The sequence below is a fragment of the Microcystis aeruginosa NIES-843 genome, from assembly GCF_000010625.1.
In the GTDB taxonomy this organism is placed as follows: Bacteria; Cyanobacteriota; Cyanobacteriia; order Cyanobacteriales; family Microcystaceae; genus Microcystis; species Microcystis aeruginosa.
This window is the reverse complement of sequence record NC_010296.1, coordinates 3,510,288-3,567,958: the sequence shown is the minus strand read 5'-3', so window position 1 is coordinate 3,567,958 and position 57,671 is coordinate 3,510,288. Positions and strand designations below refer to the sequence as shown.

34 protein-coding genes and 5 pseudogenes (2 of these 39 cut by a window edge) are annotated in these 57,671 nt (G+C 41.4%); 20 read left to right on the top strand and 19 right to left on the bottom strand.

The annotated features are described in order from the left end of the window. The 3 genes and pseudogenes from MAE_RS16850 to MAE_RS32465 all read left to right on the top strand — a co-directional run. Positions 1 to 581: the 3' portion of a hypothetical protein gene (locus MAE_RS16850; protein ID WP_012266647.1), read on the top strand. It extends 397 nt beyond the left edge of the window; the window shows 581 of its 978 coding nt (coding positions 398-978); the start codon falls outside the window, past its left edge; its stop codon occupies positions 579 to 581. A gap of 391 nt (positions 582 to 972) precedes the next feature. Continuing rightward, entirely contained in the window at positions 973 to 1,821 is an 849-nt protein-coding gene (locus MAE_RS30110) for an IS630-like element ISMae21 family transposase (RefSeq protein WP_012264307.1), read from the top strand. Positions 1,822 to 1,848: 27 nt separating this feature from the next. After that, positions 1,849 to 3,005, top strand: a pseudogene (locus tag MAE_RS32465) (IS630-like element ISMae25 family transposase); the annotation flags it as partial. A gap of 167 nt (positions 3,006 to 3,172) precedes the next feature. On the opposite strand, the gene MAE_RS16830 reads toward MAE_RS32465, so the two are convergent. From MAE_RS16830 to MAE_RS16805, 7 genes are all read right to left on the bottom strand, one after another. Beyond that, a complete protein-coding gene (locus tag MAE_RS16830; protein ID WP_002733868.1) occupies positions 3,173 to 3,487 on the bottom strand; it encodes a HigA family addiction module antitoxin in 315 nt (104 codons plus the stop codon). Positions 3,488 to 3,503: 16 nt separating this feature from the next. Further along, positions 3,504 to 3,785 (bottom strand): type II toxin-antitoxin system RelE/ParE family toxin, encoded by a 282-nt coding sequence (locus MAE_RS16825; protein ID WP_002733818.1) that lies wholly within the window; start codon positions 3,783 to 3,785, stop codon positions 3,504 to 3,506. Next, positions 3,782 to 3,904: a hypothetical protein gene (locus tag MAE_RS35795; protein WP_269453927.1), complete on the bottom strand. Its 123-nt coding sequence runs from the start codon at positions 3,902 to 3,904 to the stop codon at positions 3,782 to 3,784. Before MAE_RS35795 ends, MAE_RS16825 begins: the two co-directional genes overlap by 4 nt. A gap of 223 nt (positions 3,905 to 4,127) precedes the next feature. Continuing rightward, the gene (locus MAE_RS16820; RefSeq protein ID WP_002751101.1) at positions 4,128 to 4,571 is read right to left on the bottom strand and encodes a type II toxin-antitoxin system YhaV family toxin; all 444 of its coding nucleotides are present in this window, start codon (positions 4,569 to 4,571) and stop codon (positions 4,128 to 4,130) included. Then, positions 4,561 to 4,881, bottom strand: a complete 321-nt coding sequence (locus MAE_RS16815; protein ID WP_002793380.1) for a hypothetical protein — start codon at positions 4,879 to 4,881, stop codon at positions 4,561 to 4,563. Before MAE_RS16815 ends, MAE_RS16820 begins: the two co-directional genes overlap by 11 nt. A gap of 81 nt (positions 4,882 to 4,962) precedes the next feature. Beyond that, positions 4,963 to 5,208, bottom strand: coding sequence for a hypothetical protein (locus MAE_RS16810; RefSeq protein WP_197533159.1), 246 nt, complete (start codon positions 5,206 to 5,208; stop codon positions 4,963 to 4,965). A 95-nt stretch (positions 5,209 to 5,303) separates the two neighbouring features. Continuing rightward, positions 5,304 to 5,813, bottom strand: a complete 510-nt coding sequence (locus tag MAE_RS16805; protein WP_002797082.1) for a hypothetical protein — start codon at positions 5,811 to 5,813, stop codon at positions 5,304 to 5,306. A gap of 177 nt (positions 5,814 to 5,990) precedes the next feature. Here MAE_RS16805 and MAE_RS16800 point away from each other — a divergent pair, with 177 nt between their 5' ends. The 14 genes and pseudogenes from MAE_RS16800 to MAE_RS16750 all read left to right on the top strand — a co-directional run bounded on the left by MAE_RS16800 (position 5,991) and on the right by MAE_RS16750 (position 16,440). Continuing rightward, a complete protein-coding gene (locus MAE_RS16800) occupies positions 5,991 to 6,341 on the top strand; it encodes a hypothetical protein (protein WP_002797081.1) in 351 nt (116 codons plus the stop codon). A gap of 12 nt (positions 6,342 to 6,353) precedes the next feature. Next, entirely contained in the window at positions 6,354 to 7,181 is an 828-nt protein-coding gene (gene minC, locus MAE_RS16795) for a septum site-determining protein MinC (protein WP_012266644.1), read from the top strand. A gap of 158 nt (positions 7,182 to 7,339) precedes the next feature. Beyond that, positions 7,340 to 8,140: a septum site-determining protein MinD gene (gene minD / locus MAE_RS16790; RefSeq protein ID WP_002797079.1), complete on the top strand. Its 801-nt coding sequence runs from the start codon at positions 7,340 to 7,342 to the stop codon at positions 8,138 to 8,140. A gap of 29 nt (positions 8,141 to 8,169) precedes the next feature. After that, on the top strand, positions 8,170 to 8,457 hold the full coding sequence (gene minE / locus MAE_RS16785; protein WP_002797078.1) for a cell division topological specificity factor MinE: 288 nt from the start codon (positions 8,170 to 8,172) through the stop codon (positions 8,455 to 8,457). Further along, positions 8,454 to 8,642 carry a hypothetical protein gene (locus MAE_RS16780; RefSeq protein WP_002797077.1) on the top strand — a complete coding sequence of 63 codons (189 nt, stop codon included), beginning with the start codon at positions 8,454 to 8,456 and terminating at the stop codon, positions 8,640 to 8,642. The genes minE and MAE_RS16780 overlap by 4 nt, the downstream gene beginning before the upstream one ends. 307 nt (positions 8,643 to 8,949) lie before the next feature. Further along, positions 8,950 to 12,006, top strand: coding sequence for a phosphoenolpyruvate carboxylase (gene ppc, locus MAE_RS16775; protein WP_012266643.1), 3,057 nt, complete (start codon positions 8,950 to 8,952; stop codon positions 12,004 to 12,006). Positions 12,007 to 12,481: 475 nt separating this feature from the next. Beyond that, the gene (gene glyA, locus MAE_RS16770; protein WP_002797075.1) at positions 12,482 to 13,765 is read left to right on the top strand and encodes a serine hydroxymethyltransferase; all 1,284 of its coding nucleotides are present in this window, start codon (positions 12,482 to 12,484) and stop codon (positions 13,763 to 13,765) included. A gap of 78 nt (positions 13,766 to 13,843) precedes the next feature. Next, complete coding sequence (locus MAE_RS16765; protein WP_012266641.1) at positions 13,844 to 14,908, top strand: glycosyltransferase family 4 protein; 1,065 nt, start codon at positions 13,844 to 13,846, stop codon at positions 14,906 to 14,908. A 67-nt stretch (positions 14,909 to 14,975) separates the two neighbouring features. Further along, positions 14,976 to 15,275: a hypothetical protein gene (locus MAE_RS16760; protein WP_002761685.1), complete on the top strand. Its 300-nt coding sequence runs from the start codon at positions 14,976 to 14,978 to the stop codon at positions 15,273 to 15,275. A gap of 105 nt (positions 15,276 to 15,380) precedes the next feature. After that, a pseudogene (locus tag MAE_RS30100) lies at positions 15,381 to 15,575 on the top strand (hypothetical protein). Further along, positions 15,557 to 15,661 (top strand): annotated as a pseudogene (locus MAE_RS35185) (DUF4164 domain-containing protein); the annotation flags it as partial. The pseudogenes MAE_RS30100 and MAE_RS35185, both read left to right, overlap by 19 nt. Continuing rightward, positions 15,661 to 15,852 (top strand): hypothetical protein, encoded by a 192-nt coding sequence (locus MAE_RS33450; protein WP_012266639.1) that lies wholly within the window; start codon positions 15,661 to 15,663, stop codon positions 15,850 to 15,852. The pseudogene MAE_RS35185 and the gene MAE_RS33450, both read left to right, overlap by 1 nt. A gap of 13 nt (positions 15,853 to 15,865) precedes the next feature. Further along, positions 15,866 to 16,072: pseudogene (locus MAE_RS16755) on the top strand (DUF4164 domain-containing protein); the annotation flags it as partial. Positions 16,073 to 16,155: 83 nt separating this feature from the next. After that, entirely contained in the window at positions 16,156 to 16,440 is a 285-nt protein-coding gene (locus MAE_RS16750; RefSeq protein ID WP_002764782.1) for a hypothetical protein, read from the top strand. Between the two features lie 143 nt (positions 16,441 to 16,583). Here MAE_RS16750 and MAE_RS16745 read toward each other — a convergent pair whose 3' ends face one another. After that, positions 16,584 to 18,140: an ATP-binding protein gene (locus tag MAE_RS16745; protein WP_012266638.1), complete on the bottom strand. Its 1,557-nt coding sequence runs from the start codon at positions 18,138 to 18,140 to the stop codon at positions 16,584 to 16,586. Between the two features lie 70 nt (positions 18,141 to 18,210). Beyond that, a complete protein-coding gene (locus MAE_RS16740) occupies positions 18,211 to 18,495 on the bottom strand; it encodes a hypothetical protein (RefSeq protein ID WP_002761688.1) in 285 nt (94 codons plus the stop codon). A gap of 175 nt (positions 18,496 to 18,670) precedes the next feature. On the opposite strand from MAE_RS16740, the gene MAE_RS16735 reads away from it, so the two are divergent. Beyond that, positions 18,671 to 19,261: a Uma2 family endonuclease gene (locus tag MAE_RS16735; protein WP_012266637.1), complete on the top strand. Its 591-nt coding sequence runs from the start codon at positions 18,671 to 18,673 to the stop codon at positions 19,259 to 19,261. Between the two features lie 37 nt (positions 19,262 to 19,298). On the opposite strand, the pseudogene MAE_RS35180 reads toward MAE_RS16735, so the two are convergent. After that, positions 19,299 to 19,433: pseudogene (locus tag MAE_RS35180) on the bottom strand (recombinase family protein); the annotation flags it as partial. A gap of 390 nt (positions 19,434 to 19,823) precedes the next feature. On the opposite strand from MAE_RS35180, the gene MAE_RS16725 reads away from it, so the two are divergent. Next, on the top strand, positions 19,824 to 22,451 hold the full coding sequence (locus tag MAE_RS16725; protein WP_012266636.1) for a chloride channel protein: 2,628 nt from the start codon (positions 19,824 to 19,826) through the stop codon (positions 22,449 to 22,451). An 8-nt stretch (positions 22,452 to 22,459) separates the two neighbouring features. On the opposite strand, the gene MAE_RS16720 is transcribed toward MAE_RS16725, so the two are convergent. After that, positions 22,460 to 22,840 (bottom strand): DUF1830 domain-containing protein, encoded by a 381-nt coding sequence (locus MAE_RS16720; RefSeq protein ID WP_002761692.1) that lies wholly within the window; start codon positions 22,838 to 22,840, stop codon positions 22,460 to 22,462. A gap of 525 nt (positions 22,841 to 23,365) precedes the next feature. Beyond that, the gene (gene hemL, locus MAE_RS16710) at positions 23,366 to 24,667 is read right to left on the bottom strand and encodes a glutamate-1-semialdehyde 2,1-aminomutase (RefSeq protein ID WP_002761693.1); all 1,302 of its coding nucleotides are present in this window, start codon (positions 24,665 to 24,667) and stop codon (positions 23,366 to 23,368) included. Between the two features lie 555 nt (positions 24,668 to 25,222). Here hemL and dnaN point away from each other — a divergent pair. After that, a complete protein-coding gene (dnaN, locus tag MAE_RS16705) occupies positions 25,223 to 26,371 on the top strand; it encodes a DNA polymerase III subunit beta (RefSeq protein WP_012266634.1) in 1,149 nt (382 codons plus the stop codon). Between the two features lie 560 nt (positions 26,372 to 26,931). On the opposite strand, the gene MAE_RS16700 is transcribed toward dnaN, so the two are convergent. The 7 genes from MAE_RS16700 to MAE_RS16670 form a co-directional block, all read right to left on the bottom strand. Further along, positions 26,932 to 27,867 carry a class I SAM-dependent methyltransferase gene (locus MAE_RS16700; protein WP_002797063.1) on the bottom strand — a complete coding sequence of 312 codons (936 nt, stop codon included), beginning with the start codon at positions 27,865 to 27,867 and terminating at the stop codon, positions 26,932 to 26,934. A 76-nt stretch (positions 27,868 to 27,943) separates the two neighbouring features. After that, on the bottom strand, positions 27,944 to 28,957 hold the full coding sequence (locus MAE_RS16695; protein ID WP_002797062.1) for a hydroxyacid dehydrogenase: 1,014 nt from the start codon (positions 28,955 to 28,957) through the stop codon (positions 27,944 to 27,946). Between the two features lie 38 nt (positions 28,958 to 28,995). Next, positions 28,996 to 30,753 (bottom strand): ABC transporter ATP-binding protein/permease, encoded by a 1,758-nt coding sequence (locus tag MAE_RS16690; protein ID WP_002797061.1) that lies wholly within the window; start codon positions 30,751 to 30,753, stop codon positions 28,996 to 28,998. An 82-nt stretch (positions 30,754 to 30,835) separates the two neighbouring features. After that, positions 30,836 to 38,731 carry a type I polyketide synthase gene (locus MAE_RS16685; protein WP_012266632.1) on the bottom strand — a complete coding sequence of 2,632 codons (7,896 nt, stop codon included), beginning with the start codon at positions 38,729 to 38,731 and terminating at the stop codon, positions 30,836 to 30,838. Between the two features lie 131 nt (positions 38,732 to 38,862). Continuing rightward, a complete protein-coding gene (locus MAE_RS16680) occupies positions 38,863 to 39,618 on the bottom strand; it encodes an aspartate/glutamate racemase family protein (RefSeq protein WP_002797059.1) in 756 nt (251 codons plus the stop codon). 31 nt (positions 39,619 to 39,649) lie between these two features. Next, positions 39,650 to 50,113, bottom strand: coding sequence for a hybrid non-ribosomal peptide synthetase/type I polyketide synthase (locus MAE_RS16675; protein ID WP_012266631.1), 10,464 nt, complete (start codon positions 50,111 to 50,113; stop codon positions 39,650 to 39,652). Positions 50,114 to 50,279: 166 nt separating this feature from the next. Next, positions 50,280 to 57,671 carry the 3' portion of a type I polyketide synthase gene (locus MAE_RS16670; protein ID WP_012266630.1) on the bottom strand. 4,314 nt of this gene lie beyond the right edge of the window, so 7,392 of the gene's 11,706 nt are visible here — the last part of the coding sequence; its start codon lies beyond the right edge, outside the window; it ends in the stop codon at positions 50,280 to 50,282.

Here is a 57,671-nt window from a genome sequence, read left to right as displayed (position 1 = left end):
GAACCAAGGCTCTGATCGTGACGGTTGGCGAGAAACCTATCACAACGTTGCTCGATGAAAACATGACAAGGGTTGCCGCCCTCGGCAAGCAGGTCGATCGACTGAGCCAGATCGTCGAGAAGCTACCCGGCACTAGCACGCTGACGGCCAAGGACGGTTCGACGGTGACTAAGGTGCAGACCGATGTTGCGAATCTTGTGCGACGGACGGATGAACAAGTGCGCCAGAGCGCCGAGGCGCAGAAGATGCCCACGGTGTTCATTCAGTTCGCCGGTGCGCCCCGCGAGCAGGCGAAGGCCCTGCGTACCGCTCTCCAAGCCGCCAAATACAATGTGCCTCCCGAGGATCGCGATGGCGGTGCCGCGGGGCTACACGAGGTTCGTTTCTTCAACAATAACGATAATAAGGATGCGTCCGCGGCGGGCAAACTGGCGAAAGATACAACGAATGCCCTGAAACAGCTAGGCTATAAAAATCTGACGGTGCAGACGGCGGACTTTACGAATTTCTCCGGCGTGAAGCCACAGCCCGGTGTGCTGGAACTGTGGATCGAACTGCCCAAGCTACCTCCGAAGTCCTGATGGGGGGCAATGGGTTCGGCAAATCGGCAACTACCCCTTGAGCGGCGGGTGGGTGCTGGTCTAACATTGCGCTGAACCGGAACGGAGCATAGACTACCTGTTGAGTTGCAAAGGTTATCGCTGTCCGGTTAGTGCGATCGCCGCTCTTGTAGGGTGCGTTAACGAAGTGTAACGCACCTAATCTATGGTTATTCAATAATTGATGTAATGGTGGATTACGCTGCGCTAATCCACCCTACTGGACTGTTTCAGCTAAAATAGGGCAATAGCTCGAACAAGCAGAGGACATCAATCATGGGAAGAGGTCGGCGAGATATAGTCATTTCAAATAAGTGTGAGACGAGGGAAAAATAAGGTAAAATCAAGAGAAACGAGCAACCCATACAGAAAAATGTCTTATAGCCTAGACTTGAGAAAAAAAGTAATCGATTATGTAGAGAATGGGGGAAGCATAACCAAAGCCGCCGCTCTATTTAATATAGGAAGAGCGACGATATATAGATGGCTAGGTAGGGAAAAACTGGAAGCAACAAAGGTAAAACACCGTCAGAGAAAGCTGGACTGGAAAGCACTGTCAAAAGATGTCCAAGAAAATCCCGAGGCAAGATTAAGAGACAGAGCCGAGAAATTTGGAGTGAGACCAAGTGCCATTTGCTATGCCTTAAAAAACATGAAAGTTACCAGAAAAAAGAAGGAACTTCGTTATAGAGAAAGAAACCGAGAAGAAAGAATGAAATACTACAGAGTGCTGAGAGAATTGATTAAAATATATGGAAGTGAAAGCCTTGTATTTATTGATGAGTCAGGGTTTGAAGAATTTCAAGCCTGTTTTTATGCTTGGTCAAAAAAAGGGAAGAAAGTCTTTGGAGATAGACAAGGAAAACGAGGAAAAAGAGAGAACCTTGTCGCTGGTAGAAGAAAGGGAAAAAAAGACTTTATTGCACCGATGGTATTTACGAGAAGCCTGAATGCCGAAGGTTTTGAAGGGTGGTTATCTTTATATTTGTTGCCCTCTCTAACCATAACATCAGTATTAATTATGGATAATGCACCAATTCATCGGAAGACAGTCATTAAACAACTGGTAGAGGAAGCAGGTCATCAGGTCGTGTTTTTGCCAAAATACTCTCCTGATTTAAATGATATCGAACATGATTTTAGTGCATTAAAGAGGGCAAGAATGTATGCTCCTGTGGGGACACCCCTTGATGAAATTATTCGTACTTATTGTGTCGCCTAGTGTCTCGTTCTTATTTGAAATAACTATAAAGTCAATCTAACAGGGGAACAAAGAGAAAACCTCGAACAAATCAGTCGTAATGGCTATGCACCAGCTAAAAAAATTCTCCACGCTCGGATTTTGCTGATGTGTGACGAGGGAGAACAGGCGAAAAGGAAATGGACAGATGAAGAAATAGGCGAAGCTTTAGAAGTTCATAGAAATACAGTGGGACGTATTCGTCAAAGATTTCTTCAAAAAGGCGAAAAACCAGCATTAGAACGGAAATCGAGAAAAACTCCCCCCACTCCGGCAAAAGTTGATGGAGCCGCCGCCGCCCAAATCATTGCCCTGTGCTGTTCGGAGCCACCATCTGGCCGAGCCGAGTGGACAATCCGACTATTAACCTCGGAACTCAAACAAAGACAAATTATCACCGAGATTTCCAGTCCAACGGTGTGGCGTACTCTAAAAAAAACCAATTACGCCCTTGGAAAACCCAAAGATACTGTATTCCGGAACAGGATTTAGCCCGATTTGTTGCCCAGATGGAAGTTGTCCTTGACCTGTATGGCACTCAGCCATCGGAAGAAGAACCGTTAATCGCGATGGATGAAGCATCAAAGCAACTACTTGGAGAAGTTTACCCTCCGATACCCATGCAACCTGGACAAGATAAAAAAGAAGACTATCACTATAGTCGTGAAGGGGTTCAAGCCTTGTTCATGTTTTTTGACCCCCATCGAGGATGGAGACGGGTGAGTAACCGAGATAGTCGAACCCGAATAGATTGGGCAGAAGAAATTCGTCAATTATTGGATGTGGACTATCCAAAGGCTCGAAAAGTCAAGCTCGTCTGTGATAATCTCAACACTCATAACATAGCCTCGCTTTATGAAGCATTTCCAGCACCCGTTGCTCATCGTTTAGCTAGAAGACTGGAAATTTATTACACACCTCGTAATGGTAGCTGGTTAAATGTAGCCGAAACTGAACTAAGCGTCTTATCGAGGCAATGTTTAGATAGAAGGATTTCTAGCAAGGAAGAACTGAAAAGGGAGATAGAAACCTGGCAAAAAGAACGTAATCAGACTGCATCTACAGTAATATGGACGTTTACGACCAGCGATGCTAGGGTCAAGCTGAAACATCTTTATCCTGTGTTTGAGGAGGAGGAATCGGGAGAATCTATTGCACCAAATTAGCTGAAACAGTCCACTACTGGACTGTTTCAACTAAAATAGGGCAATAGATTTCGGCTTAAAATCTTAGATTATAGAATTTATAGCATTTTTCTAATACACCAAATTAGCTGAAACAGTCCACTACGGGGGGTTAAAATTATTATTCTTCCCCTATTTTTTCGGTTATGCTACAGTGCTTGTGAAGCAGCATAGACTTTTACTTCCTTCTCTAAACGTTCTCTGAGCCTATCTTTTTCTACTTCAATATCATACCTTGTTTGAAGATTCATCCAGAACCTTTCAGACATACCAAAATAACGAGAAAGCCTTAAGGCAATATCGGCAGTAATTCCTCGCTTTTCCTCGATAATTTCCTTGATTTGCTCTATTGGTACATTAAGATCTTCTGCCAAACGTTCTTGGCTAATTTCCATCGGTTTGAGAAATTCTTCTAACAGAATCTCACCAGGATGAATGGGAGCTAATAATTTTTTCTCAGTCATGATTATTGAGTAACAATTAATGATAATCGACTATTTCTACATTGTAGGCGTTGCCATTTTTCCAAATAAAACAGATCCGCCACTGATCGTTAATTCGGATACTATGCTGATTTTTTCTATCTCCTGAGAGTTTTTCCAACCGATTAGATGGAGGAATGTATAAATCCTGTAAAGTTTCGGCCGCGTCTAAAACTTCTAGCTTTCTCCGAGCATTTCGTTGAATATCTTGAGGTAATTTTCGTGAAAATTTACGTTTGAATACCTGCTCTGTCTCCTTAGATGCAAAACTCTTAATCATAAATAATTAGGGTTCTTCGTTACTTGGTATGGTTCGATATGGGGGCATAAATCGACTAAATCCTTATCTGGCAAGAGATTTAATTGATTAGTTCGCTCCAGATCGCAAACAATTGACAAAAATTGCGGTAATGTCTGTTTCTATAAGGGTTTCATCCCTTATAACCCCCGTCCATTGCATAACACAAACCGAAGAACCATAATTAGGAAAATGCACTACTATCATATCATCTTAGTGCGATCATCGATCTCATGCTAATGTTAGATCGCAATCTTTCTGTGGAGGCGCAGTTGAAAGTGTATCTGTGGGTTACGATCGCTTTTTCAACCACCTTATCACTAGCTAATCTTCTTGGCTATCAAGGATTAAAGCGTCAAGAGAATTGGGAAAATCACCTCGCTCAACCATTTTTGTGAAGGCTTTATAACAATCATTTTTATCCCCTTGTTTGCGAGGATAGCCTAGCCATAAAACAAAAATAGCTTTATACTCCTCGGTTTGTATAGCCCGAAAGAATAAGCGATAACGGTCAGGTAGTCCCATCTTTTTGACTCTTCCGTAATGCTTGAGCGCCCCAGTCAGAGCAAAATGGGAAGCAAAAGGGTCGAGAGGGATTTTTTCTTTAATGGCGACCATAATCGCCCTGTAGAGTTTGACTGTAGAATGAGTACGGTATGCTTCTGTTGGCAAGGTGTTTTTTAGTTTACGAACCTCAACTTGTAAATCGCGGCGTTGTTGCCCAAAAAGTCTTTTAATAAAGTAGATTCGCCAACCGTTAACTATCAAGTTCTACTCCTGTCATCAACTCTTCATCGACCGCTGCCATCGCTTCCGTATAAGCTTCTAACTCAGCATCAGGATTTAATAGGGCTTGCTTGGTCAGAAAATCTAAAAATAAACTCATCATCAGTTCATCTTCCTCCTGTTCTACAGATTGAGGCTGTAAGCGGACTAATAAGGTATCAGGGCTGATAACTTCAACAGCACCTTTAGCTTCCTTAAACTGGGGATTATCCTTAAAAAAACTGGCACTCAGACGGAAACCTGAAGCATTGCCTATTCTAGCCCAGGTTAGATTGTATTGTTTGTTACTCATGATTTTAGGCAAAGTTTACTACATATCATGTTATTACATAATTTAATAACATACAAGGTTGCCCAGTTTCTCTACCGCGTTTTAACTGAACTTACCCCATACATATATACTATAGGGGAGCGCGCCGAGAAAGCCATCGAGTAAAACTAGCGGATTTCGATTTAACAACGCGTAATGAAAAAAGTTCCGATTTTTGCCGTGGTGTACCGCAGCGTGAAACTTGCCGAAAACGTGTTCTGGAACATGGTAGAGAAACGTAGAAATTAAATCACCGAGTAGCAAGAGCGCTAGGGTGATCAGGATGGCTTTTAGTATAAGTAGTATCAAAATTTTCCCCTTAATTTTTCCGCTCGATCGTGTTTTGCAATTTACTATAAAAGAGAAAGTTAAATTTTTCTTTATGATTAAGTTAATTTTTAAAATCACGCCTTATATGAGTTGCCCAAAGGGTTGAACAGGAGTCTGCTCAAAGGATGGACACAAAGTCCCTCAACTTTCTTTCTGAGCAATCGCTCCAAGTTGCGTCCTGTATTCTGCACCTCATTGAAAACCCCCTCAATCCGTTCTCGAAAATGTTGAAGAAGTCGCTCAAAGACGGGAGAAGTTTGTTGATGTTGATTGACTCTCTTAGCTGTAGAGACTCGATTACCTGTGGTTCTTGATATCTCAGTCTGCCAATCAGTACCAATAAACCCCTTGTCGGCTAGGATATTGTTGCCTTGAATGAACTGCAATACGGATTCTGCTGCGGGAGCGTTCGTCAGTATGAGCAGGGACGAGGGAATAAACCAAAAGGTCAACATTTCACTATCACTGAAACTAGGCTCAGGTCCAGGCAGCATGGGAGTCAAGCGATATCCCTGTTCTTGATACCAGTCATCCACCAGGACATAAATAATAGTCAAGAGGGTGGGAGCATCTATCCTATTCATGGGAGGCCTCATGCTTTGGAGTGATTACCTTTATCGTGATGCCTCCCTTTGATTTTACAAACCTCTCTATCTCACATCAGCCGTAATTCCTAATTCATAATTCCTAATTCCCACTGCTGCCGGCTGCTCAAGGTTCATAATTAAAGAAACATCTATACTGATAGCCAGTTAATTTTTATGAAAACTGTTGCCGATACGGACTTGCAAAGGCTAGAAGACTTAATTATCAACGGACAAAAAGCGATCGAGACTCGTTTCACGGCGATCGAGACTCGTTTCACGGCGATCGAGAATAATATCGTCGAAATTAAGGCTGATATTAAGGAAATCAAGCAAGATGTTAAATCCCTAGAGATAGGACAGGCCAAATTAACCGAAAGAGTCGAAGGGATGGATAATCGCCTCAAAATAGTTGAGGGCAGTCAAAAAAATCAAATTTGGGCATTGATAACCATTTTAGGGGGTTCACTGATTACCGCTTCCGTCGGTTTGCTGATCGCTATTTTACGCTTTGTCTTGTTTAAGTAAAAAATTATGGCTATGGATGAAACTAAAACCGAAATAAATCAAGAAATCGACTCAGAAACCGAAAAAATTGCGCCATCAGCCTCGGTAATGTCGAGATACGCCCAAATCCACTTAAAAAGTGAGGGCGATAAATTGCTGCTAATTTTGCCCAAAACCGGTGCCGGGGAGACAAGTCAGGATTGGACAGATATCTTGACAGGATTAAAATATTATCTCCGTAATAGCGGCCAAAACTGCCCCGCTAGAACACCAGTACACCTACAGGCCAACGATCGCCTGATGGATACGCGCCAACTACAAGCGATCGCCACAATTTTAGACAGTGCCGAATTACCCCTGCATACCATCCAAACCCAAAGAAGACAAACCGCAGTAGCAGCGGCAACCATGGGTTACAATGTCGAACAAATGCGCTCGAGTCCCACGGTTTTCGGGGACGAGCAACCGCTACCATCCCTCCTCGCCGAACCTTTGTACTTAAAAACTACCCTGCGATCGGGTGTAGAAATCCGTCACCCGGGCACAGTTATAGTCATGGGCGATGTCAACCCCGGCGGATCGATCGTCGCTGATGGCGATATATTGGTTTGGGGGGGTTTACGCGGTGTGGCCCATGCTGGATTCCGCGGCGATCGAGCAGCGGTAATTATGGCCCTGCGAATCGACTTAACTCAACTGAGGATCGCTGAATTAGTGGCACGCACCCCGGCTTTGAATAGCGATCGCATGGAACCAGAAATTGCCTGTATCAGCGAAGGAGGAATCCGCATCATTGGGGCTTATAATTTTTCCAGAACCTACACCTTTAAAGATAAAGTTGGATGGGTCGAAAAAAAGTGAGCAGTGACCAGTAAACAGTGATCAGTAAACAGTAAAAATAGGGATTAACTGCGTTGAAATGAAAAACTCTATCAAACCAATAACTGATAACTGATAACTGATAGCTGATAACTGATAACTGATAACTGATAACCGGTAACTGATAACTGATATAAATTATGGCTCGTGTAATTGTGGTGACATCGGGAAAGGGAGGAGTTGGTAAAACGACAGTAACGGCGAACTTAGGTTCAGCCTTATCTCAATTAGGCTGTCGAGTCGCCCTTGTCGATGCTGATTTCGGACTGAGAAATCTCGATTTATTGTTAGGATTAGAACAGCGTATCGTTTATACTGCGCTCGATGTGGTGGCGGGAGATTGTAGCCTTGATAAAGCTTTAGTTAAGGATAAAAGACAGGAAAATCTGGTCTTATTACCGGCGGCACAAAATCGCACCAAAGAGGCGATTACTGCCGATCAAATGAAGGATTTAGTCGCCCAATTGTCAAAAAGTTACGACTATGTATTGATTGATTGCCCGGCAGGAATTGAAATGGGTTTTCGCAATGCGATCGCCGCTGCTGAAGAAGCGATCATCGTTACTACTCCGGAAATGTCGGCGGTGAGAGATGCCGATCGCGTGGTGGGATTACTAGAAAGCGAAGATATTAAGAGTATCCGTCTGATTGTCAACCGGCTGCGGCCAGAAATGATCCAACTGAATCAGATGATCAGCGTCGAGGACATTCTCGACTTATTGGTAATTCCCCTGTTGGGGATTATTCCCGACGATCAAAGAATTATTATTTCCACTAATAAAGGAGAACCATTAGTATTAGAGGAGAAGACTTCTCTCCCCTCTATGGCCTTTAGAAACATTGCCCAGCGTTTACAGGGTCGCGATGTGCCGTTTCTAGATTTAATGGCCGGTCAGGAAGGGTTTCTCACTCGTCTGCGTCGTCGCTTATTTGGGCCTTAAACTCTCTCATCTCAACCTCTTAACCTACTATGAATGACCTGATCGATAAACTTCTAGCATGGCGCGGTTCGGGCAAAAGTGGCGACCAAGCTAAAAAACGCTTAAAACTTATTCTGGCCCATGATCGCGCCGATCTTAGTCCCGAACTTCTTAGTATGATGCGTCAAGAAATCTTAGAAGTGGTCGGTCGTTATCTTGATATCGACACCGAGGAAACCGAGTTACTCTTAGAAAGTGACCAACGGACTACAGCCCTGATTGCTAATTTTCCGATTCGTCGGATCAAACGCCGTCCTTTAACCGAGAAATTGCCATGAAAACTCAACCGATCGAGCTTTGGCTTAGTCTAGCGGTCAGTCCCTTTCTTTTATCCTACTTGGGACTACGTTCTATGAATAATTGGTTGATAGAAGTCGGGAAAGACAGCGAGGAAATCTTTCGGGGCGATCGCTTGCCGCTGCTCAATATTCCCGATCAGTTACCGGTCAACAGTGACCAATAATCCAAGAAAAAAGTCCTTTTGACCCCTGAAAAGAGGCAAAAATAGTGAAATTTTTGTTAAAAATAGGAAAAAATGTGATTCTTTGGGATATAATCTCATTTTTGACAAACCCTAAGAACTAATCATTTCAACAAAGTACATCCCGATATATCAGGGAACAGGGGATAGGGATTTAGGGAGATCGGGATTTAGGGAGATCGGGAAATTTCAGCTAAATTCCCCACTGCCCCACTACCCCAACACCCAACACCCCACCCCCCACTCCTAACTCCTAACTCCTATCTCCTTTTCACTTTTTACTGAAATTATGAGCGTCCTTGTCTCCTCGACCGAAACCGAACAGGATATTTTCAGCACTTCCAACCTGTTTCTGCAGCAAAGACTGAAATTAATCGAAGATTTATGGAAAGAAGTCTTAGTCTCCGAATGTGGTCAAGAATTAGTCGATTTACTGGAATTACTGCGCCATCTCTGTTCTGAGGAAGGACAAGTGACCGATGATAGTCCAGAAGCAACGATCGCCAAAATGATCGAAGACTTGGAACTAGGGGAAGCGATCAAAGTTACCCGCGCTTTTGCCCTCTATTTCCAGTTAATAAATATAATCGAACAACACTACGAACAAAGGGATCAGCAACTACTGCGACGGACGGTGATCGGGGAAGAAAACGAAAGTCCCAAGGCTGACCCAACGCAAAAAAGCCTTTTAGCCACCATTGTCGGGGCCGATTGGCTAGAAAAAACCCTGAACGAGTCCGATCACTCCGGCCCAAAATCGGGACTATTTCACTGGTTATTTCCCTATCTCAAACAGGTTAACGTCCCTCCCCAAGAAATTCAGCGTCTTCTCGATCAGTTAGATATTCGTCTGGTTTTCACGGCTCACCCCACGGAAATTGTCCGTCATACCATTCGCATTAAACAGCGCCGTATCTCAGGCATTCTCGAAAAACTTGACCAAGCAGAAGAAATCTTTCGCAGTATGGGGTTAACTAACTCCAGAGAAGCACAAACAGTCACCAAACAGTTAAAAGAAGAAATACGTTTTTGGTGGCGAACAGATGAACTACACCAATTTAAACCCACCGTCGTCGATGAAGTGGATTATGCCCTGCACTACTTCGATGAAGTTCTCTTTGATTCCCTACCCCAGTTAACCCTGCGTCTGCAGCAAAGCCTACAATCCTCCTTTCCCCGTTTACAAGCGCCGAAAAATAACTTCTGTCGCTTCGGTTCTTGGGTCGGGGGAGATCGGGATGGCAATCCCTCCGTTACCCCCGAAGTCACCTGGAAAACCTGCTGTTATCAGCGCAATCTCGTTATTAAAAAATATCTCGATGCTATTCGCGACCTGACCAGTATTTTAAGTGCCTCCCTGCACTGGTGTCACGTCTTGCCGGAGTTGCTGGACTCCCTGGACAGAGATAAACAGCAAATGCCCGAAATCTATAGCCAGTTAGCAATTCGCTACCGTCAGGAACCCTATCGCCTCAAATTGGCCTTTATTCAAAAACGTCTGGAAAATACGCGTGATCGCAATGATCGCCTCAATGACCCGGAAGAACGACAATTATTAACTAAACTCAACGAAACCAACATCTATCGCTCCGGTTCCGAGTTTTTAGCCGAATTACAGCTATTAAAGCGCAGTCTCTTTCAAACCGGTCTTTCTTGTCAAGAACTCGATCGACTGATCGCCCAAGTAGAGATTTTTGGCTTTGTCCTGACTCAGTTAGATTTTCGGCAAGAATCCACCCGTCACGCCGAATGTATCGAAGAAATCGCTCAATATCTCGGAGTTTTACCGAAACCCTATGGCAAATTAACCGAATCAGAAAAAATCGCCTGGTTAGTGGCGGAATTAAAAACCCGTCGGCCCCTAATTCCCCGGGAAATGCCCTTTTCGGAAAGAACCTGCGAAACCATTGAAACCCTGCGAGTTTTAAGAAGTCTGCAAGGGGAATTTGGTCTGGAAATCTGCCAAACCTACATTATCAGCATGACCAACGAGGCCAGCGATGTGCTAGAAGTGCTGTTATTAGCCCAAGAAGCCGGTTTATACGACCCCGCCACTAGCCGCAGTTCCCTGCGCATCGTTCCCCTCTTTGAAACCGTCGATGACCTCAAACACGCCCCCGGCATCATGCAGACTTTGTTTGAATTGCCCCTCTATCGGGCAACCCTAGCTGGCGGTTACGACCATTTAGCGGCTTTAAACGGGGAGGACGTGACCCCGGAACCGGCCATCTTGGAACCGAGTAATTTACAGGAGATTATGGTGGGTTACTCCGATAGTAACAAGGATTCTGGCTTTTTGAGCAGTAATTGGGAAATTCATAAGGCCCAGAAGGCTTTACAAAAAACCGCTAAACAATACGGCGTGAATCTACGTCTTTTTCATGGCCGGGGCGGTTCCGTCGGTCGGGGTGGTGGACCGGCCTACGCCGCTATCCTCGCCCAACCCCGGGGAACGATTAACGGTCGCATTAAAATCACCGAACAAGGCGAGGTTTTAGCCTCGAAATACTCTTTACCAGAATTGGCCTTGTATAACCTCGAAACGGCCGTAACGGCAGTCATACAGGCAAGTTTACTGGGCAGTGGTTTTGATGATCTCGAACCCTGGAATCGCATCATGGAGGAGTTAGCCACCCGTTCACGGCAAACCTATCGCAGTTTGATTTATGAAGAACCGGACTTTTTAGACTTCTTCCTGTCCGTAACTCCCATTCCTGAAATTAGTCTTTTACAGATTAGTTCCCGACCAGCGCGCCGGAAAAGTGGTCAACAGGATTTAAGTACCCTGCGGGCAATTCCCTGGGTATTTAGTTGGACCCAAACCCGTTTTCTTTTACCGGCTTGGTATGGTTTAGGGACAGCTTTACAGATGTTTCTCGATGATTCTCCTAGCAGAAATTTGGAATTGTTACGCCATTTTTATCACAAGTGGCCTTTCTTCCAGATGGTGATTTCTAAGGCAGACATGACTCTATCGAAGGTGGACCTACAGATGGCCTATCACTACGTCAGTGAACTTTCTAAACAGGAAGATCGAGAACGTTTTCAACGTCTGTTTGAAAGGATCAAAGAGGAATATAATCGCACTAGCGAGATTGTTCTCCAGATCACCGGCGAGAAACATTTATTGGATAATGATCCGAATTTACAGCGCTCGGTGCAGTTACGCAACGGTTCGATCGTTCCCCTCGGTTTCCTACAGGTGTCTCTCCTCAAGCGTTTACGTCAATACAACAGTCAAGCTCAATCCGGTGTGATTCATTTCCGCTATTCTAAAGAGGAGTTATTAAGGGGTGCTTTAATGACGATTAATGGTATTGCCGCAGGGATGAGAAATACCGGTTGATTACAGATAATTAATGGTAATTTTCGGGGGGGTTATCTTGAAGGTAATCCACCCTCTTTTTGGGATTTGTCAACTTTTTGTATAATTTCTACTGAGTTGTTATTTTTAAAGGGAAAATTACTGCTAAAATTGGGCATTTGAGTAACGCACAGAAAACGGGTTTCTCCGAGAAACCCGTTTTCTACTCATGCACTCATGCAAAAAGGGGAATAAATAATCAGTCTTTAATAACCAGATTTAGTATTACTTCCGATTTTATTACTCAATCCCCACCGGGAAGGATTCTACTGGTTAATATTACTATTATCTATTAACTAAAAATGAAGATTTTACTGCTAACAGTTGACAATTGATGAGCGATCCCGAAGAGAGGCAATTAAGCTCACTGGTGTGTCGGAAGATTAGAGATTGTGCCAAAATGGAGAAAGTGACCCAATGATTACAGGTAAATTGTTAAAGAAAGGATCGAGTAACCGTGACTGATACGAACTTAGATATACTATCCCTGACGGATCCAGCGATCGCAGGGATTCTGCAAAAAGAACTGCAACGTCAAAGAGATCACCTAGAATTAATCGCTAGTGAAAACTTTACCTCCGCTGCCGTCATGGCCGCCCAGGGTTCGGTTTTAACCAACAAATACGCCGAAGGACTGCCAAAAAAACGCTACTATGGCGGTTGCGAATACATTGACGAAGCGGAACAATTAGCGATCGATCGGGTTAAACGACTATTTGGGGCAAACCACGCTAACGTACAACCCCACTCCGGCGCCCAAGCTAATTTCGCCGTTTTCCTGACCCTCTTGCAGCCCGGCGATACGATTATGGGTATGGATCTCTCCCACGGGGGTCATCTTACCCACGGTTCCCCCGTTAACGTTTCTGGGAAATGGTTCCGAGTAGTACAGTACGGAGTAAGTCCCGAAAGCGAACGCCTGGACTACGATCTCATCCTTGACATCGCCCGCAAGGAAAAACCCAAACTAATTATCTGCGGTTATTCTGCCTACTCGCGCCAGATTGATTTCGAGAAATTCCGCGCCATCGCTGACGAAGTGGGGGCCTATCTGATGGCAGATATCGCCCATATTGCCGGTTTAGTGGCTACTGGTCATCATCCTAACCCCCTACCCCACTGTGATGTGGTCACCACCACCACTCACAAAACCCTGCGCGGTCCTAGGGGGGGGTTAATTATGACCAAAGACGAGGAATTAGGTAAAAAATTCGATAAATCCGTCTTCCCCGGTACCCAAGGCGGGCCCCTAGAACACGTGGTCGCGGCGAAAGCGGTGGCTTTTGGGGAGGCCCTGAAACCAGAGTTTAAAATCTATTCGGGCCAAGTAATCGCTAATGCCCAAGCTTTGGCCGGTCAGTTGAAAGCTAGAGGGATTAAAATTGTCACCGATGGTACGGATAATCACTTGATGTTACTCGATTTAAGATCCGTGGGCATGACCGGGAAAGAAGCCGATCGCTTGGTCAGTACCATCAATATTACCGCTAATAAAAACACTGTTCCCTTCGATCCCGAGTCTCCCTTTGTCACCAGTGGTCTGCGCTTGGGTTCCCCGGCTATGACCACCAGAGGACTAGGAGAAACGGAATTTATCGAGATTGGCAACATTATCGCCGATATTCTCCTTAATCCAGGTGATGAAGCCCTGAGAACTGCTTGCCGTCAACGGGTAGCCAAACTCTGTGAAAGCTTCCCCCTCTATCCCCATCTCCATATTTCCGTCCCCGCCTTGGCCTAAAACGAGAGATAATAAAAACTCATAATTGGCGATTGTTCTTTGGTCGTCAATTGTGAATTAAATCGCCCCCCAATTCCCATGTCTGGAGATTTATACTATCTAATTGCTTTTCTGATCGCCCATACAGTGGTACTTTGGAGTACCCCCCTCGTCAAAACCGTCGGACTGAAAAGCGGTTACGTCGATAAACCCAACCCAAGGAAGGTCCATGAAAAGCCTATGGTTCGACTGGGGGGAGTTTCGATTTTTGTCGGCGCTTTAACTGCCCTCCTGATCGTTTGGTGGTTGGGAGGGTTTGCCGGTTTAAACAGCGATCGAGAATGGGAAGTGTGGGGCGTAACCCTAGGCGGTTTGGGCTTTTTCCTCATCGGTCTAGCGGATGATCTTTTTAATCTTTCGCCCCTCAATCGTCTGGTAATGCAGTTTAGCGTCGCTTTTCTAGCTTGGCAAGCTGGGGTGAGGATCGATTTCCTCTCTATTCCCTTCGGCGATTTATTACAAATTCATTGGCTAAGTTTGCCAGTTACTCTCCTCTGGTTAGTGGGGATGGCTAACGCAATTAACTGGATTGACGGTTTAGATGGATTAGCGGCGGGAGTTTCCGGTATATCTGCCGTGGTTATTTTGATTGTAACTTTGGTGATGGGACAACCGGCCGCCGCTATTATCGCCGCCGCTTTAGCGGGTGGGGCCCTGGGTTTTCTGCGTTACAATTTTAACCCCGCCCAAATTTTTATGGGGGATGGTGGGGCCTATTTTATGGGTTTTACCCTCGCGGGTGTGGCGGTGATTGGATTGGCTAAAACTACTGCTGTGACTACTGTTGCCGTTACCGCCGTCCTATTACCCTATCTCATCCTCGCGGTTCCTCTCCTCGATATGTCAACGGTGATTATTTCCCGTCTCAAACGCGGAAAATCCCCTTTTGTGGCTGATAAACGTCATTTACACCATCGTTTACTAAAAGCGGGTATCTCTCACCGTCTGACAGTATTATTTATCTACGCCCTAACTCTCTGGGTGGGCAGTTTAGCCCTCGGTTTCTCCAATGTTCCCAGTGGTTGGGGTTTTGCCTTTGGTGCAACTCTCCTCCTCGGTTACGTCGGTTGGCAAGTCTGGCGCAATCGTGGCAGTGAACCGTAAGCCATCTTAAACTAGAAAAAAGATTAATAATTAAGATAGCGGCAGGATAACTCTGAGAGTTTAGCAAATGTCTAACGAAACCGTAACTTATTCCCTTGAAACGGTCCTCAAGGAAATCAAAGACAGCATCAAGGAAGTCAACCACAAAGCTGATAGAATCGAGCAACGTCTGACAAAATTAGAAATCGGACAGGCAGAACTTAAAGGAGAAATTAAAGCTTTAGATGAGCGACTAAGCACAAAAATTGACGGATTGACCGCTAGAGTTGCCTATCAAGAGTTTACTAATCGAGGCATTTTGATCGCCCTTGTTGTTGCTATTTTAGGAGGAGCAGCTAAACTTTTTGGATTTATTGGCAACCCCTAGAAGTTGCCCTTAGCATCATAAATTTTTCCTATCTTATTTGGCTCTTCGGTAATTGTTATGCAATGGACGGGGGTTATAAGGGATGGAACCCTTATATAGAAAGGCATTTAGCGATTTTTGTCAATTGTTTTTTATCTAGAGCGAACTAATCAATTAAGTCTCTTGCCAGATAAGGATTTAGTCGATTTATGCCCCCCTATCGAACCATACCAAGTAACGAAGAACCTCTTATTTTTTCAGCAAGCCCTAATTAAAGTTATCAAAAGTAGGAGTTTAGCACAATGTCTAACGAAACCGTAACTTATTCCCTTGAAACGGTCCTGACAAGGATTGAGGGAAAAATCGACTCTTTACAAAGAGATGTTAATGAGCGTCTAACTAGGGTTTGCTGAAAAAGCTTTTCGGTGGTGGCAGGGTGTGGGGTGTGGGGTGTGGGGTGTGGGGTTTTACCAGTTTTGAGGTGGTCAACTACCTAATTTTCAGGGAAAAAGTACCTGAATTTTCCCCCGATCCCCGCAATGGCTGGCACTTTTTGAGGGGAAAAAAGTCCAAAAGTCTTATCCAACAAGGTTTTTAGATTTATTCAGCAGACCCTAACTAAGCTAGAGATAGGACAATCAGAAATAAAAGGGGATATTAAAGCCCTAGATTCTAAAGTTATGGAAATAGAAAAGCGTATTGACGACCTGAATGTACGGGTGAATATTAGCAATAATGGGTTTCTTGGCATTGTCGAAATTTTGGTGACAGGAATACTAGGTATTCTGGGAAAAATCGTCTTTTTTCCTAATCCCTAAAAGTTATCCTTAGTCTTGCATATCGGCAATTTTGATGCCTTGTCGATTAGAGAAAAAATCAGCAAAAGTAGGAGTTTAGCAAAATGTCTAACGAAACCGTAACTTATTCCCTAGAAGCAGTCCTGACAAGGATTGAGGGAAAAATCGACTCTTTACAAAGAGATGTTAATAAGCTAGAGATAGGACAATCAGAAATAAGAGGGGATATTAAAGCCCTAGATTCTAAAGTTATGGAAATAGAAAAGCGTATTGACGACCTGAATGCACGGGTTAATATTACTACTAATGGGTTTCTTGGCATTGTCGGAATTTTGGTGACAGGAATACTAGGCATTCTGGGAAAAATCGTCTTTTTCCCTAATCCCTAAAAGTTATCCCTAATGGTAATTCGTACAGATTTGTTTACTCTACAATTTTCAAGGATACAGATAAAAACAATCTGCAAAAATCCCTCTTTCCTTTCTCCTCTCTGCGACTGTAGCGCCTCTGCGTGAAACAAAAAATATAACAATCATGCCCTAATCACAGTAATTCTATATTGATTTTCTGTCACCACAACTTCAGTGGATAATCTTTCTTCCATTGGTAAAGCATTTTTCCTCCTATCAAAGATAAATAACCAACCAAAATCTAAACCCAAACGCCCTAAATAAGACTCTAATTGTTCGATCCCATCAGCTTGAGGATCGCGCTTTTTATCCCGCCATACTTTTAATTCAATCTCTAAAATTACATCTTTATAACTCAGACATAAATCCATTCTATCGCTACCAATTGCATATTCCCTTTCTAAAACTCCCCCACCATTAACCACGCGATGTAAAAAAGCCATTAATACAATATGTGGAGCGATTTCATGATATACCGTACTACCTAATAATGGTTCGACCTGTTGTCGCCAAAATTTGAGAAATGCTGTTAATAAAGCATCTATATTTAATTCACCTTTTGCTGTCAACCAACTAGGACTAATTAAAGGTAAACTGTCCTGAGTTCCTTGTACTAAAACACGGGGAATAACTTCACGATAAATAGGGTTTGAAATAACTAATCCCCCCATCGGATCACGTCGTAATAATCCTAAATCTATTAAATATTGGCGATCATCTGCTAGGGTATCTGGTAATGTTTGCCCTGCTAAAATTGGTTCAATAATGTTTTTAACTCGTTTTTCTCTGAGTCTTTCTGCTAAACTATCTAAATGAGTATCCTGACGAGCAATTAATATTTCCTTAGCTTGTAAAATGGTTTCTTCGGTAATAGCAATACTTCTATCTTTTACCATTTTTTCTACAATTTCTTTAGCTAAAGCATTGACTAACCAAGGTTGTCCTTGGGTTAAATCATAAGCTGTTTCTATTGCTTCTGGTGTAAAAATTTGTCCAGTTGCTGCTGTATGCTGTTGATATAATTCTCCTACTTCTGCAAGATTAAAGTTTCGCATAGTCAGAGAAGCAACTTTTATATTAAAAGGACTAGATGTATTTAATCTATCACTACCACCAGATGCTACTTTATAATCTCTCACATCTCGTAAACCAATTAATCCTACTGAGGTCGGAAAATTTTCAGGACGATTAGGAAAACCATCTCTTAACTGTCGTAAAACTGATATTAATGTTTGGTCTTGTAAAGAATCAATTTCATCTATAAATAATACTAAAGGGCGGTTTAAGGATGTTGCCCAATCTGATAAAAAAGCCTTAATTCTGCTTCCTGGTTCTTCCTGTCGCCATTGTTTAACAGGTGGTTGTAATTCTTTAGGTAAGCGGATATCTATGGTATCATACCAAGTTCCTAAAATTGCTAATTCTGCGGCAGTAGGATCATGATTAAATGCACTTCCTACTTCTACAGATACCATGACTGCGGCATAATTTCCTCTATCGGTAAGTTGTTTTGCTAGGGATAACATGGCTGTGGTTTTCCCTGTTTGTCGTGGTGCGTGAAGGACAAAATAACTTTCTTGTTCAATTAGCTCCTCTAAATCTGGTAATCGTACTGTGGGAGAGAGCATATAGTGGATATCGTCTTTACAGGGACCGGCAATATTAAACCAGCGAGTCATAGAATTTTGGTAATGAGTGAACAATTTAAGTTTACACTATCTATAATTATGTTGGTATCAAGCAAGATTTTCACAGGTTATGTTTCTCCTTTAAATATTCCCATTTAGCTTGATCTGGATCAAAATCAGGAGGTGCAGGTTGGGTTTTCTCAAACCAGTTTTGCAAAACCTTGATTTTAGTTGGTCTTTTTGGTGTTTCTGGTGCTGGTTCAGTGGTTGGGGTTGTGGTATGATCAAGGGTGTCTGTGGCTGCCCAAACTACAATTTCCACGTTTCTGGGGGGTAAATTCAGGGGTTGGGTAATCAGCAAGTTACCAGATTGATCAATTTTTCCTTTGAGTTTGTATGCTTGCATGATGTTTTTTTAGGACTTACGCAAGACGTGGCTGAACGCCTTATTCTTGCGTAGGGGTAATTCATGAATTACCCCTACTTTCGGTCTTTTTTGCGTAAGTCCTGTTTTTATGATAATCTATTTTTAGATGATATCATATTGATAAAAATTCACTCTCTAAATTTGGGTTTAAATTATGATAACTACACTCATTGAACGGGAAGCAGAACCAATTTTAATTAGTGACCTAACCTGGAGAGAATTTAAAGCTGTTGAACAGCTAATTGAGCGCCCAGGGTTAAGGTTATCTTTTTTAGATGGAGTTTTGGAGATTAGAAAAATGCCAGGGAAAAAACAGGAAACTATCAAAAAACGTATTGCTTCTTTAGTAGAAATTTATTTAGAATTTTTGGAATTAGATTTTACTCCTACTGGTTCTGTCACCCTAGAAAATGAATTTGAAAAGGTTAAAAAAGAAGGTGATGAATCTTATGAATTGGGAGCAAATAGAAAACATCCTGATTTAGTGATTGAGGTGGTTGTTAGTAGTGGAGGAATTAATAAACTGGAAGCATACAAACGGTTACAAATTCCTGAAGTTTGGTTTTGGACGAATGATGAGTTATTGTTTTATAGTTTAGGAAATGAGGGATATGAAGCTGTTAGTAAATCGCAACTTTTACCGAGTTTAGATGTAGGTTTATTGATGCGTTGTATTAATACAGAAAATCATGCTCAAGCACTGCGGGAATTTAGAGCAGGGATAAAAATTATTGAACCAACATAATTGGGGTCAACTAGAATTTTGGCTAATTGTTGGCGATTATCCCACTGCCTACTTCTTCGACAACTTTGTAGATTTTGTGGCCTCTAGCAACAGCATAATCTTTTAATCGGTCAGCTTGTCTATCTAGATTGTCTTTATTTTCGGCGCTGGAAACTCTTGCATAAGTGCCAGCTATCAAGTCGGGTTTTGAATGGTTGTCATCCGTTATGATAATTGTACCAGAAGGCAATTGATAGCCTGTTAAATTCCCTTGTTTCCACCACCTCCAAGCCGTTCGATAACTTATTCCTGTTTTTTTTGCCTAGTCTGATAGTTTCCTGTCCACATATTGCCATGCTTGACTATATCTGATTATATTTCTCTTGAAACTTTAAAATACCCTCCGCTCAAAGACAGGGACAACCTTTGATCCTAGCCCATCGATAGAAAAACTACTATTAGGGCCACTGGTAGCAACAAGGTGAACGGTGACAGAACTTAACGGCCTATGATTAAAGAAACGAGGAATCAGAACCCTAAATAAATCCTCGCTCCGCCATTGCCTTGATTCTCCCTGATAATTATGGGACTTTTTGCCCGTCACCAAAACCTCCGTCAGTGGTTTAAATCCCAACACTTCGGACGTAGCGCAACCGATAGTCGCTATGCTTTACTGGTAGCCTGTTTAATCGGAATTCTCTCCGCCCTTGCCGCTATTATCCTGAAATTGGGTATCGGTTGGTTAGGTGGTTGGCGGGTGCATCTAGTAGCCAATTCCTCTCCTTTCCTAGTTTTGCCCCTCGGCGGTTTTCTGCTCGGTTACAGTGCCGGTTGGATTGTCGAACACTTCTCCCCCGCGGCCGCCGGGGGTGGTATTCCCCAAGTAAAAGCGGCCTTAGCTAAATATCCTTTGCCCCTGTCTTGGCGGGTCGCCCTAGTAAAAATGATCGGGGCGATCCTGATCCTTGGCGGTGGTTTAACCCTTGGTCGTCGCGCCCCTACGGTACACATCGGAGCAGCCCTAGCGGCCCAATTAAGCGTCTGGCTGCCCACCAGTCCCGATCACCGTCGTCAGATGATCGCAGCCGGGGCAGCCGCGGGGTTAGCCGCCGGTTTTACTACTCCCATCGCCGGCGTCCTCTTTGTGATCGAGGAATTAATGCGCGATGTCTCCAGTATGACCCTAGAAACGGCGATTGTGGCTTCCTTTACCGGGGCCGTGGTTTCGATGATGCTGCAGAATACCCCCTCGATCATCACTGAATATGCCAATATTAGCTTCTCTGCCCAAGAAATACCCATTTATTGCCTTTTGGGGGTTTTAGCGGGCTTATTGGGGGCTTTATTCAATCAAGGCATCCTTTTTTGTAGCCAGCTGCAGCGGCGTTGGCGGTTATCTCTGGCTTGGCGCATCGGTCTGGTCAGCTGGTTATCGGGAACGGTAGTGGCCTTTTTACCCGACTTTTTTCGGGATAATACGGGTTTACGCGAATTTTTGCTGGCAGGGGAATTAAGTTGGCAGAATACCGCCCTCGCTTTTGTGGTCTATTTTTTCCTGACGATGATCTCCTATAGTTCCGGCGCTCCGGGAGGACTCCTCGCCCCCGCTTTGGTGTTGGGATCCTGCTTGGGGTTTCTGGTGGGGGGAATCGAGACGAAAATGATGGGTTTCGGCAGCGAACCTAGTTATACTTTAGCCGGTATGGGGGCTTTTTTTACGGGAGTAGTCAGGGTTCCGGTAACGGCGATCGTGATTGTCTTTGAACTGCATCGCAATTTTAATATTGTGCTGCCCCTGATGTTGACCTGTGCCGTTTCTTATATCACTGCCGAAAGCATTCACCCCGGTTCCCTCTATCAGCATTTACTTTCCGCTAGTGGTATTATTCTCAACGAAGAAACCCCTTCTAATGATGTGTTGGCCCATCTGTCGGCTATGGATGTGATGCAATCGCAGGTGGAAATTCTGCCGGCGGATTTACCCCTGGGGGAAGTGGTGAAAATTATGTCCCGTTCCCATCATCGCGGTTTTCCCGTGGTGGAACAGGGGCGACTATTGGGGATTTTTACCCAAAGTGATCTGGATAAATGGCGATCAAAAAACAGTCAAACAGTCCTACGGGAGATCATGACTCCCAATCCGATTACTGTGGCCCCCCAGGCAGCTTTAACCGATGTTTTATTTCTCTTAAATCGCTATCAGCTTTCCCGTTTACCCGTTACCGACGGTCAAAAACTGGTGGGGATCATCACCCGCACCGATATTATTCGGGTGGAAGCCGATCAATTGGGGGGAGTTTGTCAACTGCCCCAACCCAGTACCCCTTCCTATGTGGTTTATCAAACTCGTTCCCCAGCTGTGGGAATAGGCCGGATTTTATTACCTATTGCCAATCCTGACACCGCTACTGCTTTGTTTAAAATTGCTGCTGCGATCGCCAGTGAACGCAATTATGAGATAGATTGTCTCTATGTGATTACTGTGCCTCGTCTTAGTTCTCCGGCGGAAGTAAAGGTAGATACACGGGAAGGACGCAAATTACTTCATCGTCTGGAAAGATTAGCCCGACAGCAGCATATCTCTGTTCATACACAAATTTCTGTGGCTCAGGATATCGCCGACGGGATTTTAGCCACGATTCGCGAACGACACAGCAATTTATTAATTATGGGTTGGACGGGGGAAAAATCCACTACTGGGGCGATTTTCGGGTTTTCAGTCGATACTTTGATCGCTGAGGCTCCCTGTGAAACCATCTTGGTAAAATTGGGGACAAAGGATTGTTTTCCCAACGATCTTAATCGGGAAAGGATTTGGCTGATTCCCACTGCCGGAGGTCCCAATGCTCAACGAGCTTTAGCATTATTGCCTAGTTTGCTGTCTTTGTCCGAGTCTTCGGATCATCCCGAACTTTGGTTATGTAAAATTTATTCTCCGACGGAGTTACTGCCAGATCTGTCCACTTTGGAAGTTTTACAAGCATCTTTACAAAAAGCGATCGCACAGCCAGTCGTGCCTTTACCGATTCGTTCGGCCTCTCCGGCCGAGGCGGTAATTAATCTGGTAGAATCGGAAGATTGTTCCTTGGTGCTTTTGGGTGCATCTAGAGAGAGTCTGCTCAATCAGTTATTAAATGGCAATATCCCCTCGACGATTGCCCGTGCCGTTAATTGCACTGTGATTCTCGTGCGAGGGGAATTATCAGATTAGTTGATTAGCTAGGCGGAAGCTAAACTTAAACCGAAGGGTACGGTATTGTCAATTTTCGCCCCTTGACTTTCCTCTAGGGAATGGGGGTAGAATATTTCCCCCTCTAGTTGACCATCGGAGTCATCGTCATCCCCATCGCTGATATAAAGGCGTTCACAGGGGATGTTATCGGAAAGGATGGCACTGGCCATCATCCCCGTATGAATCTCTAAGAAAGCATCCGCTAGGGTCTCAAATACTAAACGCTGCCCGGGGAAAACCACCCTTTCAAAATACCAGTTAGCAATATTGGTGATGCGAACAATTTGAATATGACTGGTCGCATTGACATAGCAACAAAGAATACTATTTTTCTTGCCGTTGGGGAGGGGATCGAGAATCTGTGCCATAGCAATTGGGGTGATCTTAAAGTGGGTTTGTCATCGCTCCTTCACCCTAACATCCTTTGATCCCCGATAGTTGTAAAGATGATTACATTACTCTGATAAAAATCTACCCATCGCTCTTTCTGGTGATAGAAAGCGGTTTTTATTAAAAAATCATTAAATTTAACTAATGCCTAGTTTTGGCTATTTGTCAAGGGGGGAACCCCGTTTTTTTTGCTGTTTTTCTTGATTTTTTGCTGGGCTATTTATCGCTCAATTTTGTTAACGGTTTCAGGATTATAAAAACCGAGGTAATTTTTGTCAAGTTAGATACCGCTTGCTCATGGTCTCCTCCATCTGGTTGACTAAAAAGGGTCGGCCTGTGGTTAGACTGATAGGTTTGACAGTGCTGGGGAGAATAATCCCTCGATTGTTCGGGGTTTCTCCGCAAATTTCCCCGGAGAATCCCCGTCTTTTGCAAGCGGGGAAATGTCAACTCATCAATCTTGGGACTCTATCAATCAATTTTCCCAGTCGAAGCGGCATTAACTATAAACTTGCTAAAACCTCCTTAGCGGCGGCCAAAGTCCGTTCGATATCGGCCTCTGTGTGAGCTAAAGAAGTAAAACCAGCTTCAAACTGGGAAGGAGCTAGATAAACGCCTCTTTCCAACATTCCCCGGTGAAAACGACCGAATTTAGCCACATCGGCCTTTTTGGCATCTTCATAGTTATGTACGGGGGAGCCAGTGAAAAACATTCCGAACATGGCGCTAATATAACCTCCAGAAACGCTGTGACCAGCATCTCTGGCCACTTTCAGCAGCCCTTCAGTTAAGGATTTGGTCACTTTATCGAGATATTGGTAGGTGCCGGGGCGCTGGAGTAACTCGAGGGTTTTAATTCCTGCTGTCATGGCCAAAGGGTTGCCGGATAAGGTTCCCGCTTGGTACATCGGGCCGGCCGGAGCCACCATCGCCATAATATCGGCCCGACCGCCGTAGGCCCCCACCGGCAGCCCACCGCCGATAACTTTGCCCAGGGTGGTTAAATCGGGGGTAATGCCGAATTTTTCCTGAGCGCCACCGTAGGCGATGCGAAATCCGGTCATTACCTCATCAAACATTAATAAGGCTCCGTATTCCTTGGTTAATTCCCGCAATCCCTCTAAAAAGCCAGCATCCGGCACGATAAAGCCGGCATTACCCACCACTGGCTCTAAAATCACCCCGGCGATCGAGTCGGGATTTTCGACAAAGAGGGCTTTGACCGCTTCCAGGTCATTGTAGGGGGCGGTTAAAGTGTTGTTAGTGGTGGTTTTGGGAACCCCCGGCGAGTCGGGTAGGCCCAGGGTCGCTACACCAGAGCCGGCTTTAACGAGGAACATATCGGCGTGACCGTGGTAACAGCCCTCGAATTTGATGATTTTATCCCGGCCGGTAAAAGCCCGCATTAAGCGCAGGACGGACATACAGGCTTCGGTGCCGGAATTGACAAAACGCACCATTTCAATGCTGGGAACGGCATCAATCACCATTTCAGCGAGAATATTTTCCTGAACACAGGGAGCGCCGAAACTGGTTCCTTTGTCTAGGGCATCGTGTAGGGCGGCAATCACTTCGGGATGGGCATGACCACAGATAGCCGGCCCCCAAGTTCCCACATAGTCGATGTATTCGTTACCGTCCACGTCGCGAATATAGGCCCCTTTGACGCTTTCAAAAACGATGGGTTGACCACCGACGGATTTAAAGGCCCGCACGGGGGAACTTACACCCCCCGGCATTAATTTTTGAGCGGCTGTAAAGATTTCTTTCGATTTTGTTGTTTGATACGAAGATGTGCTAACCAATCCTGTCTCCTTGTCTACTTGAGTCTATCGGTTCTGGGAAAGCCCCAGAGCTTTGTTTTGTTAACTTCCTGCTGCTTGTTCCATTTTAAAGATCACTGGCCTACATTTGACGCAATTTTTCCCTAGGAAGAGCGCTGGTCGGATCAAGTCTCGCTCTTCTTGACTTATAGCTTGATCCTTAACAACTTATGTAGCTGGTTATAATTAAATTAAAAATGGATTTTAGGTTTGATCCCCCCTGCCCCCCTTGATAAGGGGGGTGCCGATAGGCGGGGGGATCCCCCCTTAATCCCCCCTTAATAAGGGGGGCATCTGACAACTTTTAACGCCTACCTACTTATGTAATTGGCTGAGAAAGGGCGAAAATTTCACTTTTGACCATTTTTCCACAATCTTTTCAGAATTGCTCCAAACACCCTCGCAATGGGCGAAGTTATTGCTATTGATAGATTTTAGCCCGGAAAGAGCGATCAAAAAAAGCTCAGGTTTTCCACAGATTTTCCACAGGGGAATTCTTGCTATTATTTCTTAGCGTACAAAAAAACTATTCCTGCTATGAAATTTACCAGTAGTCAAAGCGAACTCAACAGCAATTTATCCCTAGTTAGTCGGGCCGTTGCCAGTCGTCCTACCCATCCGGTTTTGGGCAATGTTCTCTTTTGTGCCGATGAGGAAAAGGGCGAAATTAGCCTGACTGCTTTTGATTTGAGTTTAGGGATTCGCACCAGTTTTCGGGCCGAAGTGGTGGAAGGGGGCAAAATTACCCTGCCGGCAAAATTGCTTAACGATATTGTCTCTCGTTTGGGAGAGGGGGAAATCACTATCTCTGTGGAAGAAAACGAGAATGATGAGGAGCATAGTCTCGCTTTCCTGAAAACTGCCTCGGCACAGTTCCAAATTCGCGGCATGAAAGCCGATGAGTTCCCAGAATTGCCCACGGTGGCCGATGGGGAAATTGTTAATTTACCTATAGTTGCCTTGACAGAGGGACTAAAAGGCGCTTTGTTTGCCGCTAGTGGCGATGAAACTAAACAGGTGTTGACGGGGGTGCATTTAACTAAAACCGTCGATTGTCTAGAATTTGCCGCTACAGACGGTCATCGTTTAGCGGTGGTACAAACTCCCCTAGAGGAGGTGGAAAGTGCCTCTGGTGGCTTTAATGTCACCATTCCGGCCCGGGCCCTGCGAGAATTGGAAAGAATGATGGCAACAAAACAAAATATCGAGACTATTACTCTGCATGTGGATGATTCTCAAGTCATCTTTGAAATGGGGGAACAGAGGTTAACCAGTCGTAAGTTAGAAGGGGCCTATCCCACTTATAATCAGTTAATTCCTAAATCCTTCGATCGCTCTTTGGTTTTAGACCGCAAACAATTAATCCGTTGTTTGGAATTAGTGGCGGTTTTATCGGACCAAAAGAATAACTTAGTCAAGTTTAGCCTCGATAGCGAAAATGACCGTTTATCCCTAGCGGTGGAGTCTCCCGATTTAGGTAGTGCCAAAGAGTCCATGGCGGCGGAAATTCAGGGAGAAAGTGGCGATATTGCCTTTAATGTTAAATATTTGATGGACGGTTTGAAGGCTTTACCCAATAATGATATCCAAATGCAGTTAAATGCTAGTACCCAACCGGTTATTTTTACCCCCTTGGGAGGTTTAAAGATGACCTATTTGGTGATGCCAGTACAAATTCGTCAGTAATTCTGACTTAATCGAGACCGTGGGATGTGTTTTTAACCTATCCCAAGGACTGGATTGTAAGTAGCTGGTTATAATTAAATTGAAGATAGATTTTGGGTTCGATCCCCCCTTAATCCCCCCTTGATAAGGGGGGTGTCGATCCCCCCTTAATCCCCCCTTGATAAGGGGGGTGTCGATCCCCCCTTAATCCCCCCTTGATAAGGGGGGTGTCGATCCCCCCTTAATCCCCCCTTGATAAGGGGGGTGTCTGATAGTTTTTAACGCCTAACTACTTATTAACTCAATCCTATTTTCTCGCCAAAGGATTGGGTTTATTCTCTCTATTTTGGCGATATACTGTTGATAATTGAACAACTTCACGGATTGAATGGATATCTTATACTAAATCCGGTTATTAAAGACTGATTATTCATTCCCCCTTTTGCATGAGTGCCTCTTGCATGAGTGCCTGTCCTGATATGTAGCCTATACTGAACGGATTTAGTATTAATAGGCGATCGCTAACAAGAAGTCCTCCCTACCGATGGACTGGGTTTTACATCAATCTGCTTAAACCGAACTCAGTTTAATTTAGGCTTTTCTGCCGAAAACAAAAGATAATCATCAAACGCCATAAACCAACCCCGATTTCTTGACCAAGCTTCAAGTCCAGGGTTATCTTTCTGGAGATCGATAACTAAATCATGCTTACTAATTCCTTGGCTAATCTGGGCAAAATAATGAACCATTGCCGGCCAAACATATTCACTAATAGATAAAGCTTGGATATTAACAAATCCATGCTTTTTGAGTTTTTCCACATAAGTATGTCGGTCGTATTGATTAGCAAAGGGAATACACATTTTCTTACTATTAACCCGCAGCCAGAAGTTAATTTCTCGACCCACTCTAGGCAAACAATCCGCTATAGCCAACCTTCCACCGGGCTGCAAAACTCGAAAAGCTTCCGCAAAAAAATCCTCACGAGTGTCAAAATGAAAAGCACATTCTAAAGCGGTCAACTTATCAAAAGAATTCTCAGGAAAAGGTATTTGAGTAGCCGAGCCGACTTGAAGTTTTATCCTGTCCGATAACCCTGCTTTAGCTACTCTTTCTTGAGCAATTTCTACTTGTAACTCGGTTGTATTTAGACCGATAATTGAGCCAACATTGTTTTCTCTTACCCAGAGTAAATCCTGTTCAGCAAAACCGAAACCCACATCCAAAAGGTGATCTCCGGCTTTAAGTTCGGCTACTTCGGCTAATTTACGCGCTAAAGCGGCACAAGCTCCGTTATAAGTTGTTTCTTCTTGCCAATAACCAAAATTAAGCCATTGGGGAAAATTAGGATCATGAAGATGAGGATCGCGTTTCGCTATATTAGTATACAGTTCAGAAACTTGAAACTGATCTTGCAAAAACGCCATTTCTCGAACCGGATTAAGGATAAATTGTTTGATGGTTGCCCAGCGATTACGCCATTCATCTTTGAGGGGAATTTTGCCGATGTTTTCCAAATTATTATCCTCCTAAGGATTTTGCAGAAATATTGCCATTTTTAATTAACCGAATCCCTGAGATTCTCTAGATGCTTTAAAAAAGATTCCACACCTCTGGATTAATCATATAAGGAGGCTTCTCTCCCTGAAGCACTTGTAATATTTGATTCGCCGCCGAAACAGCAGCCGCTAGACTCGCTTCAGGGGTTACTCCGGCTAAATGAGGTGAGAGAATGACATTCTCAAAATTATATAAAGGATTATCTAAAGCCGGCGGTTCTGGTTCAAAGACATCGAGGGCGCATCCAGCTATCAATTTTTGATTAAGGGCGATCCCTAAATCCTTTTCACAAACGACTTTTCCCCGAGAGGTATTAATTAAAAAAGCTGTTGGTTTCATCTTTTTTAAAACTGATATATTAAACATTTCCCGCGTTTCACTTGTTAGTTCAGTATGCAAAGAAACAAAGTCCGATTCAGCCAGAAGAACATCTAAATCTTTGACCCAAGTTGCTCCTACTGTCTCCGCTTTGCTGGCTGGAACATAGGGATCATAAGCTAATACTCTCATCCCCAGTGCTAGGTTACATTTGTGAGCCACCAGAGTACCAATTCTTCCTAAACCTACAATACCAAGGGTCTTGTTTTCGAGTTGAATCGGTTGCATCTGATTGCGAATTAAATAGTTACCCTTTTTCACACAATGATCTAAAAAAGGGAGCTTTTTGGCAAGGGCTAAAATCATAGATAAGGTGTGTTCTGCTACAGCTGTAGTTGACATTCCGGGATTATTAACAACGATAACCCCCTGTTCTGTTGCTGCCATAATATCAATAGAATCTGTGCCAAATCCAGAGGTACTAATTACTTTTAATTGTTTTGCTAATCGGATTGATGAAGCCTCTAACTTATTAGGATAACGCACAAATACGCCAGATACTTCTTGAATGGCCTCATTAATTTTATCCAGTGTAGGGTTGGACAAAATCTCTGTATTAGTAGATTCTTCAAGAAGTTTTTGCCCCGCTTCATCATACATTTTTCCGATTAAAAGAACCCTGTGTTTTTGAATATCCATAGTCAGAGTTTTTGGTGAAGTAGTAGTCATCGTAATTTTTCCTAAATTGAGGTTTAGCAATGAAACAGTTACAGAGATTTTGAGGCTCGATAATCATCTATGGAAACAAGTCGCCAACTAGAATCCTCTAAAAGTTCTAAGACCCATTGATGATACTTAAATAAACTTTCTCGATGACCTACGCTAATAAAAGTTGTCTGTGCTTTTTGTAACTGGTGATATAAGGTTTGTTCGTTGTTCAAATCTAAAGCACTTGTGGCTTCATCTAAGATTACATAGCGGGGATGGGTTACTAACAATCGTGCAAAAGCAAGGCGTTGTTGTTCTCCTAAAGATAATATATTTTCCCAAGGAACTTCCGCATCAAAGCCATGAACTTTTGTGGCTATATTTTGAAGATTAACTTGTTGTAAAACGGATTCAAGTTCTCCATCGGTCATTTCACGGGTTGTTTTAGGATAAAGTAACTGTTCTCTTAGAGTTCCTAAAATAATATAAGGACGTTGAGGTAAAAAGAGAAATTCTTCTAAGGGAGGTCGTTTTAAACAACCAGTTCCTGCATTCCATAAGCCAGCAATAGCTCTTAATAGAGAACTTTTACCTCGTCCACTCGGTCCGACAATTAATAAACCTTCGCCTGGTTCGATAGATAGGGATAAATGTTGAACAATTACCTTTTCATAATCCGGTGTTTGTAAAGTAACATCCTCAAACTCGATCTCATTTTGTTCAAGGGTTTTAATGGTACTAGCATCCTTGGGTTGTCGGTCCATTTCTTCTAAGGCCGAGGAAAATTCAGATAGACGCTCAACATAACTGGAAAATCTGCCCAAAGAACCAAATTCAAGGATTAACTCAGAAAAACCATTAGCAAACATACTGCAAGCAATAATAGCCTGATTAACTTGTCCGAAATCAATTTCCCCCCGAATATAGGCTGGAGCGAAGACGACAAAGGGAAATATTTGAATAACTGAGCGATAACTTCGACTAAAAATGTCTTGATTTTTCTCCCAATCAATCTTACTGAGAGAATTTCTGACGAGATTATTAAATCGACGTTGAATGATTTTCAACTCTTGATTTTCGCCTTGAAAAAAGGCAATAGATTCAGCATGATTACGAACATGAGTTAAAGTGTAGGTGTAATTAGCTTTGGATTCCAATTCTTCTTGACTAATCTTATCTAATTCTCGACTTAAAGAAACAGCAATTAGGTTGCCGATAATTGTATAAGCCACTAAAATCAAGGCGGCTAGTCGGGAAATTGAGAAAAGAATTACTAAAAAAGTCGTCATTTCTAAGACTTTTTCTAATAAAATAGCTCCAAAATTAACAGCATTTCTAGCAATGGGTTCTATTTCTTGGGCTATCCTTTGATCCGGATTATCCACATCGGATCTAAAATTAATTTTATAATAGGCGCGATCGCTCAAATATTGGGTAATAACCTGCTGATTTAGCCATTCATACCAATCCAGAATAATTCTTTTTTTAACAAATTTAGAAAATGCAGTAAACAGGGTAATTAAAAGTAATCCTAAGCCATAAAATAATAAAATTGTCAGAAACTTAGAGGCATTTTTATCTTGAATAATAACATCAACTAAATAGCGATTAACGAAGCTATTAACTGCATTAGAGGCAACCAGTCCAACAATTACTAAAACAAGGAGAAACAGCATTCCCCATGAACTTATTACCTCTGAAAATGTCCTTCCTTTAGGATCGGTTGGATACCAGTAAGGAGCGGCAATCAATTTCAAATTATCAAAAAATTGATGAGAACTTTTTACGGTTTCTTGTTGAAAAAATGGAGTTTGCATAGTTTGAATATAGGGTAACTTTTAGGAAATGCCTTGAATTTTTTTTAACTTCAAGCTTTCTAACTTCAAGGCTTAGGATTATTTAATCTCCTAAAAAAGCCTCCAAATCAGTAAGTTCTTGTAAGATTAAATCCTCACTAATCTCCTGCTGAACTTCAGTGAAGTTAATCATCTTCTCGGCTGTTTTTTGAACTTTTTCACCGAAAATACGGTCAAACAGATAATCAACTAAGCGTCTAATATTAGGAAAGTCAAAGATTAAAGAAGTGGGTAAGAGAACTTCTAATCCTTTCTCTAAACGATTTTTCAATTCAATAGAGGATAAGGAATCAATCCCCATTTCTATCAATCCTTGTTCTGAATCTGGCATAGATTTAATCCCTAAAATAATTCTGACTTGTTTGCTAACATATTCTAACAAATATTCCCGGCGTTCTCCTAAAGGAATATCCTCTAAAAGATGCAGTACAGAGTCTGATTCTTGAACAGACTTAATGGGAATTTCTGAGAGTCCTAAATTTTTTAGGAGTGGTTTCTCGCCTTTAAATTGATAGATATTTTTGAAACGAACCCAATCCACATCAGCGATTAAAACTTGTGTTTGATTAGAAGCCATAATAGCATCCATCACCCTCAAGGCCATATCTGGAGCAATTTCCCTGATGCCAATCTGTTTGAGCCAGTCCTCATAGTCTTGAGACACTATACCATGACCCGCCAATAATGCCCAATTTAAAGTCGTTGCAGGAAGTTGTTGAAGATGACGGAAATGAGCCAAAGCATCCAGCCAATGACTAACAGTATCATATAAGCCTTGTTCCTTTGCCCCCCAAATTGCACCCGCCGAAGAAAACAGCACAAAATAGTCTAATTGAGTACCCAAAGATAGTTGATGTAAATTCCAAGAACCCTTAACTTTTGCCTGAAAAACTGCTTCTAGATCCTGCAAAGTACAGTCTTTTAATTGAGCTTGTCGGCCTGAGATTCCGGCAAGATGGAAAATGCCACGCAAGGGATAGGCGGTTTTTTCAATCTGGGTAAATATGGCCTGCATAGCCTCAAAATTGCCAACGTCTGCCGAAATAACTTCGATTGATGCTCCTTTTTCCTCTAATTTTCTGATTTTTTCTGATATTTGGGCTAATTCGGTTGCTGAATCCCACAGGAAGCGAGCCGGTAATGAGCGGCGTGTCGTTAAAATGAGATGTTTTGCTCCTAAATTGACTAAATGTTCCGCCAATTCTAAGCCTAGATGTCCTATTCCTCCCGTAATTAGGTAGGTAGCCTCAGTTTGAATCTTAACGGTTGTTGTCTCTAGAGACTTGAGAGGAAGCAGACGAGCAACATAGCCTTGACCTTTACGGAAGACCAAATGATCCTCATCGTGAGCATGAGTTAATCCTAATAGTAATGCGGTAATATTTTGATTAATATCAACGTCGGGATCAAGATCCAGCATACCTCCCCATAATTGCGGATTTTCTAGGGCAATAACACGCCCCATTGCCCAAAGAGGAGACTGAAACCCTAAAGAAGGCTGTTCTAATTCAAAGGGTTGGGCCCCCTGAGTGACAAGGAATAATTGAGGGGGATTAGGGATTGTTTGAATAGCTTTGAGAAGATTTAAAAGATAGTTACAGCGATTCAATAAAATGGATTCTGGTTGCTCTTTGGGAGTACTATTCAAAAGATAAATAATCCGATCTGGAGATGGATTTGACGCAAACCATTCCTCTAATTGTTGTAGTTGATTAGCATTCAAACAAGACTCAGAAGATGATATTTGTGTATTTTTCTCCCCTTGATAAATTATCCGACAGGAATCACACTTTTTAAGTAGTTGCTCTTGAATCCCTAAGGCAAAAGTATTTTGTTGGGGTTCAATATCAGTAAAAATTAGCCAGTTTTTAGCGGTGTTAGGGGAGATTTCTGAACTTTGAGCCAGAATAATACTTTGCTGAAATAAAACACTACCTATTTTTTGATCAGGAGAAACAAATTCTACCTGAGAAAACCCCGATTTAAGCAGCATAGATTCCCAAGTCGATGCTGTAATTATAGGATGATTTGGGCGCAAATGATAATCGCTAAAACGCCACCAACCTTGAGTCACACCAAAGATTAAATCAATCCAGGGAGATTGCTGAGTTAATTCTAACAGTAATAAATGACCGCCTGGACGTAGTAAACTTTGAATATGAGGCAAGGTTTCCTCTTGTAAATTGGCGGTAGAGTGTAAGACATTAGCCGCGATAATCAAGTCATAAGAATGGCAGCAAAAACCTTGTAATTTCGGAGCTTTTTCAATATCGAGTACTTTGTATTCTAGTCCAGAAAATTCAGCCAAATTATCTCTAGCTTTCTCTAGAAAGAAGGGGGAAACATCAGTGAATGTGTAGGTAATTTGACGAGACTTACAAGCTTTAAGAACCTGTTGGGTTGTAGCTCCAGTTCCCGCGCCAATTTCGAGAATGCGGAGGGAGGCTGAGGGAGCATAACTTGAGAGGAGAAGTTCAACGGTTTTAGAGATACCCAGATTGAGAATTTTTGCCGAAGATGTATTTTTATAAAACTCGCTGGCTCCTCCTTGTCCATCTTGAGAAAATAGGATAGATAAAGGAGATATTTTTCCCGTAATAATGGCTGCTAAATTTGTGGCAACTTGTCGAAATAGATTGAGTTCTATTTGAGCATTAGGATAATGATTGATTAAATCCTCTACCGCTAAATCAGGATTAGAGTGTTCGGGTTCTTTAACAATTTTCCATAGGGTATTTTGCTTTTCTAAAATGCCGACTTTCGCCAATATTTCTAGAAGATGATTCCAGAAAGATTTATATTCTTGTTTAAGTTCAGCTTGAATAAAACTTTGATCGGGATCAAGAAAGGTATTCATTTGAAAGAGTTCTAAATCTTTCAGAGCTTTAACAACAAAGTCAGCTGCCAGTTTTTCCATTTCGGAAAAAGCGCGAGAAACTCCCATCAATTCTGAGGAGTGTAATTGGGGTTCTAAGTAAACCTCTAAATCAGTTTTAAGGGGGGTCAAATTTTGTAGCTTACCGTTGGCTAAATCCCAGGGAAGCCAAGCTACTTGATAAAGTAATTTGGCAAAATTAAAGTCCTCTTTTTCCTGATAATAGAGTTTAATCAACTGTTGAACAATGGCGGATATTGTTGGTTTTTCATCTTCAGAATAATGACCTGTTTCTAAGAGGGTTTGCATCAAAGTATTTTTGTCCTTTTCAGATAACATTTTGACTAGATTAGATTCCTGTGGAACAGTTGCAGATGGGGTTTTTAAAGGAATCCAGTGTTGACGTTTTTGAAAGGGATAAGTAGGTAAAGCACATCGTCTAGGATGATAGTCTTGATCAAAACTAAACCAGTCTATCTTTGCACCGCGAACATAAAGTTTGCCCAGACTTTCTAATAAAACTTGCCAATCAGAAAATCCTGAGCGTAAACTGGGTAGAGTTAGAGGTTCAGATGAAGATAGGGATGATTGAACAATTCCTGAGAGAATAGGTTGAGGTCCAATTTCAATAAAGGTATCACATCCGAGAGATTGTAGGAATAAAGCCCCTGGATGAAATTGTACCGTATTTAGTAAATGTTGAAGCCAATACTGAGGAGTCATAATGCTGTCATCAGCAATTTCTCCTGTTAGGTTAGAGACCAGAGAAATTTGAGGTTGACTGAAAGAAATCTCTTGAAGAATCGTTTTAAATTCTGCAACCATTGGCTCTACTAAAGGGGAGTGAAAAGCATGGGAAACTTTGAGTTGACGAACTTTCACCCCGGCATTAGTGAAATGGTTACAGAGTTCTTGAATTACGCTTTTTTCTCCAGAAATAACGGTATGTTGTTCCGCGTTAATGGCAGCAATAGCGATTTTTATGCCTTGGCTTTGGCACTGCTCAATAACTGAGTTCTTATCGAGAAAAATAGCGGCCATTTCCCCTTGATTTTGGGGTAATTGCCCCATCAAGTTGCCTCGATGGGTGACCAGTTTTAAGCCACTTTCAAGATCAAAAACGCCAGCAAAACAAGCAGCAGAATATTCTCCTAAACTATGCCCTAAAATGGCGGCTGGTTGAATTCCCCAAGAATGCCATAATTGAGCGAGAGCAACTTCAATCAGAAATAGTGCCGGTTGGGTATAAGCGGTTTGGTTTAAGGGGTCATCTGTATCAGCAAATACGACGTTTAGCAGGGATTTACCCGTTAGTTTTTGATAGTAGTTTTCCCCTGCGTCTAAAGTTTTTCTAAAGGTGGGTTGAGTCTGATAGAGTTGATGAGCCATCCCTGCATATTGAGACCCTTGTCCTGTAAATAAAAAGGCAATTTTAGGCGGTCTTTTTTCATCAGCTATACCATGAATAGTTGACTGATAATCTAGTTGCTTGAACTGACGTAATTGTTCAATAAAATCACTGTTTTTATAGCCAGTTAAGGCTAAACGATTTGAGAAATGAACTCGGCCTGTATTTGCCGTAAATACTACATCAGACATATCCTTTTCAGGTTGACTTTCTAAAAAGTCTATGTAGCGACTTACTAACTCTTTCAAAGCCGGTTCGGTTCGAGCGGAAAGGGTGAGCAAATGATAGGGACGTTTGCTCTGATTGTCTTGAGGAATAATGGGAGGAGCTTCTTCTAGAATAACATGAGCATTAACCCCACCAATACCTAAAGAGTTTACCCCTGCCCGTCGGGGTAATTTTTCGTCCTTGTCTTGCTTAGTAGTCCAAGAAATAGCTTCATTATTAATATAAAAAGGAGTCTGAGAAAAATTAATTTGAGGGTTAGGATTTTGGAAATGTAATGTAGGCGGAATAACTCTATATTTGAGGGCTAAAGTCGCTTTAATTAAACCAGCAATACCGGAAGCAATCTGCATATGTCCGATATTGGTTTTTACTGAACCTAAAGCACATTCTCCCTCATTTGCACCCTGATAAACTTTAGCTAAAGCATCAACTTCAATGGGATCTCCAAGGGGGGTTCCTGTGCCATGAGCTTCCACAAAACTAATTGTATTAGCATCAACACCGGCAAAGGCTAGGGCTTCCGTAGCGGCAGCAATTTGACCCTCTCCACCAGGCGCAGTAAATCCTAATTTTTGGCCACCATCATTATTAATAGCAGAGCCTTTAATAACTGCATAAATATGGTCATGATCGGCTAAAGCATCTGACAATCTTTTGAGCAGAATTACTCCTACTCCACTGCCAAAAATAGTCCCTTTTGCTTCAGCATCAAAGGCGCGACAATGACCATCAGGAGACATGATCAGTCCTTCTTGATATAAGTAACCAATTTTTTGAGGAGAATTAATTGAAGCAGCTCCAGCTAGAGCCATGTCACTTTCTCCACTAATTAGACTCTGACAGGCGAGATGAACTACAACTAATCCAGTAGAGCAAGCAGTTTGAACATTAACGCTTGGGCCGTGTAAGTTTAGTTTATAAGAAATTCGCGTTGTTAAATAGTCTTTGTCATTAGCTACCATTGTTTGAAACCCTCCCGTTGAATCTAGTGTGAAGGGTTGTAACTCGTCATTACTATCTAATTGACCCCGATTAGGATAACAATTATTGATCAAATAGGTGTTCATACTTGCGCCAGCAAATATACCAATTGATCCTTGATAAGTACTAGGATTATAACCAGCGTTTTCTAAACATTCCCAACTACATTCAAGAAGTAAACGTTGCTGAGGGTCTAGTAATTCTGCCTCTCTATCTGTATAGCCAAAAAATTCGCTGTCAAAGTATTCAACTTGCTCGAGAATTGGTCTAGCTCTAACATAATTAGGCTGATTAAAGAGTTCCGAAGACACTCCCGATTCTTGTAATTCTTCTTCCGAAAAGAAAGAGATAGTTTCGATTCCATTTTTTAAATTTTCCCAGAAGGTTGTTAAATTTTTAGCTCCCGGGAATTGCCCCGCCATACCAATAATTGCAATGTCATGGGTTTCATTATGGCGACGGGTCCGATTTTCGGCACGTTGACGGCTTTTTTGTGCTATAACTTGAGTGGTATTTGATTCTTCGCTTAAGCAACGGGCTAGGGTGGCAACGGTAGGATTTTTAAACATTTCAGCAAGGGATAGCTGACGGTTAAAAAGTTTTTCAAGTTCATTTTGAACTCGGATTAAGTGTATAGAATGTCCCCCTAGTTCAAAGAAGTTATCCTCTAAACCAACTGAGGTTAACTGTAAAACTTCACTCCAAACTGCTGCTATTTGACGTTCATTTTCTGATTGAGGTAAGGTTTGATTTTTCTGACGCTCTTTTGCTAAATATTGATCTATTTCTTGGATACGGCTGCTAAATAATCCCTGTTCAAAATCCTTTTTTAATTTAGATTTTTGAACTTTGCCAATAGAGGTTTTAGGAACTAAATTTCTTTCTAAGGGAATGACATAAGCTGGAGCAATTCCGAATTTTTGGGTCAAATGACTGCGAATTTTTCTAACAACTTTTATCCAGTGTTCAAATTGATCAGATTCTGGGCTAAAAGTAATAATTAATAAGTCAGTTTCTCGACTTTGATCAAAGACGGCAAAGGCGGCTGTATAAGATACTTTAACCCCTTCTAATTCTTCGATTGTTGTTTCAAGTTCATGGGCAAAGTAATTAACACCATTAATTATAATTTCTTGTTTTTCTCGCCCAGTAATAAAGAGTTCGCCCTTAAATAAATACCCCAAATCTCCCGTAGTAAACCACCCTTCTTGAAAAACTTCCTGGTTGAGTTCAGTATTATTGTAATATCCTTTAGTAACAGAATTACCTTGAATTTGAAGCTTTCCAATTTCTCTTTCAGGTAAAGGATTATTTTCCTGATCGACTATCCGGATAGTTGCTCCAGGAATCGGCTTTCCTAGAGAGACAAAACTATTTTCTTCGGTGAGTTCATTTTTACTTAAACCGGCTGACCAAGTAATCCCAGAACAGGATTCAGTCATGCCAAAAGCTGGTTTAATCGCTCTCTCCCGTAGTTGATGTTTTTCAAGAATTTCTAAGAATAGGCGAATCGTTTTTACTGAAACTTGCTCGCCAGCATTCACTAAAAATTTCATTGAGGAGAGGTTATAAGAGGCGTGCTTAAGTTCTTCTGCCTGTTGATTAATTAAGGAAAATGCAAAGTTAGGGGACCAAGAAATGCTTACTTGATGCTTTTGAATGAGTTCTAACCATTGGAGGGGTTGGCGTAGGACTAATTCCATCGGAACATGAATTTGATGACAAGCCAAATCTACCGCCATAATTCCTAAAAATACGATAGCTCCTACATGATCTAAGGGCATCCAATTAAGGGTAACTTCTTGTTGGGTAAAGTGGTTCATTGCCACTGTACCAGCAGTCATGGACAGAATATTATGATGAGTTAATATTACTCCCTTGGGCATACCTGTACTACCCGAAGTAAAGAGTAATAAGGCTGGATCTTGTGGATCAAGAATCGGCAATTGATGGACTTTAGAGGGGGCTTTTCTGAGTTCATTAACTGAGATAACTTGCCACCCTTCTAGATGAGAGTAAGTTCCTAATTTTTCAATTTCAGTAATTAGTTCACTATCGGATAATATCAAAGGATTGTCTAAAATTTTCCAAACATTCTCTAGTTTTTTGACGGCAGAATTTTCCAGATCATAGCTAGGAGCAACGGTCAAAGGAACTGGAATAATTCCCCCTAAAAAACAAGCCCAAAGTGCGGGAATAAAGTCGTGATTTTTGGCAATTTGTAGGATAACTTTATGCCCTAATTTTATCCCCTTTTGTTCCAGTCCATTTAAAATAACTAGAGCATCTTGATATAAGTCTTGATAACTCTGAAAATATTCAGCTGCGTCATTTTTAATATAAGTAATTCCATGATTATTATGTTTAGTGGCAGTTTCTAAGACTTCTGACAGAGTCCGCCAATTATCTTCCAATTGTCCTCCAAAACTGATTGAATGCTTAGACACTTTTTTTACACCTCTTGATCAAAAATAGAACCAATCTCGAAAACCCTATGAATCAGTATATCGCTACGCGCAAGTTAAAAGTCAGAAGTGGCCAATTCAAGTTTAAATTGTACCTCCTAGGGCTGCGATGGTCAAGGGCTTTTTGGGGTTGAAGGTTGATGGCAGTCGGTCCCTCGGTCTACCTGAGCTTGTTTGATGATTAACTGAGAAAAGTTTTGAGCGATGGTACTTAAAGGATCGATCGCTTTAATGGAGTCAATTCCTTTGAGTTTGAGAGATTTTGTTAAGAGATGAAATTCGGTACACCCAGAAATATAGGAGCGAGTGTTATATTTCTCTAATAATGCTTCTATATCCCTAAGAATACTTAACGGATCGTGTCCTCTTTTTAGCACTTTATAGATCATTTCATGAATCAACTTTTGATCGCTTTCTGAGAGAGAAATAATCAGATCTGCGGTGGTGCAGCCTTCCTGAAATAATTTTTTCTGGTAAGTCCCTGTACTAGCAAGTAAAAGGGTAGGTTCATTATATTCTTGGAGTTCTTGATCCGCTATTTTAATTAAGGAAAGAAGTTTATCCTTCAGATTTTCGGAGATCTGAGGTAGAGCATAATGAGCCGTACAACAGCCAATGACTATGCAATCAGCCAGTTTATTGAGATGTTCTAGATTGACTTGGATAAAATCAATAAATTCTCTTTCTTTTCCACTATCAATAGAACCTGTGCGATCGGGTGCAGAGGGAAAAGAAAAAACGATGACATTAGGGGATTCTTGTTCCTTATCAATAAAAGGATTATATTCATAAATCGACTTAAGAAATTCGGCGGTAACCACTGGGCCCATACCCCCTAAAACGCCAAGAATCGGTAGTTTTGTCTTCATTAAAATCTCCTGCTCGTATAATTGCTGTTGACTAAAAATTAAAATCTTCTGTGAACAGATCCTGCCCCTCTTGAATAAGATTTTCTGAGGAAGCTAAGGATAAGTTTATCAAAGGTTCATGGGCAAATTTTAAAACTTGCTCTAGCCAGTTTTTGAACAAATCTATGAGCAATAAAATTCGCTCATGGATAAATATATCTGTGTTGTAGATTAGCTTGAGATAAAGTTCTTCTTCCTCAACAAAGATAAATTCTAAATCAAATTTAGCGGTCATCATTTTGGGGTCAATGGAGTTCACTGTAATTCCGTTCAAGGCCAGATCTATATTTTGATTATTTTGCAGGACAATTGCCACATCAAAGAGAGCATTCCGGCTAGGATCTCGTTGTAAATTCAAATCAGATACGATCTGATCAAAGGGATAGTCTTGATTATCATAAGCCTCTAAAGTGGTTGTTTTTACTTTGCTAAGGACATCCGTAAAACTGTCGTGATCTGCTATCTGATCCCGCAGGACGAGAGTGTTAACATAAAATCCGATTTGATCTTCTAAATCAGGATGATTTCTGCCGGCGATGGCAGAGCCGATTGTAATTTCATTTTGCTCAGTATAACGGAATAGAAAACTCTTAACCAAACTAACTAAACCCATAAATAAACTGGCTTCTTGTGCTTTAACTAACTTCTCAAAAGTATCGATCAATTCGGGTTCAGGTTGCCATGTAATTGTATTTCCTTGAAAACTTTTAACAGGTGGGCGCAGATAATCAACAGGTAAGTTAAGACGCACAGGGACAGGAGTTAATTTAGCTAACCAGTAATCCCGTTGATCTTGAAGTTTCGAGGTTTCTAATTGACTTTCTTGCCAAGAAGTATAGTCTTTATAATGAATTCTGAGAGGGGGCATTAATTGGGAATTTTCTTGTCCATAGGCGTGATAATGGCTGAGGAAATCTTTAATTAAAACCCCTGCTGACCAACCATCAGAAATGATATGGTGCATATTAAACAAGACGATGTAATTCTCTTGGCTTAGTTTAAGTAAGTTAACTTTAAGTAACGGTCCGACTTCTAAATCAAAAGTCGTTTTGGCATTATGGCTGATCGCTTCTTCGATCAAGTTTTCTTGTTCTGTGCTAACATAAGCTGTCAGGTCTATTTGTTTAATGACAAAGTTCATTTGATTATGGACAACTTGACGGGGTTGATTATTGATTAAAGTAAAGGTTGTCCGCAAAATTTCATGGCGTTGAATTAACTGTTGAAAGGCATTTTCAAAAGCGTCAATATTGAGATTGCCCTTGAATTGATAAGCACTGGGCATTCCGTAAGCATTATGATTTTGATCTAGGAATTCTAAAGCCCAAAGACGACGCTGACCATGAGACATCGGATAAGATTTTTGGGGGGGAATTGCCGAAATGGGTTCTTGATAATTGTATTGAGTCTGGGAGATTAAAGTCGCCAATCCAGCAACGGTTGGAACTTTAAAGAAGTCAGCCAATTTTACGGATACATTTAGTTCTTTATGAACCCGGGTTACAACCCTTGATAAGAGTAGAGAATGACCGCCAATTTCAAAGAAGTTATCAAAAATACCGATAGGATGTTTAGAGAGAATTTTTTCCCAGATACTAACGAGATTGGATTCTAAATGATTACGGGGTGCAACATAATTAGAATTAACCAGAGATTTACTGGTTTCTTTGAGTTCTCTCAGGGAGTGCAGGTCAAGTTTCCCATGTCGAGTTAAGGGGAATTGCTTTAAAAAAATAAAGTAACTGGGAATCATATAAACTGGCAAAAACTTGGCAAGAAATTCTCGAATCTCAGCAATTTCTAGAGTTTTGTCTGTTTGACAGTAAGCAGATAATTGAGTTTGATTATTCACTTGAACGGGTAAAACAATCGCTCTTTCAATGGGAGCATAACGAGTCAATTGATATTCAATTTCTCCGGGGTCAATTCGATAACCATTGACCTTAACTTGATTATCTTTTCGTCCCATAAACTCAATGATACCGGGAGCAGTTTGCTTGCCTAAATCGCCGGTTCTAAAGAGAGTTTTTGTCTCATCAAGAAAGCTAGGTTTAAATTTTTCTTGAGTCATTTCGGGTTGGTTATGATAACCCGATGCTAGGGCGGCACCTTCTACACAAATTTCGCCGATTACATGGAGGGGAACGGGATTATTAAATTCATCAAGAACCCCTAAGCGATTGTTATGGAAAACTTGACCGAGGGGGATTTCGCTGTCTAAGTTTTCCTTGATTTCATACTGGGATACTCCCACACAAGTTTCTGTAGATCCGTAGACATTGCTAATAATTTCTGCTGGAAAACGTTTCCGTAAAGCTAAGGCAGTTTCCCGATCTAATTTTTCCCCTCCTACCGAGATATATTTTAAGCTGGAAATGGTTTCTCCTGGTTCAAGTAGCCCCAAGATTTCTCGATAGATAGATGGGGTGGTGTGTAGGGCATTAATTTGATTTTCCTGTAGGAAAGAAACCAAATGTCCTATATATTTTATTTCGTACATATATAGGGATGCACCTATGGTTAAGGGGAGAAAAATATTACGAATAGATGGATCATGAGTAACGGCAGCTGTGAAAATATAGCGCCATTCAGGATGTTTATCTAAATCAAAGGTAAGTCGTAAGCTTTGAATAACATTCAAAATTGAGATGTGACGGCCCATGACTCCTTTAGGATTACCAGTTGAACCTGAAGTGTAAAAAATATAAGCAGTTTGGCTAGAATCGCGAAATATTTTAGGCTCATCTTTGTCATATTTTTCAACAATAGGATCGATTTTATCTAAGCAAATTTTCTCCATTTTTTCAGGTAACTTAGAGATAAAATTACTCTCCGTTAGGCAAACATGACAGCCACTATCTTTTAAAATAAACTCAATGCGACTGTGAGGATATTGAGAGTCTATAGGAACGTAAGTCGCTCCAGTTTTAAAGGTAGCCAGAATCCCGATGATTAAGTTGTGATTACGCTGGAGCATGACCCCAATCACTTTTCCTACACCTAGCTGATATTCCTGCTGTAAATAATGAGTAAGACGATTGACTTTTTCATTTAATTCTTGATAGCTAAGGCTAATTTTTCCCGCAATTAAGGCGGGAGCATTAGGGGTTAATTTAACTTGAGCTACAAAGTCATCAATGATGGTGGCTTTTTCAGGGAGTTTGCGAGTTTTTCCCGTTAATTGTCTGAGTAACTTCTCTTGTTGGACTGGGGTTAATAAAGGTAACTGATAAAGGAGATGATTAGCATCGTCAATGATTCCCCTCAGCAAAATTTCAAAGCTTTCAAGAAATTGTTTAATTGTCTCTTTTTTAAATAGTTCTGTATTGTAATTGCAGTAAATAATGAGGTTATCATTAAGTTCAATTAAGTTAAATCCTAGATCAAAAGGGGTGTAACTAATTGGTGACGGTGGCAAGGATACTTTTAAGTCTTTAAACTCAGGCAGAGTTAAACTAGGATCCATGTTAAAAGATACAGAAATGAGAGGAGAACGAGAAAAATCTCTAGGTAATTGTAAAGCTGCTAATAAATCCTCTAAAGTATAACTCTGATGGCGAAAAGCGTCGATCAGGGTTTGTTTAGTATGTTGTAAATGTTCAATAAAAGAGGTGGTAGCATCGACTTGTATCCGCAGGGGTAAAAATTGAGAACAAAAGCCTACTAAGTTGTCACTGCCTTCTATTTGTCGCCCAGAAATAGGAATACCAATGACTAAATCCTTATGACCAGAAATTCGACGCAAAAAAGCAGTATAAGCGGCGAACATCGTCATAAATAATGTAGCTTTATTTTTGCGTCCTACTTTCTGCAAATTTTGCCCAACTTCAGAGGGAATGACTTGACTTTCTTGTCCGCCAGTGTAGGTTTTAACGGCGGGACGGGGAAAGTCGGTGGGAAGCTCAAAGGTTGGGAGATCTTCCTGATAGGTTTTCAACCAAAAATCCCGATGCTCTAACATTTGTGGACTTTGCGTCTCTTGCGCTCGCAAAGTTAAATATTGCCGAAACTGCATCGGTGGTGTGAGAACCTCTTTAGTTGTGTTATTTTGGGATGAATAAAGTTGACCAATTTCCTGCAAAATTAATCCTAGTGACCAACCATCTGCCACAATATGATGAGTTTTTAAAGACAGCAGATAATGGTCAGGTTTTAAGCGCATTAAAATCACAGCAAATAAGGGAGCAATCGACAAGTCAAAGGGTTTTTGGGAAAACTGAGATCGTAACGCTAAGGCCGTCGCTTCGGGATTATCTTCATCCTTCAAATTAATTAGTTTTAATTTAATGTTAACTTGATTGACAACTTCCTGTAATTCTCCTTGTTCTATAATTTGGGTTCGCAAAGCTTCATGGCGATTAATAACTTGATTAATCGTTTTTTCTAAAATGTAAACATCTAAAGAACCTCGTAATTCTAGGGATGTTGTGACGTTATAGGATGCTGAAGCATTACGGTCTAATTCAGCTAATAACCAAAGCTGACGTTGAGCTTCACTGGTGGGAAAGGATTGATTTAAAGATGGTAGATGTCCCCTACCATCTTCATCTTCAGAGAGGGGCTTTTTTTCTTCTTTCTTGACTTGAGGGCGTTTAGCATTAGCAAAAAAACCAGCTTGCTGCAATTCCGTAATCGCTTCTTTGACGGCTACTATAACTTTGTCTATATCTTCATTAGTATGGCAGGTGGAGAGAAAACAAACTCGTTTTTCCCATGTGTAGATTCCTTTAAGATTTAATAGGTAATAAAAGAGGGGTAATTCGATGGGTTGTAAGAAAATACTATAAGCTCCAAAGGGTTCAAAGCGGAATAAAGACCCAAAATTAACAACCCGAATCGGAATGCCTATTTCTTGAAAAAACTGATTAACTTCGGTGGCTAATCGATGAGTTAATTGATTCACTTTTTCTTGAATCGTTGGGCTGTTTTCCCGAAGATGTAACAGCACAGCACGACAAGCAGCAAGGGCTAAAGGATGACGACAAAAAGTTCCCCCAAAAGCGGTTAACTCGGTTTGGGGATGAGAGTCATCTCCGTATTGCCAGAAACCGCCGTCAACGGTATCTAAGAAATCTGCTTTACCGCAGATCATACTAATTGGTAAACCTCCTCCAATGGCCTTACCATAAATGACTATATCAGCTTCAACATTGAACCATTCTTGCGCTCCTCCCGGAGCAATCCGAAAGCCGGTAATAATTTCATCAAAAATGAGTGTGATCCCTTTTTTATGGGTTATTTGTCGTAGTTTTTGCAGAAATTCTTGAGGCTGTAAATCGGGTTTGCGACTTTGAACTGGTTCGACTAATACGGCGGCTAAATCATCAGCATGAGTAGCAATAATATCGAGGCTTTCTTCAACTCCATAACTCAAGACTATTACGTCTTCAACCATTCCTAAAGGGGTGCCTAGACTTAAGGGTTGAGCAGTGGTTTTATCTTCTCCTACTCGTGCTAAGATGCCGTCAAAAGTTCCATGGTAGGAGCCGGCAAACATAACGATTTTTTGACGTTTTGTCCGGGAGCGAGCAATGCGAACAGCCGCCATAATCGCCTCGGTTCCCGTATTACTAAAAGCGACTCTTTCGACTCGGCCCATTTCACTAATTAAAGCGGCGGTTTCGGCGGCCAGATTTGACTGCATTCCTAAGCCTATTCCTCGATTCATTTGTTCTTGAACTGCTTCAATGACAAAATCAGGACTATGCCCAAAAAAGTTAACCCCAAACCCCATAGCTAAGTCAATGTAATTATTGCCATCAATGTCCTTAAAATAAGCCCCTTGAGCGGATTCTGAAACAATCGGATATTGAAATTCTTTTAAGGCCATGCGGAAGTCAATGGTCGGTTTAACATCTACCATTGTCTTACGGCTATTTTGTGAATAGGCTTTTGATTTGGCGGTTTTCTGGTTATAAATACTCTGTAAATTTTGAATAAAGGCTTGTTGTTGTTCGGTTAAGGATTTGTTCTCAGTGAGCTTTAAGGCTAAGGGGTTTAAATTGGGAGAACTAGGTTTCTCAGGAGATTTGGGCTTCTCTTGAGAAACCGGCGGGTAAGTTTCTATTTTAGAGCTTTGGGCAGGAATGATTTGAGTCTGATTCGTTAATATTTCGGGGGCTATACTGGGGGAGACGGTGGCAGTTTGAAGAACTTCTAATTGCTTGATAATGGTTTTCTCATGGAGGTCTTTTAGGTCTTTTAAAGATTGTAATTGAGCCATCATTAAGGCTTCTTTACCGGAGCTTTCACCGGAGACAGTAAGCTTAGTCCTTGCAGGAATTGAGAGGGGTTCATCTGGCACACAAGCAAGAATTAATTCTTGGCCATTGTTAATGGGAATATTGTTTTGTTTAGAGAAACTATTCGCCGTAGCAAACCCACAACTTTTTAAAACGGAACACCAATTTTCACCCCTTAATAAGGGAGTGTCTGAGCGTAATTCTTGATCCTGAAAGCGCCACCATCCGGGGGTTAATCCAAAGGTTAAATTCAGCCATGAGTTATTTTCTACGGTTTCGAGGAGAACTAAGTAACCGCCGGGGCGCAGAAGTTCCCGAATATGGGTTAGAGTTTCTGTAATATTTCGGGTCGCATGAAGGACGTTAGCGGCGACAACAATATGATAATTATGGGCAGGTATACCCTGAGAAATGGGGGACTTTTCAATGTCTAGTTGATGAAAGTTTAGGTTATATTTTTTCTGAAATTTTTGCCTAGCTTGATGCAGTAAGAAGGGAGAAACTTCGCTAAAAGAATAAGTGACATGATCGAGGTTTAAGTGGTGAAGAATTGCTTCTGAAGTGGCACCAGTTCCTCCTCCTATTTCGAGAATTTGATAGGGGCGATCACTATTAGAAAAGTTCGTTAAAATCTGGTTAATAGCTTGGGCAACTCGTTGATTCATCAATCGAGATACGGGAGAATTGCCATAAATACTTTCTGCATGAGCAACGGAACCTTCTGGGAAAATTAATGTCAAGGGGTCCATATTTCCCTTGAGAACTTCTGCTAAATTTTCGCCGCAGCGTTGCAACATTTCTAATTCAGGTTTTGCAGATGGACAAGTTTTTTCTAGCTTTTGTAGGGCTTGGGGCAAGGAAAAAGACTCAGGCAAGTTTTTGACAGTCCAAATATTCCCTTGATTGTGAAGAATATTAGCTTGCTCTAAATCCTGCAAATAACGATTGAGCAAAATGTGATATTTGGGGGCAACAGGTAAGGTTTGTCTTAGGGTTTCTATTGTCCATTGTTCCCCTTGATTAAGTTTTTTCCCTAAGGACTCTAAAGCCTTGATGATATAGGCTGTAGCGATGGGTTGCAATTGATCAATGACTTGCAGATAATTGCTTAATTCTGTCTCGTCATCGATAACTTTAGCTGTTATTTCTGAAGCATTTTCTAAGGGTTTTTCTTTGACAAATTGGCAGAGGTATTCGGCGATATCAACAAGAGTTTGTAAATCGGTAAAGAGTTGATCTATTTTCACTTTGACTTGAAATTTTTCTTCAATTTTGCGAGAAAAGTCAGTCAAGATAATTGAGTCTGCTCCTAAGTTTAGTAATGTCTCATCCTCCGGCAGTTCGTTCTCATCTTCTTTCAGAAGTAAAGCCAAAATTGATTTTAATTGATTACGGATTTCCTGTTGATGTTTTTGCATATTGAAAACTGTGGTTTCGGTATCGGTAAGGTTAGAGGTTTGTGCGTCTAGGAATATTTTGTCAATGCTCTGATTTTCTGTTCGAGGATTAGGCTGAAATTGGAAAGGTTTCCTTTGAAAGGGATAGTTCGGCAATCTGACTTTTTTATAGCCATAATTTCGATTGAATTGTTCTGGATTGAAAGGTGCGCCATTTAGGTAGAGTTGTCCCAAGGCTGAAAGAATTGTCTGCCAGTTATCTAAGCCACGATTGAGAGAACTTAACCAGATGACCTCATCTTTATAACGACGACCTTGTTCTGCCAGTATTGGTCTTGGTCCCACTTCTAAAAATAGGTTATATCCCTTGTTGAAAGCGGTTATTAAACTCGACAAAAATCTTACTGGTTCTCGGCATTGTTTGCTCCAGTAAGTGGCATCTGGTGCATTTTCTAAAACCTCTCCATCAAGTCCTGAAAGTAAGAGAATTTGGGGGCGTTGATAAGAAATTTGACGAGCCTCTTTTTCAAATTCTTTTAAAATTGGCTCCATTAAAGGGGAATGAAAAGCCTGAGTAACGGGGAGATATTGAGCGGGAATTTTTTGCTTTTTGCAGGTGCTAATAACTTCCTCAAGGCTGGCACTTTCTCCAGCAATAACAATCTGTTGAGGGTGATTAATGGCAGCTATTGAAACTGTTTGAGTATAATTTTTAATTAGGGAAATTACTGTCTCTTCATCAGCAAAAATTGAAGCCATTTTCCCAGAGGTCGTGGTTTGCATTAATTGCCCCCGTTTGACAACTAAGGCGAGTCCAGCTTCTAAGCTAAATACTCCTGCGATACAAGCTGCTACATATTCTCCCACACTATGGCCAATCAGTAAACTGGGGGTAATTCCCCAAGATTTCCATAGCATTGTTAGGGAATATTCTAGGGCGAATATAGCCGGTTGAGCGTAAGCAGTTTGATTGAGTAAATCGGTCTGTTCACCAAATAATATTTCAGTTAAAGGATGGTCTAAATACTTCGCTAATATTTCGGCACATTGATCAATATATTGACGAAATGTCGGCTGAGTTTGATAGAGTTGATGTCCCATGCCAGGATAACAAGCCCCTTGCCCTGTAAAAAGAAAAACAATTTTAGGGGATTTTTCCGATGTAAAACGTTGATAAAAAGTCAAATCATCAAGCGGGTTTTCTTCAGCAAAAGCGGCTAATCTTTGTTGTAATTCTGGACAAGTATCGCCAACAATGGCTAAACGTTCAGGTAAATCTATCCTGCCGACAGCTGCACTATAACAAATATCTCCAATTTCAGGATGAGATTCTAGGAGGGTATGAAAACGTTTAGCTAATTCTTTTAAAGCGGTTTTGTTGTGGGCTGAAAGAGTTAAGAGATGACTAGGAATTTGTTGTTGAATTTCTGAGATTTTGCTGACGGGTGCTTGTTGAACAATGACATGGGCATTTGTGCCAGAAAACCCAAAAGAACTTACCCCAGCTATAGGGACTTTATTGTTATTCGGCCAAGGTATATTTTGAGTAGGAATTTTAATAGGATGATCTTCCCAATTAATCAGAGGATTAGGGCTTTGTAAGTGAAGATGGGAGGGGATTTCACCCTGTTGAAGAATCAGAATTGTTTTGATTATTCCGGCCATGCCAGCTGCGGCTTCAAGATGACCGATATTGGTTTTCACTGAGGCGATATAAAGAGGGTCGGAGCGCTTTCCATAAACTGATGCAATGGCATTCAATTCGATGGGATCTCCTAAAGAAGTGCCTGTGCCATGAGCTTCTATGTAGCTGACATCTTCAGGGACTATTCTGGCATCAGCTAGAGCTTGACGGAGCAATTCTTGCTGGGCGGGTCCACTGGGTACGGTTAAACCGGCAGCAGCCCCATTATGATTCACCGCCGAACCTCGCAACAGGGCAAGAATGTGATCCCCGTTTTTCTGGGCTTCTGATAAAGTTTTTAAGATTAAAACCCCACAGCCTTCCCCTCGCACATATCCGTTAGCAGAGGCATCGAAGGTTTTGCAACGCCCATCGGGGGACATCATTCCCGACTGAGAAAGACTAATCGTAATGGCGGGTTCTAAAATGAGGTTTACCCCACCCACTAAAGCGAGTTCACATTCACGATTTCTCAGGCTACGAATCCCCTGATGGACGGCTACTAATGAGGATGCACAGGCTGCATCAATGGAGAGACAAGGACCGTGAAGATTGAGAAAATAAGATAGCCTTCCGGCGGCTGCGCTTAGAGCATTGCCGGTGCCAAAAAAAGAGTCAATTTGATCATAGTTTGTGCCGTAAACCTTCAGAGCATGATCAATGCTAGTAATCCCCACAAATACCCCTACCTTATTATCGGCTAAATTTTTCAGAGGTAAATTGGCATTTTCTAACGCTTCCCAAGCAACTTCTAAGAGTAACCTTTGTTGAGGATCCATGGAGGCTGCTTCTCTTGCTGAGATCGAAAAGAAACGGGCATCAAATTCTGTGATATTCTCTTGAAGAAATCCACCATAAGCGGTGTTCATTTTTCCTAAAGTTGGTTCTTGAGAATACAGTTTTGAGATATCCCAACGGCTTTTAGGAACTTCTACTATAGCATCAAGCCCGGCTTGACAAAAACTCCAATATTTTTCTGGGGAATTAATACCTCCAGGAAAACGACAAGCCATCCCAACCACCGCAATAGCTTCACTTTGTCTCGTCTCTAATTCATTGATACGAGCCTGCATGACCTCCATTTTGCTTAAGGTCGTTGCCATTAATTTTTTGTAATCTATACTCTCAACCATGCCCTATTCTCTATAATTTCTAAATTTATACGCCGTTAAACATAAATTAGGATGCTGTGCTATCAGTAAATATAAACCCAAATTTAACTCCAGAGAGTTAAGCTTACTCATGTTCATCTACCTATCCTACCACATCTCATGGCTTTTGAAACATTATTTTTAAAGTTTAACCTCCATATTGATCAAGCTCCGTTAATTTTTGATTAAGTAATCTTGCCAGTTCGTCTTCACTGAGGCTGTCGTAGGGATTATGATTGTCAGGAATTGGATTTATTTTAATCTCAAAATCGAGATGATTGGCTAGAATTTCTTCCCTTAAATAGGTACTTAAGCTGAGAAGATTAGGATAATCGAAAATGATCGAAGATGGCAATTTACACCCTAAATCTCTTTCTAAGCGATTTTTAAATTCTATGACCATTAGAGAGTTTAAACCTAAGTCTAAGAATGATGTTTGTTGAGGAATAACCTTATTCTCATTTAACCCTGTCACTTCTCTTAATATTTTCTCCAGTCCTTCTACTAAAGCGGTTATTCGTTCGTCTATAGAGACAGATTTTAATTGTTCTAATAGTTTTGCTGGACTTGTTTGTTTTTGATTGTTTAGGGTTAATACCTCGCTAAAGAAGGGTTGACTAATGTTGAAAGTTTGATTAAAAATCGACCAATTAATATCGAGAACTATCCCTGGGGTAATATCATCTAAAATTATCTGGTTGAGATATTGAAACGCTTGCTCAGAAGGCATCATCTGCAAACCCCAATTAGCGAAACGTTGTTGATCAATTTGGTTGCTCGTCTCCCAAGCTCCCCAATTAATACTAATACCAGGTAATCCTAAACTTTGCCGTTGCTGCATTAGAGCATCCATGAAAGCATTAGCCGCCGCATAATTACTTTGACCCGGTGAACCAAGGATGACAGCCGCAGAAGAAAAGCTTACGAAAAAGTCTAAAGATAGAGAGCGAGTATAACGATCTAATAATAAAGTTCCTGCTACTTTTGGACTCATTACCTTTTGATATTTTTGCCAACTTTGATTACTGATAAGCCCATCTTCTAAGACCGCTGCTGCATGAATTATTCCTCGTAAGACGGGCAAGTCTGCCCCAAAACGAGAGAATAAATTTTTCATATCTGTGGGGGAAGTAATATCAGCTTCAATCAAGGTTACTTTTGTTCCTTTCTCTACTAATGGGGCTATCAATTCTGTTGAAGATTTAACATGGCGACTACACAAAACTAGGTGACTTGCTCCCATTTCTGATAACCATTGAGCCACTAATCCGCCGAGTTTTCCTCCCCCTCCCGTGATTAAATAAGCCCCTGACTGATTAATAAACTGTCGTTTTTCTGAGGTAGGAAGAGATGCAGAAACTAACCTGGCTGCGTAGCGGTTTCCTTGACGTAAAGCCAAACGGAATTCATGGGGGAAACACTTTAATTCATTGAATAAAAGTGCAGCTTCATTAGCTTCTTTATGGATTGGTAAATCTAAACAAACACAACCCATTTTAGGATACTCTTGATTAATGACTGCTCCTAATCCCCATAAATGGGACTGTTGAGGAGATAAAGCCGTATCATTGCTAATCTTATTAGCCCCGCGAGTAATCAGCCATAAATGGGGTAATTTCTCCCAGTTATTAGTGAGGGTTTGCACTAAATTTAAGACGGCATGAGAACTCTGATCTACTGTATCTAGAACTTCTTCAGCTTCTGAAGATTCCCAACAAAAAACAACACCAGTCGGAAATTCTCCAGATGGATAAGCTTCTTGATAGAGACGCTGAAAATCAGATTTCTGAGCCGGATTGATCACAAAAGAATCTTGAGAATAACATTGATAATTCTGCCCCATTTCTACAGTAATTACTTTTTCTCCTGCCTTTTTGTATAAATTAATTAGGGAATTTAAGTCTGTTTCTGGACGAACCAAGACTAACCAAGAATTTTGAGGATCAACGGCAACAGTTGGCATTGAAGAAAGTTTTTTCCATTCCACTTTATAAAAGCAATTATTTGACTTTTCTTGCCATAAACTCTGTAAAATAGCTGGATTTATGCGCCGTGCTGTTAAGTCAGTAAAGCGAGCGCAAAGCTGTCTTTGTTCATCATAAATATTAACATTTACTCTCATTTCACCATTAGTATCTGAGATGACCTGAACTTCCGTCCAAACTTGCGAAGTTGGATTTAGGAATATTTCCAAGGAAGAGAATCCATAAGGTAGATGCAATTCTTGACCATGAATTTCTGGGAAAGCTGCCCCAATACTCTGTAAGCAAGCATCCAAAAGAACTGGATGAAAATAATAACGCCGATCCGCTAAACTAGGGTTAATACTAATTTTAGCTTGAGAGCCTTTTTTGAAAGAATATAACTCTTGAATCGCTTTAAACTGCTCCCCATACCTGATACCCATCTGCTGATAAAGCTGATAGAATTCACGAATAGAAATCGATTCTTTAGGGTTTTCCCTTTCTAATTTAGTTTGGGTTAATTCTGAGACAGCCAAGCTTTGTATATCCTTAGGTTTGACTTCACCTGTAACATGAAGAACCCATTGTTCTTGTGCAGAATCACTGCTAAATATCTCAAAAGTATAAATCAGTTGAGATGATTTTTTAGGTCTAAAAATTATTTGGATTATTGAGGGAGTTGGAGATAAGAGTAATCCCTGATGGATAGAGACATTTTCAAGGGTGACAAAATGCCCATTGAATATTTTCTGACTTGCGGCTAAAATAGCTTCAATAAAACCAGTAGCTGGAAATACAATGTTCTCAAATACCTTGTGTTCTTCTAAATAACTAGGGTTAAGAGAACTCACCTCACCTTCAAAGATCATGTCTCCCGTTGCTAACTTTTTAAAATCTCTAATGAAAGGATGTAACTGAGTCTTGATTGACCCTAGAGAAAATTCCGAATTAGATAGCCAATACCGTTCTCTTTGAAAAGGATAAGTCGGTAAACTAATTCGCTTACCTTGTTTAAATACTTTAGTCCACTCTACAGAATAACCATTAACAAAAAGTGTCGCTAAACTTCTATACATTTGTGCCTGTTCATCCTGCCCGGGTACAATACTAGGCAACCATAATAGATCCTGGTTGGCAGCAATAAGGCGAGCCATACTCAGTAATACAGGCTTAGAACCGACTTCTAGAAAACAACGATAACCCTGATCAATTAAAGACTGAAATCCTTGACTAAACTGTACAGTATTACGCAGATGATCTACCCAATAATCAGGAGTTGTAATTTCTGAACCTACAGCTTTCCCTGTCAGATTACTAATAATTGTTAAGCTAGGTTCATGAAAAGAAATTGTTTTTAAGACCTGGGAAAAATCATCAAGAATGGGCTGCATTAAAGGCGAATGAAAAGCATGAGATACCGCTAAACGTTTAGTTTTATGCCCTTGATCAATAAAGTCTTTTTCGAGTTGCTCAACAATCTCTTTAAATCCAGAAATGACGGTAATTGAGCCATTGGCTGAAGCAATATTAACTTGATTTTCATACGAAGTTAGAGCGTTTGCTACCGTCTCATAATCAGCATAAATAGCGGACATACTGCCATTGTGGGGCAATTTTCCCATTAATTTACCCCGTTGAGTCACTAATTTTAAGGCATCTTCTAAAGAAAAGACTCCTGCCCAACAAGCCGCCACATATTCCCCAATACTATGTCCTAAAAGGGCTGAAGGTTGTATTCCCCAAGATTGCCATAATTTGGCGAGTGCATATTCAAGGGAAAAAATCACCGGCTGAGTGATTTGGGTTTCCTCTAATAACTCACTATTTTGCTCTTGAAAGATTAAATCTAAGAGAGATTTTTCTAAAAGGGGTTCTAAAATTTGATCACAAAGATCTAATGTTTCCTTGAAAACAACTTCTCGGTTATAAAGGGTTTCTCCCATGCCGGAATATTGAGAGCCTTGTCCAGAAAAGAGGAAAGCTATCTTTTGTGGAGTCTCTGATAAAATCGGTCGGATGAATGAGTCAGAATTTTCACCATCTTGGTAATCAATTAACGCTCGTTGTGCCGTGGTTATTGAGTCTGCTAAAATACAGATTCGTTGCGGAAAAATCCCCCGCCCTGTACTGGCGGTAAAACAAACATCAGCTAAATTGATAGACTCAGTCAAAATATCTTGATAACTTCTCGCTAACTCTTGCAGCGATTTTTCAGAACGAGCCGAAAGGGGTAATAGATAAAAATTATTCTCCGAAGGTTGAGGTAAATCAGCGTCAATTTCCCCAACAATGATATGAGCATTCGTTCCACTAAATCCAAAGGAACTTACTCCAGCAATCCTTGGACGTTCGCTGATATGCCAAGGTTTTCCTTGTACAGGAACTTCAAAAATATGAGAACTCCAATCAAAGCGGGGATTAGGATTTTTAAAGTGAAGATGAGGAGGTATTTTATGGTGTTGTAACGCTAGAACGGTTTTAATTAATCCGGCAATTCCGGCAGCACCTTCTAAATGGCCTAAATTCGTTTTTACTGAACCAATAATTAAAGGCCGATTAGGGGAGCGTTGGCCAAAAACGGCGGACATACTTTCTAATTCAATCGGATCACCAAGGGCTGTTCCAGTGCCGTGAGCTTCAATATAATCGATTTGTTCAGGCTTGAGATTAGCACGTTTAAGGGCTTGATGTAATAATTTTTCTTGAGCTTGACCATTAGGAACAGTTAGCCCACTACTTGGACCATCATGATTGACGGCTGTGCCATAAATTTTCGCCAAAATTTGGTCTCCATTCTTCACTGCTTGGCTCAATCTTTTCAGAACAACTATTCCACAGCCTTCTCCTCGCACCATGCCATTTGCGCTCTCATCAAAGGTTTTGCAATGTCCATCAGGGGCAAGCATATGGGCGCGACTTTCGATTAAAGAAATAATGGGAGTTAAAATAATATTAACCCCTCCGGCTAAAGCCAGATCGCACTCACCATTAAGTAAGGCATTATAAGCTAAATGAATCGCTACTAATGAGGAGGAACAAGCGGTATCAATAGTCATTGATGGACCCTGTAAACCAAGGACATAAGAAAGACGACCCGCCGCCATACTAACAGAAGTCCCTGAACCAGTATAAGCATTAATGGCTTGAGGAGAATAACTTAATTGGGCATAATCTTGAGTCATGCAACCGATAAAAACTCCCGTCTGACTGTTGCGTAATTTTTGGGGATTTTGTCCAGCAGATTCTAAAGCTTGCCAAGTAGTTTCCAAGAGTAAACGCTGCTGAGGATCCATGGCGACAGATTCTCTAGGAATAATGCCAAAAAATTCTCCATCAAATTCCTCAATTTGTTCTAGAAATGCACCGTAAGGAGCGTATATTTTGCCAGGGACATCGGGATTAGGATCATACCATGTTTCCTGATCCCAGCGATCTTGAGGAATTTCTGTTATAGCATCTTTTCCCTGTTCTAAAAGTTCCCAGAAAGATTGTAAATTCTTAGCACCGCCGGGGAATCGACAAGCCATGCCGACAATAACAATAGGATCATCATCGAGTTGTGATTTTTCTGGCTGTTTTTGAGAAATTTCTGCTTTTATTTGAGGGGTAAATACCGGTTGACAATTATCTAGAACTTCTCGCTGTAAATAATTAGCTAAGACTTCAACATTCGGAAAACGAAAAGTAATTGTCGAAGGGAGAGAACAATTAAAGTCAGTTTGTAACAGATTTCGTAACTCTGTAGAAGTGAGAGAGTCCATCCCCAAATCAAAAAAGCCTTGTTGAGGGGAAAAAGTTTCATCATTTGAGCGTCCTAAGACAGTAGAAACACGCATGATGATATGATTAGTTAGCCAATTAGGACGCTCTTTTAAGGTTAAATTTTGCCATTGTTTTAAAAACTCAGATGAGGGGGCAGCTTGGGGTTTTCCTTGAGGCAGAAAGTTTTTATAAAAGCTTTGATGAATATAAGGAAATTGTTGCCAGTCAATCTTAATTACACCAGCGCGGATAATCTGATTTAGAAGAATTTTTTCCAGAGCATTAAGGGCTAAATCGGGTTTCATAGCCCCATATCCTTTAGCGGCTAATCTCTCCAAAACATTGCGATCTACTGCTGCACCTATTTCACTCCAAGGACCCCAATTTATGACCGTTCCGGGTAAATGATGCGCCTGACGATAATAGATAAAAGCGTCTTCAAAGGCATTAGCTGCCGCAGCATTAGCTTGTCCTGCCGAGCCAATTAAAGATACAGCAGAAGTATAACAGACAAAGAATTCCAATGGGTCATTTAGGGTGAGTTGATGAAGCAACCAAGTTCCTTTAACTTTGGGAGCTAAAACATAATTAAAGCGCTCTGGTGTTAGTCTTAATAAGGTTGTATCGTCTAAGGTTCCAGCAATGTGAAAAACGCCTCGTACAGGATATTTAGAACGGCATTCTTCTAAGACAGTGTGCAGTTTTTCAGCATCGGTAATATCAAGTTTTTTGAGGGTAATTTCTGCCCCACTAGAGGAGAGATTGGCTAATATTTCAGGGCTAACTCCTTCTGCCCCTCGACGACTACACAAAACTAAATTCCGCGCCCCTTTTTCAATCATCCATCGGGTTGTTGCTAATCCTAACCCCCCTGTGCCTCCTGTGATTAAATAATAGCCATCAGGACTAAAATTGATATTTCCATCTTCAAGTTTTCTCTGCACTAAACGGGGATAAAAACGCTGTTCCCCCCGCAAAGCAACCCGGTTTTCTTGGGGATTACTGTAGATTTCTTGCAGCAGTTTGTCGGCTGAGTTTACTTCATCTGGATCTAGGTCAATCGCCTTAAAATTAAGTTCAGGATGTTCTAAGACTAGGCTGAAGGCTATTCCTAATAAGGATGCTTGAGAGGGAGAGGTCAGGGTTTTAATGGCTTTTGCTGGTACTGCTCCTTGAGTCACTAAAATCAGAGCCGGCGGATTTTCTTGCTGCAATAAGGCTTGTAAGAAAAAGAGAAATCTTTGACAATGAATCTCGACTTGTTGATCCATTTCTCCAGGGATTTTTTCTAAGCCCCAGAAGTACAGTATTTGACGAGTTTCTGAAGTTATCGAGTTTCTCAATATTGATAGGTAATCTTCAGCAATCTCCAGGTTAATATCTTGGGAAAAGACGCAAGAACAACTTATTCCTCTCTGTTGGAATAGAGGGATTAAACCGTTAGCAATTCCTTGACTATCTGCCCAGATTATTTGATGATAGTAAGATTTTGCCAGAAGAGAAGGTAATTGCTCACTGCTTCGACTAATGATGACACTTTGTTTTAATAAATTTCGGGTTTTTGCTTGGCTTGGTTCGATAATATTAATGTCTTCAAATTGATTCTCAATCAGTAAATTTTGCCAATCTTTTGTGCTGATTAACGGATAACCATTCCGCCGCAGATCTTGACTACATAACCACCATCCTTCTGTCAAGCCAAAGGTTAAATCTACCCAACGTCTTGCCCCTGTACTTTCTAAGAGGATTAGTAGTCCCTTAGGAGCGATGAGAGAGCGCACATTTTCCAGGGTTTTTTGAAGGTTGGCTGTGGC

Coding starts and splice junctions, on each gene's coding strand:
- MAE_RS30110 (WP_012264307.1), top strand. CDS start 973: ATGTCTTATAGCCTAGACTTGAGAAAAAAAGTAATCGATTATGTAGAG.
- MAE_RS16830 (WP_002733868.1), bottom strand. CDS start 3,487: ATGACTGAGAAAAAATTATTAGCTCCCATTCATCCTGGTGAGATTCTG.
- MAE_RS16825 (WP_002733818.1), bottom strand. CDS start 3,785: ATGATTAAGAGTTTTGCATCTAAGGAGACAGAGCAGGTATTCAAACGT.
- MAE_RS16815 (WP_002793380.1), bottom strand. CDS start 4,881: ATGAGTAACAAACAATACAATCTAACCTGGGCTAGAATAGGCAATGCT.
- MAE_RS16805 (WP_002797082.1), bottom strand. CDS start 5,813: ATGAATAGGATAGATGCTCCCACCCTCTTGACTATTATTTATGTCCTG.
- MAE_RS16800 (WP_002797081.1), top strand. CDS start 5,991: ATGAAAACTGTTGCCGATACGGACTTGCAAAGGCTAGAAGACTTAATT.
- minC (WP_012266644.1), top strand. CDS start 6,354: ATGGATGAAACTAAAACCGAAATAAATCAAGAAATCGACTCAGAAACC.
- minD (WP_002797079.1), top strand. CDS start 7,340: ATGGCTCGTGTAATTGTGGTGACATCGGGAAAGGGAGGAGTTGGTAAA.
- minE (WP_002797078.1), top strand. CDS start 8,170: ATGAATGACCTGATCGATAAACTTCTAGCATGGCGCGGTTCGGGCAAA.
- MAE_RS16780 (WP_002797077.1), top strand. CDS start 8,454: ATGAAAACTCAACCGATCGAGCTTTGGCTTAGTCTAGCGGTCAGTCCC.
- ppc (WP_012266643.1), top strand. CDS start 8,950: ATGAGCGTCCTTGTCTCCTCGACCGAAACCGAACAGGATATTTTCAGC.
- MAE_RS16765 (WP_012266641.1), top strand. CDS start 13,844: ATGTCTGGAGATTTATACTATCTAATTGCTTTTCTGATCGCCCATACA.
- MAE_RS16760 (WP_002761685.1), top strand. CDS start 14,976: ATGTCTAACGAAACCGTAACTTATTCCCTTGAAACGGTCCTCAAGGAA.
- MAE_RS16750 (WP_002764782.1), top strand. CDS start 16,156: ATGTCTAACGAAACCGTAACTTATTCCCTAGAAGCAGTCCTGACAAGG.
- MAE_RS16745 (WP_012266638.1), bottom strand. CDS start 18,140: ATGACTCGCTGGTTTAATATTGCCGGTCCCTGTAAAGACGATATCCAC.
- MAE_RS16740 (WP_002761688.1), bottom strand. CDS start 18,495: ATGCAAGCATACAAACTCAAAGGAAAAATTGATCAATCTGGTAACTTG.
- MAE_RS16735 (WP_012266637.1), top strand. CDS start 18,671: ATGATAACTACACTCATTGAACGGGAAGCAGAACCAATTTTAATTAGT.
- MAE_RS16725 (WP_012266636.1), top strand. CDS start 19,824: ATGGGACTTTTTGCCCGTCACCAAAACCTCCGTCAGTGGTTTAAATCC.
- MAE_RS16720 (WP_002761692.1), bottom strand. CDS start 22,840: ATGGCACAGATTCTCGATCCCCTCCCCAACGGCAAGAAAAATAGTATT.
- dnaN (WP_012266634.1), top strand. CDS start 25,223: ATGAAATTTACCAGTAGTCAAAGCGAACTCAACAGCAATTTATCCCTA.
- MAE_RS16695 (WP_002797062.1), bottom strand. CDS start 28,957: ATGACTACTACTTCACCAAAAACTCTGACTATGGATATTCAAAAACAC.
- MAE_RS16690 (WP_002797061.1), bottom strand. CDS start 30,753: ATGCAAACTCCATTTTTTCAACAAGAAACCGTAAAAAGTTCTCATCAA.
- MAE_RS16680 (WP_002797059.1), bottom strand. CDS start 39,618: ATGAAGACAAAACTACCGATTCTTGGCGTTTTAGGGGGTATGGGCCCA.
- MAE_RS16675 (WP_012266631.1), bottom strand. CDS start 50,113: ATGGTTGAGAGTATAGATTACAAAAAATTAATGGCAACGACCTTAAGC.